Here is a 42,208-nt window from a genome sequence, read left to right as displayed (position 1 = left end):
AAATCGGCAAGGTCTATGAAGGCCCGGTCACCAAGATTCTGGATTTCGGTGCGCTGATCAACCTGTTGCCCGGCAAAGATGGTCTGCTGCACATCAGCCAGATTGCCCACGAGCGCGTTGAGAAGGTCACCGACTACCTCAGCGAAGGCCAGATCGTCAAGGTCAAGGTCATGGAAACCGATGAAAAAGGCCGCATCAAGTTGTCGATGAAGGCTTTGTTGGACCGTCCTGCACAGGCCTAAATGGCGCTTTGGTTTCGGGTGCTCAATGGCTTCCCGAAACCGCGTTGATTCACCATGAACGTCATTGAAATCCAAAGCTTCGGCGCCCCCGGGGTGCTGGTGCCCGGCTCCCGTCCCGACCCGGTGGCCGGGGCGGGGGAGTTGCTCATTCGCGTCTCTGCCAGCGGCATCAACCGCCCCGATGTGCTGCAACGCACCGGCAACTATCCTGTGCCACCGGGTGCTTCGGACATTCCCGGCCTGGAGGTCGCGGGTGTGGTGGTGTCTGGCGATGCGGCGGCCATGGCCGAAGCGGGTTTGGCTGTGGGCGACCGCGTTTGCGCTTTAGTGGCCGGTGGTGGTTATGCGCAGCTGTGCGTGGCCCCAGTGGTCCAGTGTTTGCCCGTGCCCAAAGGCCTGACGGACACCGAAGCCGCTTCGCTGCCCGAGACCTTCTTCACCGTGTGGAGCAATGTGTTTGACCGTGGTCGTTTGCAAGCGGGTGAGACCCTTTTGATTCAGGGTGGGACCAGTGGTATTGGCGTCACAGCCATCCAGATGGCCAAAGCGGCCGGTGCCAAGGTGATCGTCACGGCCGGTTCTGACGAAAAATGCCAAGCTTGCTTGGTCTTGGGGGCTGACCACGCCATCAACTACAAAACCACCGATTTCCTGGCCGAGGTCAAGCGCATCACTGGAGGCCTGGGTGTGGATGTGATTTTGGACATGGTCGCAGGCGACTATGTGGCGCGTGAAGTCGAGGCCTTGGCCGAAGATGGCCGATTGGTCATCATCGCGGTGCAAGGTGGCATCCATAGCGAGTTCAATGCCGGCATGGTGCTGCGTCGCCGTTTGACCGTCACAGGCTCCACGCTGCGGCCTCGTCCTGTGGCATTCAAGGCCGCGATTGCCCAGTCTTTGCGTCAAACCGTCTGGCCCTGGATCGAGTCAGGTCGCATCAAGCCGGTGATTCACAGCGTGTTTGGTGCCATGGATGTGGCGCATGGTTTGCCCTCTGGCGCGGCCCAAGCCCATGCCCTGATGGAGAGCAATCAGCACATCGGTAAATTGGTGGTGACCTGGTGATGAGCAAGTCTCCCAAATTGATGGTCGGCAACTGGAAGATGCATGGCGATTTGTCAGCCAATGCAGCTTTTGTCGCTGGGCTGAAGGCTGAGATCTCAGGACTTGTATGCCGCGCGGCCTTGTGTGTGCCGGCGGTTTACCTGGCTCAAATGCAGGCCTTGTTGTCCGCCTCACCGGTTGAACTGGGTGCGCAAGATCTTTCCGCTCACGATGCAGGTGCCTACACTGGGGAGGTGTCTGCCCAGATGCTGCGTGACTTTTCAGTGCGTTATGCCATCGTGGGCCATTCTGAGCGTCGCCTCTTTCATGCCGAGACGGACGCCTTGGTGGCGTTCAAAGTGCAACGCGCACTGGCAGCTGGCATCACGCCCATTGTGTGTGTCGGCGAAAGTTTGGCCGAACGTGATGCCGGTCAGACCGAGGCGGTGGTCAAGCGTCAACTGGCGGCAGTGATCCAAGCCAATGGCCACTGCATCAGTGAAATTGTGGTGGCTTATGAGCCCGTTTGGGCGATTGGCACAGGCCTGACGGCTTCCCCCGAGCAGGCCCAGCAAGTGCACGCTGTTATGCGAACCCAATTGTCGGCAGCGACATCGCATGCCGATCGCGTTGCGCTTTTGTATGGCGGGAGCATGACGGCCCACAATGCGACCGACTTGTTGGCCCAGCCCGATATCGACGGTGGTTTGATCGGTGGTGCATCTCTCAAGGCACCAGATTTTTTATCCTTGCTGAAAGCCGCTTCGAGATGAGCTTTCAATGACTTTTTCTAGATTTTTCGGAGAACTCTGATGAGCGTGATGTTGACTTTGATTTTGGTGGTTCAAATGTTGTCGGCCTTGGCCATGATTGGGTTGATCCTGATCCAGCATGGCAAAGGCGCTGACATGGGTGCAGCTTTTGGAAGCAGTGGTTCAGGCAGTTTGTTTGGTGCCACGGGTGGTGCCAACTTCATGTCCAGGACAACGGCAGTGTTGGCTTTTGTTTTCTTTGCATGCACCTTGTCCTTGGCCTACTTCGGCAATCTGACGCCCACATCGTCCGGCAGCGTCCTCGAAGGTGCCACGGTCAACACGCCTGCTGCGCCGGTTGACGCCAGCCCTGCTGCACAGATCCCTGGCAACACGCCTGCACCTGCTGCTGACAAGAGTGTGCCCCCTGCAATTCCTGCGAAATGAGCCCACACAGTCGTACTGAGATGGGCTTTGCTGCTCTGCACAAAATTGCAGCTTTATTGAAGGAAACGGGACTTTTTTCAGAGTAAAATCAGAGTCTGTTCGGTGAGCAACAAGCACTCAAGGTGCACCTCATGCAAACCGATCTTGTGTATCCAGCCGTCGTGGTGAAATTGGTAGACACGCTATCTTGAGGGGGTAGTGGCGAAAGCTGTGCGAGTTCGAGTCTCGCCGACGGCACCAGACAAACAGAAGCGCTCGGGCTCAAGGCTTGGGTACCTCATTCGGTCATTAACCGGCAGTCTCGAAATGAACCTCGAACAGTACCTTCCGATTCTCTTGTTCATTTTGGTCGGCATTGCTGTCGGCATCATTCCCCAGGTTTTGGGCTACGTTCTTGGCCCCAACCGACCTGATGCGGAAAAAAATTCCCCTTATGAGTGCGGATTTGAGGCTTTTGAAGATGCTCGAATGAAATTCGACGTCCGCTATTACCTGGTCGCCATTCTTTTCATCTTGTTCGATCTCGAAATCGCATTCCTGTTTCCTTGGGCGCTGGCGCTCAAAGAGGTGGGCATGGCTGGTTTCATTGGGGCGGTTGTCTTTTTAAATATTCTGGTTGTAGGTTTCATCTACGAGTGGAAAAAAGGCGCCCTGGATTGGGAATGACCGTTGATAGTGCACACCAAACAGCCTGTTTGAGGATTCAAAATGATTGAAGGCGTGATGAAGGAGGGCTTTGTCACCACGAGTTATGACTCGGTGGTGAACTGGGCCAAAACCGGTTCGCTTTGGCCCATGACCTTTGGTTTGGCCTGCTGCGCGGTGGAGATGATGCATGCGGCCGCTGCCCGTTACGACTTGGGTCGTTTTGGTGCCGAGGTGTTCCGCGCCAGTCCTCGCCAAGCCGACTTGATGATCGTGGCCGGCACGCTGTGCAACAAAATGGCACCTGCGCTGCGCAAGGTGTACGACCAGATGTCCGAGCCGCGTTGGGTCATCTCTATGGGCTCATGCGCCAATGGTGGTGGCTATTACCACTACAGCTACTCGGTGGTGCGTGGATGTGACCGGATTGTGCCGGTCGATGTTTATGTGCCGGGGTGCCCCCCCACCGCCGAAGCCTTGATCTACGGCATCATGCAGTTGCAGCAAAAAATTCGCCGCACACACACCATTGCGCGTGCCTGAAGGGAATGACGATGACTTCTTTCGCCATTCGCCCCGAAGACTTGCGTGACACCCTGACCACCGCTCTGGGTGACAAGGCCCACAGCATCAGCTTGGCTTTGGGTGAGGTGACGGTGCATGTGGGTGCGGCCCAGTACTTGGATGTGATGACCAGCCTGCGTGATGCGCCGGGTTGCCAGTTTGAGCAACTGATCGATTTGGCGGGTGTGGATTACTCGGCCTACCGCGAAGTAGGCACCGATGGCCCGCGTTTTGGTGTCACGGTGCATTTGCTGTCCGTGAGCCTCAACCAGCGCGTGCGGGTCAAGGTGCTGTGCCCCGACGACGATTTGCCCTTGGTGGACTCGGTCAATGCCTTGTGGAATTCGGCCAACTGGTACGAGCGCGAAGCCTTCGACCTCTACGGTATCGTGTTTGAGGGTCACAACGACCTGCGACGCATCCTGACCGACTATGGCTTCATTGGCCATCCGTTCCGCAAAGACTTCCCGCTGTCGGGCCACGTCGAGATGCGGTATGACGCTGAGCGCCAGCGCGTGATTTATGAACCCGTGAGCATTGAGCCGCGTGAAATCACACCGCGCATCATCCGCGAAGACAACTACGGAGGCCTGAACTGACATGGCCGAAATCAAGAATTACACCCTGAACTTCGGTCCCCAGCACCCGGCCGCGCACGGTGTGCTGCGACTGGTGCTGGAGTTGGATGGCGAGGTCGTGCAACGGGCCGACCCGCACATCGGCTTGTTGCATCGCGCCACTGAAAAGTTGGCCGAAAGCAAAACCTACATTCAGTCCTTGCCTTACATGGACCGACTGGACTACGTGTCCATGATGTGCAATGAGCACGCTTACTGCTTGGCGATCGAAAAGATGCTGGGCCTTGAAGTGCCCAAGCGCGCCCAATACATCCGCGTGATGTTTGCCGAAATCACCCGCATCCTGAACCACCTCATGTGGCTCGGCTCCCACGGCAATGATTGCGGCAGTTCCACGGTCTTGATCTACACCTTCCGCGAACGCGAAGACTTGTTCGATTTGTATGAGGCCGTCTCGGGTGCCCGCATGCATGCGGGCTATTTCCGTCCCGGTGGCGTCTACCGCGACTTGCCTGACAGCATGCCGCAGTACAAGCTCAGCAAGATCAAAAACGCCAAGGCGATTGAGCAACTCAACAAGAATCGTCAAGGTTCGATGTTGGATTTCATCGATGATTTCACGCAACGCTTCCCCAAGTGCATTGACGAGTACGAAACCTTGCTCACCGACAACCGCATCTGGAAACAGCGCACGGTGGGTGTGGGTGTGGTGTCGCCAGAGCGTGCCCTCAATTTGGGCATGACCGGCCCCATGTTGCGTGGCTCCGGTGTGGCCTGGGACTTGCGCAAAAAGCAGCCTTACGACGCCTACGACCAAGTCGAATTCGACGTGCCCGTGGGCAAGACCGGTGACAGTTACGACCGTTATCTGGTGCGTGTGCAGGAGATGCGTGAGTCCAACCGCATCATCGCGCAATGCGTCAAATGGTTGCGTGCCAACCCTGGCCCCGTCATCACCGACAACCACAAAATTGCGCCGCCTTCGCGCGAAGGCATGAAGTCCAACATGGAAGACTTGATCCACCATTTCAAGCTCTTCACAGAGGGTTTTCATGTCCCCGAAGGCGAGGCCTACGCCGCTGTTGAGCACCCCAAGGGTGAGTTCGGCATTTACATGGTGAGTGATGGCGCCAACAAGCCATACCGCCTCAAAATTCGTGCCCCGGGCTTTGCCCATTTGGCCACCCTCGATGAAATGGCCCGTGGCCACATGCTGGCCGACGCGGTCGCGATCATCGGGACCATGGACATTGTTTTTGGAGAGATTGACCGATGATCTCTGATTCCACCAGAGCACGCTTCGCGCGTGAAGTCGCCAAGTTCCCTGCAGACCAAAAGCAGTCGGCCGTCATGGCTTGTCTGTCGATCGTTCAGCAAGAACAAGGCTGGGTGAGCCCCGACAGTGAGCAAGTCGTGGCCGAGGTGTTGGGCATGCCAGTGATGGCTGTGCACGAAGTCACCACCTTCTACAACATGTACAACCAAAAGCCGGTGGGTAAGTTCAAGTTGAACGTTTGCACCAATCTGCCTTGCCAGTTGCGTGGCGGTGCAGAAGCACTGGCCCATCTGGAGCACAAGTTGGGCGTTCAGGTGGGCGGGACTTCAGCCGATGGCCTGTTCACTTTGCAGCCCAGCGAGTGCCAAGGCGCTTGCGCCGATGCCCCCGTGCTGTTGGTCAATGACCGCCACATGTGCAGTTTCATGAGCCACGAAAAACTCGACCAACTTGTTGACAGCCTGAAGAAAGCCGAGGCCGCCTGATGAACGTCGAACAAATCCTGAGCCAGTTCCAAGCCACGGGTGTGGAAAGCTGTTTCCATGACCGCCACATCAACCCGCAAATTTATGCAGGTCTGAATGGTCAGAACTGGGGCATCCAAGATTACGAAGCGCGTGGCGGCTATGCGGCCTTGCGCAAGATTCTGGGCAAAGACGGCGGCGAAGGCCTCACGCAAGACCAGGTGATCGCTACCGTCAAAGAGTCCGGCCTGCGCGGTCGCGGCGGTGCGGGTTTCCCCACTGGCCTGAAGTGGAGCTTCATGCCCCGCCAGTTCCCGGGTCAAAAGTATTTGGTGTGCAACTCGGACGAAGGCGAGCCGGGCACGTGCAAAGACCGTGACATCATGGAGTACAACCCGCATACGGTGATCGAAGGCATGATCATCGCCGCTTATGCCATGGGCATCAGCGTGGGTTACAACTACATCCATGGCGAAATTTTCCACACCTACGAGCGTTTTGAAGCTGCCCTCGAAGAAGCCCGTGCAGCAGGCTACTTGGGTGACAACATCTTGGGCAGTACGTTCAGCTTCCAGTTGCATGCCTCGCACGGTTTTGGCGCTTACATTTGCGGTGAAGAAACCGCCTTGCTCGAGTCCCTCGAAGGCAAAAAAGGCCAGCCCCGTTTCAAGCCGCCGTTCCCGGCCAGCTTTGGCCTGTACGGCAAGCCCACCACCATCAACAACACCGAGACCTTCGCTGCCGTGCCCTGGATCATCCGCAACGGTGGTCAGGCCTATCTGGAGTGCGGCAAGCCCAACAACGGCGGCACCAAGATCTTCTCGGTCAGCGGTGACGTGGAGCGCCCCGGCAACTACGAAGTGCCCATGGGCACACCCTTTGCCAAGCTGCTCGAATTGGCTGGTGGTGTGCGCGGTGGTCGCCAACTCAAGGCGGTGATCCCTGGCGGATCTTCTTCGCCCGTCGTGCCTGCCGAGTTGATGATGAAACTGACCATGGACTACGACAGCATCGCCAAAGAAGGCGGCTCGATGTTGGGTTCGGGTGCGGTGATCGTCATGGACGACACGCGTTGCATGGTCAAGGCCTTGGCGCGTTTGTCCTACTTTTACTCGCACGAGTCTTGTGGCCAGTGCACGCCTTGCCGCGAAGGCACAGGCTGGCTCTGGCGCATGGTGGACCGCATTGAACACGGCCAAGGTCGCGCCAGCGATATCGACATGCTCGACAGCGTGGCCGGCAACATCATGGGCCGCACGATTTGCGCCTTGGGCGACGCCGCGGCCATGCCAGTGCGCGGCATGCTCAAACATTTCCGTCACGAATTTGTACACCTCATCGAGCACAAGACCTCCATGGTTGAAGCCGATGCAACAGCGGTGAAGACCCATGGTTGAAATAGAACTCGACGGTCAGAAAGTGGAAGTTGCCGAAGGCAGCATGGTCATGCATGCCGCTGAAAAAGCCGGCACCTACATTCCCCATTTCTGCTACCACAAGAAACTCTCGATTGCGGCCAACTGCCGCATGTGCTTGGTCGAGGTCGAAAAGGCCCCCAAGCCCATGCCTGCTTGCGCCACTCCCGTGACGCAAGGCATGATCGTGCGTACCAAGAGCGACAAGGCGATTGCAGCCCAAAAGTCGGTCATGGAGTTCTTGCTCATCAACCACCCGCTCGATTGCCCCATTTGCGACCAAGGCGGTGAGTGCCAGTTGCAAGACTTGGCCGTGGGTTACGGCGGCAGCACCTCGCGTTATGAAGAGGAAAAACGCGTGGTCTTCCACAAGGAAGTTGGTCCGCTGATTTCGATGGAAGAGATGAGCCGCTGCATCCACTGCACACGTTGCGTGCGCTTTGGCCAAGAAGTTGCAGGCGCCATGGAGCTGGGCATGTCTCACCGCGGTGAGCACGCTGAGATCGAAACCTTCTTGGGCCAGACCATCGATTCTGAACTCTCGGGCAACATGATCGACATCTGCCCCGTGGGCGCCCTGACCAGCAAGCCTTTCCGCTACCACGCCCGCACTTGGGAACTGTCACGCCGCAAGTCGGTGGCTGCGCACGATTCGTCGGGTGCCAACTTGATCGTGCAGGTCAAAAACAACCAGGTCATGCGCGTCGTGCCCTTGGAAAACGAAGACGTCAATGAGTGCTGGATTGCAGACCGTGAACGCTTCTCGTACGAAGCCCTCAATGGTCCCGACCGCTTGACACGCCCTATGCTCAAGCAGGGCGGTGAATGGAAAGAAGTCGACTGGCAAACCGCCCTCGAATACGTGGCCAATGGTCTGCGCAACATCCAGCGCGACCACGGTGCCAACAGCATTGGCGCCTTGGTCAGCCCGCACAGTACCGTGGAAGAGTTGTACCTGGCTGGCGCCTTGGTGCGCGGCCTGGGTTCGGACAACATCGACCACCGCCTGCGCCATGGCGAATTTGCCGCAGCCGAAGGCGTGCGCACTTTGGGCACATCGATTGCATCCCTGAGCACATTGCAGCGCGTGCTGGTCGTGGGTTCCAACCTGCGCAAAGACCACCCGCTGTTTGCATTGCGCTTGCGTCACGCTGTGCGCCACGGCGCACAGATGAATGTCATCACAACAGCAGCTTCATTCAGCCACGCCGATGCTTGGGCCATGCCCGTGGCGCAGGCCGTGTTGTCCGACGCTTCGGGCTGGGCGCAGGCCTTGGCCGATGTAGCCGCTGCCATCGCGGCCGAAAAGGGCGTGAGTGCTCCAGCTGCTGGCAACCCAACTGCTCAAGCACAAGCCATCGCCAAGTCCCTGCTCGGCGGCGAGCGCAAAGCCGTGTTGCTGGGCAACGCTGCAGCGCACGCTTCGAATGCGTCAAGCCTCTTGGCCCTGGCCAACTGGATCGCCGAGCAAACCGGTGCGACCGTCGGTTACCTGACCGAAGCGGCCAACACCGTGGGTGCGCAATGGGTGGGTGCTCAGCCGCAAACCGGTGGCAAGCACGCGGGCCAGATGTTGGCCGGTGGCCTCAAAGCCGCTTTGCTCTTGAACACCGAACCCGAGTTCGACAGCGCCGCTGGTGCCGCCGCTGCTCATGCCCTGGGTCAGGCCGAGATGGTGGTCACGCTCAGCCCGTTCAAGGCCAATATGGCTTTCAGCGATGTGTTGTTGCCCATCGCACCGTTCACCGAAACATCGGGCAGCTTTGTCAACGCCGAAGGTCGCTTGCAAAGCTTCCATGCGGTGGTCAAGCCCTTGGCTGAAACCCGTCCCGCATGGAAAGTGCTGCGTGTGCTGGCCAATTTACTGGATATTCCGGGCGTTTCTTTTGAAACCTCGCAAGACGTGTTGGCCCGGGCCACGGTACAACCGATGGCCGCCTCGAACGCCACGCGCGCAGCGATCACCTTGACCGCAACGGTCACGGCACCTGTGAGCGCCTCCATTTACCAACTCGACGGCATTGTTCGCCGCGCACCGTCTTTGCAATTGACCGCAGACGCCCGTCAGGAGGTGACCGCATGATTGACGCGCTGTACAACGGCGGCCTGAACCTGATCGCCGCCAGCTGGTGGGCCACCTTGGTCTGGCCAGTGCTGTGGATCTTGATCAAGATCGTCGCCATCTTGGCACCGCTGATGGGTGCGGTCGCTTACCTGACTTTGCGGGAACGCAAGCTCTTGGGCTTCATGCAAGTGCGCCATGGTCCGAACCGCGTGGGGCCGATGGGTTTGCTGCAACCGATCGCCGATGCGATCAAGCTGTTGACCAAAGAATTGATCAACCCCACAGCAGCCAGCATGGGCTTGTTTCGCTTGGGCCCGATCATGGCCATCATGCCGGCCTTGGCCGCTTGGGTGGTGATTCCTTTTGGTCCTGACCAAGCCTTGGCCAACGTCAACGCTGGTTTGTTGCTGGTCATGGCGATCACCTCCATTGAGGTGTACGGTGTGATCATCGCGGGCTGGGCGTCCAATTCCAAGTACGCCTTTTTGGGTGCGCTGCGTGCTTCAGCCCAAATGGTCAGCTACGAAATCGCCATGGGCTTTTGCTTCTTGGTGGTCTTGATGGTGTCCGGCAGCATGAACCTGACCGAGATTGTCATGGCGCAAGGCAAGGGCGCTGCGGCCGACATGGGTCTGGGCATCTTCTCCTGGAACTGGTTGCCGCTGTTGCCCATTTTCATTGTCTACCTGATCTCGGGCGTCGCTGAAACCAACCGCCACCCGTTTGACGTGGTCGAGGGCGAGGCCGAAATCGTGGCCGGTCACATGGTCGAATACTCCGGCATGGGCTTTGCCATTTTCTTCTTGGCCGAATACGCCAGCATGTGGTTGGTGTCCATCTTGGCTGTGATCATGTTCTTGGGTGGCTGGTTGTCGCCCATTGACCACGCCCTGTTCAACATGGTTCCGGGCTGGATTTGGCTGGGCCTCAAGACATTCTTGGTGGTCTCCATGTTCATCTGGATTCGCGCCACTTTCCCACGCTTTCGCTATGACCAGATCATGCGCTTGGGTTGGAAGATCTTCATCCCCGTCACATTGGTGTGGCTGCTGATCGTGGGTGCATGGTTGCACTCGCCTTGGAACATCTGGCTTTGAGCGGTTCACGAACATGACAACAATGACTGCTTCCTCTTTTTCGATCAAAGACTTCTTCAAGAGCTTCATGCTTGTGGAGTTGCTCAAGGGCATGGCCCTGACGGGGCGTTACGCGTTTGCGCGCAAGGTCACGGTGCAGTTTCCGGAAGAGAAAACGCCGCTGTCGCCGCGTTTCCGTGGTTTGCACGCTCTGCGCCGGTATGACAACGGTGAAGAGCGGTGCATCGCCTGCAAGTTGTGTGAAGCTGTTTGCCCTGCGATGGCCATCACCATCGAAGCCGGTCAGCGCGAAGACGGCTCGCGCCGCACCACACGCTACGACATCGATTTGACGAAGTGCATCTTCTGTGGCTTTTGCGAAGAAAGCTGCCCGGTGGATTCAATCGTTGAGACCCACATTCTGGAATACCACGGTGAAAAACGCGGTGACCTGTACTTCACCAAAGACATGTTGTTGGCCGTGGGCGACCGTTACGAAAAAGAGATCGCCGCCGCCAAGGCCGCTGATGCACCTTACCGTTGAACGCTGAACAGTCCTGAACATTTAAAAAGACCACGCTATGGACGTCAAGACCGGTTTCTTCTACCTCTTCTCGGTGGTGCTGTTGTTTGCAGCCTTCCGGGTGGTGACTGCGCGCAACCCTGTGCACGCTGTGCTGTACCTCATGTTGGCTTTTTCGCAAGCCTCGGCGGTTTGGCTGCTGCTCAATGCCGAATTTTTGGCCTTTGTTTTGGTCTTGGTTTATCTGGGCGCCGTGATGGTGTTGTTCCTTTTTGTGGTGATGATGCTGGACATCAGCATCGACGCCGTGCGCCAAGGTTTTTGGAGAAACTTCCCCTTAGCCGCCACCTTGGGCGCCATCGTGGCTTTGGAGATGGCCGCTGTGTTGCTTGCAGGTTTTCGTTTGTCTGAAGCACCGGCCATGGCTCCTGGCGCGGTGCCGGTGGACAACGGCAAAGCCTTGGGCATCTTGCTTTACACCGAATACCTGATGCCGATCCAAATCGCAGCGGCCATCTTGTTGGTGGCCATGATTGCGGCCATTGCCTTGACCCTGCGCACCCGCAAAGACAGCAAAGCGATCGATGCGTCCATTCAGGTCAAAGTGCGTGCGGCCGACCGCATGCAGTTGGTCAAGATGGCGCCGACCCAAGCGGCCCCGGCACCCCTGGCACCCACTGAAACGGCAGATGCCGAGGTAAAAAAATGATGACACTGACCTTGGGACACTTTTTGTCGCTCGGCGCAATGCTGTTTGCGTTGTCCGTGATCGGCATCTTCTTGAACCGCAAGAACCTGATCGTCTTGCTCATGGCCATCGAGTTGATGCTGCTGGCCGTGAACATGAACTTTGTGGCCTTTTCCCATTACCTGGGTGACATGAACGGCCAGGTCTTTGTGTTTTTCATCTTGACCGTGGCGGCTGCTGAGTCGGCCATCGGCCTGGCCATTTTGGTGCTGCTGTTCCGCAACAAGAACAACATCAATGTGGACGAACTCAATTCGCTCAAGGGTTAAAGCAACATGAGTCAAACCCTCAACGCCAGCACCCTGTTGGCCGTCCCCCTCGCGCCTTTGGCGGGTTCGCTTTTGGCGGGCATTTTGGGAACCCAATTCGGTGGCAACTGGATTGGTCGCCGTTTGTCACACACGTTCACCATTTTGGGTGTACTGGTGTCCTTCATCTTGTCGGCCATGACACTGAGCAGCGTCATCGACGGCGCCCGCTTCAACGAAACGCTCTACACATGGATGGTGGTCGGCGGCTTGAAGATGGAGATCGGCTTCATGGTCGACAGCCTCACAGCCATGATGATGTGCGTCGTGACCTTTGTGTCACTCATGGTGCACATCTACACCATTGGCTACATGGACGAAGACGAAGGCTATAACCGCTTCTTTGCCTACATCTCGCTGTTCACCTTCTCCATGCTGATGCTCGTCATGAGCAACAACCTGCTGCAGTTGTTCTTTGGCTGGGAGGCCGTGGGCTTGGTGTCTTATTTGCTGATCGGTTTTTGGTACAACAAGCCGACTGCCATCTTTGCCAACATGAAGGCCTTCCTGGTCAACCGTGTGGGTGACTTTGGCTTCATCATCGGCATTGGCCTGATCGCGGCCTACACCGGCACACTCAACTACACCGAACTGTTTGCCAAGGCTCAAGAGTTGGCCGCCATCGATTTCCCTTGGTACATCTTTGGCATGGACGCCATGCTGATCACGGTGATCTGCATTTGCCTCTTTATTGGCGCCATGGGCAAGTCGGCCCAGTTCCCGCTGCATGTTTGGCTGCCCGACTCTATGGAAGGCCCCACGCCGATTTCAGCTTTGATCCACGCCGCCACCATGGTGACGGCCGGCATCTTCATGGTGGCACGCATGTCCCCCTTGTTCGAGCTGTCCGATTCGGCGCTCAACTTCATGATGGTGATTGGCTCGATCACCGCGCTGTTCATGGGTTTTTTGGGCATCATCCAAAACGACATCAAGCGCGTGGTGGCTTATTCCACCTTGTCACAGCTCGGCTACATGACGGTGGCCCTGGGTGCATCGGCTTATTCGGTGGCCGTGTTCCACCTGATGACGCACGCGTTCTTCAAAGCGCTGCTGTTCTTAGGCGCTGGCTCGGTCATCATGGGCATGCACCACAACCAGGACATCCGCTATATGGGTGGCTTGCGCAAGTACATGCCCATCACCTGGATCACTTCCTTGCTTGGCTCGCTCGCCTTGATCGGTACGCCTTTGTTCGCGGGTTTTTACTCCAAGGACAGCATCATCGAAGCGGTGCACCTGAGCACCTTGCCCGCAGCTGGCTTTGCCAATTTTGCGGTGTTGGCGGGCGTGTTTGTCACGGCTTTCTATTCGTTCCGCATGTACTTCTTGGTCTTCCACGGCCCAGAGCGCTACGACCAGAACCCTGACGCGCACCATGGCCACGATGACCACCACGGTCATGACGACCACGGCCATGACAAGCCGCACGAGTCGCCTTGGGTGGTCACAGTGCCGCTGGTCTTGCTGGCCATTCCCTCGGTGTTGATTGGCTACATGACGATTGGTCCCATGCTGTATGGCGACTTCTTCAAGGACGTCATCTTCATCGACGCCGTCAAGCATCCTGCCATGCAGCAGTTGGGTGAGTTGTTCCACGGCCCGGTGGCCATGGCTATTCATGGCCTGAGCATGGCGCCGTTCTGGCTCGCTTTGGCCGGTGTGGTGACCGCTTGGTACATGTACTTGGTCAACCCCAAGGTGCCAGCTTTCTTCGCCCGCGCACTGCGTCCGTTGATCGTGATCCTTGAGAACAAGTACTTCATGGATTGGATCAACGAAAACATCTTGGCCAAAGGCGCACGCGGCTTGGGTCAGGGTTTGTGGAAGGTGGGCGACCGCGCCATCATCGACGGCTTCTTTGTGAATGGTTCTTGGAAACTCGTTGGCTTGGTTTCTGGCGTGGTGCGCTGGTTCCAGTCGGGTTTCCTGTACCACTACGCCCTGGTCATGATTTTGGGTGTGTTCGTGCTGATGACGTATTTCGTCTGGCTCGCTTAACGGTTTTGAGGACGAGATAAAAATGGGATTGTTAAGCCTTGCCATCTGGATGCCGATTGCCTTCGGCGTCATCTTGCTGGCCTTCGGTCGCGACAGCCAAGCGGGCGCAGTGCGCTGGCTGGCGCTGGTCGGTGCGATCGCCAGTTTGCTGGTCACGCTGCCACTTATTTCGGGCTTTCAGCCCGGCACTTCAGAGATGCAGTTTGTTGAGAAATTCTCTTGGATTGAGCGCTTCAATGTGCACTACCACCTGGGTGTGGACGGCATCTCGCTGTGGCTGGTGCCGCTGACGGCCTTCATCAATGTGGTGGTGGTCATTGCGGGCTGGGAAGTCATCACCCGCAAGGTCAACCAGTACATGGCCGCCTTCTTGATCCTGTCGGGTTTGATGATCGGCGTGTTCAGTGCGCTGGACGGCATCTTGTTCTATGTCTTCTTTGAAGCCACTTTGATCCCGATGTACCTGATCATCGGCATCTGGGGTGGCCCGAACAAGATTTATGCAGCTTTCAAGTTCTTTTTGTACACCTTGCTTGGCTCACTGTTGATGCTGATTGCCCTGATCTATCTGTACATCACATCCGGGGGTAGCTTCGACATCCTGACCTGGCACAAGTTGCCCCTTTCGAGCTCGGTTCAGACCTTGTTGTTCTTTGCCTTCTTTGCGGCTTTTGCTGTCAAGGTGCCGATGTGGCCGGTGCACACCTGGTTGCCCGATGTGCACGTTGAAGCCCCCACAGGTGGCTCGGCTGTGCTGGCGGCCATCATGCTGAAGCTGGGCGCTTATGGCTTTTTGCGCTTCTCGATGCCGATCGCCCCCGATGCCGCCCGTGAGTGGGGCATGCTGATCATTGTGCTGTCCTTGGTGGCCGTGGTCTATGTGGGCTTGGTCGCCATGGTCCAGCAGGACATGAAAAAGCTGGTGGCTTATTCGTCGGTGGCGCACATGGGTTTTGTGACTTTGGGCTTTTTCATCTTTAACCCGTTGGGCGTGTCCGGTGCCATTGTGCAGATGATCGCGCACGGCTTTGTGTCGGCCGCCATGTTCCTGTGCATCGGAGTTTTGTACGACCGGGTGCACTCGCGTGAGATCGCCAGCTATGGCGGCGTGGTCAATACCATGCCCAAGTTTGCCGCTTTTGCCTTGTTGTTTGCCATGGCCAATGCTGGTTTGCCTGGCACCGCGGGTTTTGTGGGCGAGTGGATGGTCATTTTGGGCGCTGTCAAGTTCAACTTCTGGATCGGTTTGCTGGCCGCCTCGGCCCTGATCTTTGGCGCGGCTTACACCTTGTGGATGTTCAAGCGCGTTTACCTCGGCCCGGTGACCAATGAGAACGTCAAAGCCCTGGTCGACATCAATGCCCGTGAATTCCTGATGCTCAGCCTGCTGGCTGTGGCCGTGCTCTACATGGGCATTTACCCCAAACCGTTCACCGATGTGATGGATGCCTCGGTGGTGGACTTGCTCAAGCACGTGGCTGCGTCAAAGCTGCCTTGAGCCGCAGGGACCAGACCGTTTCGCCTGAATTGAAGAATTGAAAGAACACAGATGATGGACAACTCCAGCTGGATGACGATGTATCCGGAGATCGTGTTGCTGGTCATGGCCTGCGTGGTGACACTGGCCGACCTCTTCGTGAAAAGCCCTAAGCGCACCGGTACTTATGTGCTGACGCTGGCTTCTTTGGCGGGCGTGGCCTTGCTGCACGCTTTTTATGCCGATGCCGGTCAGACTTTGTATGGCTTTGGCCGCATGGTGGTCAGCGACCCGATGGGCCATTGGCTCAAATGTTTCGCCACGATTGCGGTGATGGTCACCTTGGTGTATTCGCGCCCTTATGCCCATGACCGCGACATGCTGCGCGGCGGTGAAATTTTCAGCCTGAGCCTCTTTGCCCTGCTGGGCATGAGCATGATGATCTCGGGTCAGAACTTCATCGTGATTTATCTGGGTCTGGAGTTGTTGACCCTGTCGAGCTACGCCTTGGTGGCGCTGCGCCGCGACCACACCCTGGCCACCGAAGCGGCCATGAAGTATTTCGTGTTGGGTGCCATGGCCTCTGGCTTCTTGCTGTATGGCATGTCCATGATGTATGGCGCGACCGGCAGCTTGGAGTTGTCGGCGGTGCTCAAAGCCATTGCCTCCGGTCAGGTCAACCACCAAGTGTTGGTGTTCGGTTTGGTCTTCATCGTGGCCGGCTTGGCGTTCAAGATTGGTGCCGTGCCTTTCCACATGTGGATTCCCGATGTCTACCAAGGTGCCCCCACCGCTGCCACTTTGATGATCGGCGGCGCGCCCAAGCTGGCGGCTTTCGCCATCCTGGTGCGTTTGTTGGTCGAGGGCATGCTGCCCCTGGCGTTTGACTGGCAACAAATGTTGGCCCTGTTGGCGATGGCTTCTTTGCTCATTGGTAACTTGGCGGCGATTGCCCAGACCAACCTCAAACGCATGTTGGCTTATTCGACCATTTCGCAAATGGGTTTTGTGCTGCTGGGCTTTGTGGCCGGCGTGATCAATGGTGAGACCACCCTGGCGGCCAATGCCTACAGCTCGGCCATGTTCTACATGGTGTCCTATGTGCTGACCACCTTGGCTGCGTTTGGCATCATCATGCTGCTGGCCCGTCAAGGCTTTGAGAGCGAAGAGATCACCGACCTGGCAGGTCTGAACCAACGCAGCCCCTTGTATGCGGGCGTGATGGCGATCTGCCTGTTCTCGATGGCTGGCATCCCGCCCATGGTCGGTTTTTACGCCAAGTTGTCGGTTTTGCAGTCCTTGGTGGCCTCCGGTCAGGCTTTCTACATGGGCTTGGCCATCTTTGCGGTCATCATGTCGCTGATTGGCGCTTTCTACTACTTGCGCGTGGTCAAAGTCATGTACTTTGACGAGCCGGTCACGGCCACCACCGTCTCGGCTTCGCTCGATGTGCGCTTGGTCTTGTCCACCAACGGTTTGTTGGTGCTGTTGCTGGGCATTTTCCCTGGTGCGCTCATGGCCTTGTGTGCCGACTCGATCGTGCGCATGCTCGCGGTTTGATCTTTCAAACGCCAGACCATGAACACCTCCACCCAAATCACGGCCTTGATCCTGTTGGCTTTGGTGGCGGCCAATCTGCCTTTCATCAACCAACGGGTCTTGCTGCTGGGTCCAGCGCGCTTGTCCAAGCCCTTGGTTTGGCGCTTGGCTGAATTGGTGTTGCTGTACTTCGTGGTGGGCGGTGTGGGTTTGGCTTTGGAAAACCATGCCGGGCAAATCGCACCCCAAGGCTGGGAGTTTTATGCGGTCACGGGCACCATGTTCGTCACCTTGGCCTTTCCGGGTTTTGTTTACCGTTACCTGATGCACCGCAAACACTGAGCGCAGCGCAGCCCTCAACCTTGCTGGCATGTCTGACGACCACCTGATCGAAAACCGGGTTCACCAAGAGGAGCTCTTGCGCGGGCACTTTTTGCATGTGCGGCGCGATACCGTGCAACTGCCCAATCAAAACCTCGCCACCCGTGAATACGTGGTGCACCCCGGGGCGGTGATGGTCATCCCCATGCTCGACACCCCAGACGGTCTGCGCTTGGTGATGGAGCGGCAGTTCCGTTACCCCGTGGGTCAGGTCATGACCGAGTTTCCGGCGGGCAAGCTCGACCCCGGTGAAGACCCTTGGCTGTGTGCCCAACGCGAACTGCTCGAAGAAACTGGCTATACCGCCAGGCAGTGGGCCCGTGCCGGGGTGTTGCACCCGGTCATCGCTTACTCCACCGAGGTGATCGAGATCTGGTTTGCCAAAGACTTGACCTTGGGCGAGCGTCAACTCGACAAGGACGAGTTTTTGGATGTGTTCACCGCCACCCCGGCCGAATTGATGGCCGCTTGCCAGCAAGGCCTGTTGACCGACGCCAAGACATTGACGGGCCTGCTTTGGTTGCAAAATGTGCAATCGGGCCAATGGCCCCTCGAGTGGCAAACCATCGCGTGATGGTTTGATGCCCGAGCCCGCACCACCTGACCACACACCCATGAAAGTCCTCGACTTGCAATGTGCCTTGGGCCACAGCTTTGAAGGCTGGTTTGGCTCTCAAGCCGATTACGACAGCCAGCGCGAGCGGGGCTTGGTCACGTGTCCGGTGTGCAACGACAGCGAGATCACCAAAATGCTCTCGGCCCCTCGTTTGAATCTGGGCCACGGCACCGCCCCGGTCGTGCCGCAGGGGCAGGGCGGTGGGCAAGAGGCCGGTGCTGCAACTGCAGTAAAAGTCCCCGAGACGCGTTCTGAATATGAGGCGTCTGCTCCCCCTGCGGCGCAGTCCGAAATGGCCCAGCCCAGCTTGCAACAAATTCAGGCGGCCATGATGAACATGGTTCGCCACGTCATGGCCAACACCGAAGACGTGGGCAGCCAGTTTGCCGAAGAGGCCCGCAAAATCCATTACGGAGAAAGCGAAGAGCGCAGCATCCGGGGCCAAGCCACCCGCGCAGAAACCGAGGCCTTGATCGACGAAGGCATCGATGTCATGGCCTTGCCCGTACCGGAAAACCTCAAGGGGCCCCTGCAGTGACTGCAGGTGCAGAGCCAAATGAAACACGCCCTGCACATCGATGACGCCGAGATTGAACTGACCGCCATTCGGGCGCAAGGCCCCGGCGGGCAAAACGTCAACAAGGTCTCCAGCGCCATCCAGCTGCGTTTTGATTTGCAGGGTTCATCTTTGCCCGACGACGTCAAGCAGCGTTGGCTGCAGTCCGGCGACAGCCGCCTGACGCTGGAGGGTGTGTTCATCCTCAAAGCCCAAAAACACCGCACACAAGAAGCCAACCGCGCCGATGCCTTGGCCCGCCTGTACGAAACCCTGGAGCGCTACGCCAAGGCCCCCAAACCCCGCAAAGCCACCAAGCCCACTTATGGCTCAGTGCAAAGGCGCTTGGAGGGCAAGGCCATGCAGTCCAAGATCAAAAGCGGTCGACGAAAAGATGCCGGTGATTAGCGGCTCAATGGGTTGGCTGAACGCAATACCTCGTTCAACGCATCCGGCCCATCGGCCGCTACCACCAACCGATCGGGCATGCTGCGCAGCCAAGTGATCTGCCGCTTGGCCAGTTGCCGCGTGGCGAAGATGCCGCGCTCCAGGATCTCGGCCTCGCGCCAGCCTGCATCCAAGCCTTCCCAAGCTTGCCTGTAACCCACGCAGCGCATCGAGGGCAGGTCGGGGTGCAAGTCGCCGCGTGCGCGCAGGGCTTGGACTTCGTTCATGAAGCCCGCTGCCATCATCTGCGCCAAGCGCAGCGCGATGCGCCGGTGTAGCCAGGCGCGGTCTTGTGGCTCCAAACTGATGACGGGGATGTGCCAGTCGGGCGCATGCGTTTTGGCGCTTTGGTGAAAAGAGGTGAGGGTCTGGCCGCTGGCGGTCCAGACTTCGAGGGCGCGGCCAATGCGTTGGCTGTCATGCGGAGCCAGACGGGCTGCGGTGGTGGGGTCAACCTGGGCCAGCCGTGCGTGCAGTACGGGCCAGCCCAGTTGCTCGGCTTCTAGCTGAATTTGGGCGCGGATCTCGGGGTTGGCGGCGGGGATGTCGTTCAGGCCTTCGAGCAAAGCCTTGAGGTAGAGCATGGTGCCGCCCACCAAGAGCGGTGTTTTGCCACGGGCTCGGATGTCGTGGATCAAGGCGGTGGTGTCTTTGGCAAATTCGGCTGCGCTGTAGCTTTGCAGCGGGTCCAGCGTGTCGATCAGGTGGTGGGGCACGGTGGCCAGTTCTTCGCGGCTGGGTTTGGCCGTGCCAATGTCCATGCCCCGGTAGACGAGTGCCGAGTCAACGCTGATGATTTCGGCTCCGCCTTGGGGCTGAAGGCTTTCGGCCAGGGCCAAGGCTGCCGCAGTTTTGCCGCTGGCGGTGGGGCCAACGATGGCGATGGCGTCTACCGGACGCTGCTGGGCGGCGCTCACGTCAGTTGCATTCATGCCGCGGCCTTGTCGGGTGGGGTCTGCATTTCTGGGCGGCCGTGGCGTTGCACCAAGGTCCAGGCGACGATGCTGATGACCACACTCCACAACAGCAGGCCATGGGCCAGCGCAAAGACAGGCTCGTGCATTTGTGTGCCGAGCCAGCCCCCCATGAAGAAGGCGCCCAGCATCATCAAAAAGCCATTGAGTGCCGAGGCCGTGCCCGCGCGTTGCGGAAACGGTCCGACCGCGCCGCTTTGACCGCAAGACTGGTGCACGCCGTGGCCCAACATGAACAGGTAAATCGGTCCCAGCACACTGGACGCGCCATACCAGGCTTGGCCTTGGCCCGCATAGGCCAGACCCGCCATGCTGACCCCGCCCGCCAAGGTGAGGAAGGCGGCAACGCCCACAGTGCGTTGCACGCTGGTGCGCCGCAGCATCCAGCGGCACCAGAAGGTGCCCACGATGTAAGACAGTGACATGCTGAGCATGAAAAACCCATAGGCCGTGGTGCTGTAGTCCATGCTGCGGGTGAACACAAAGGCCGAGCAGGCTAAAAAGGTGAACAGGCCCAGGTAAGAGCCCGAAGACAAGGCGCACCAGGCCCGGAAGGTGGGGTGGCGCAAGATGTCGCGGTTAGCCAGCCACAGTTGGCGCAGCTGCAGGGCGTCGGGGTTGGGCCGCGCCAGGGTTTCTTCAAAGCGCCACAGCAGCAAGCAGAAGGTGAGGGCGCCAAAGGTGGCCAAGCTGAGCAGGGCCACTCGCCAGCCCAGCCAGTCGGTCAGCAGGCCGCCCATCGGGGCGCAAGTGCAGGCAATGATGCCCAACCCGGTGAGGGCTTGCGACATGACGTGGGCACCTTGTGCCGGGGCATACAGGTCACGCACCACGGCGCGTGCGGCCATGACACCAGCGCCCATGGCCACCCCTTGCAGGGCGCGGCCTGCAATCAGCCAGGCCATGCTGGGGGCCAACGCGCAGGCCACCGAGGCCAGCACGTAAGCGCCCATGCCCCAGAGCAAGATGGGCCTGCGACCCAAGCGGTCAGACAGCGGGCCCCACACCAGTTGCGACAGGCCAAATGCCAGCAGCAAGGCCGTGAGCGTGAGCTGGGCTTGACCCATGCCCGCGGCAAAGCCTTCGGTGATGGCGGGCAGTGCGGGCAGATACAGGTCGGTGGTGACAGGTTGCAGACCGAGCAGCAGCGCCAGGATCAGGACGACGAGTTTTTGCGACATGCTGCTTATGCGGTGGTTTCTTCGTGAAACGCAATGGGCGAGGCCGGTGCGTGGCTGCCCTGATACTCGCTTCGCTCGCCAAATCGGGCAGTCCACACACCGGCCTCGCCCATCGCTTTGTGGTCGTTCAAACGGAGGTGTTCCATCAGCGGCCCCGCAAGAACAAAGCATCCAGATCGCGCATACCCATTTGTCGCCAGGTGGGGCGGCCATGGTTGCATTGGTCAGAACGCTCGGTCTCTTCCATTTGGCGCAGCAAGCCGTTCATCTCGTCCAGTGTCAGGCGGCGGTTGGCACGCACTGCCCCGTGGCAGGCCATGGTCGCCAGGATCTGGTTTTGGGCGCGTTGGACCACGGTGCTGGCGTCGTGTTGCGCCAGTTCGGCCAGCACGCTGCGAGCGAGCTCCACCGCATCGCCTTGCGCGAGGCTGGTGGGCACGGCGCGCACGGCCAAGGTCTTGGCCGACAGCGGCGAAATTTCCAGACCCAGTTGTTCCAGCACCTCGGCGCAGGCCTCTGCGGTGGCCACTTCGCTCGGGTTGGCGGCAAAAGTGGCGGGGATCAAGAGCGGTTGACTGGCGATGCGTGGCCCATCGCTGCCTTGCGTGTTGAGTTGGTTTTTCAGGCGCTCGTACACGATGCGCTCGTGCGCGGCATGCATGTCCACCACCACCAGGCCTTGTTTGTTTTCGGCCAAGATGTAGACACCGTGCAGCTGTGCGATGGCGCGGCCCAGCGGCCATTCGCCTTCGGGCAGAGGTGGTGACGTATCCGCACCCTTGTAGGCGCTTGCCCCTGCAAGCGAATGGTCTCCGACCGCGAGGGGTTTTGGCCAATCGGCAGGGCGGGCTTCTTGAGCGCTCAGGTCTTCGCTGCGCCCAGGCGGGTTCCACAGCGCTTTCAGGTCGGCCATGGCTTGCTCGCCGTCCACGCGGGGGCGCACAAAGTCGGCTGGTTTGTAGCTGGGGGCTGAAAAAGTGGAAGGGCCAGGGCGTTCGAAAGCCATACCGCCTTGCTGCCAGGCCGCTGACTCGGGCAAGGCTTTGGGGGCGGAGGCTTTCAGGTCAAAAGCGCTGTCGGCGGCGCTTGGCGCATCGGTCAGCAGGTGGGCACGCGGCGCAGCCAGCGCGTTTTCGATGGCGTGTCGCACGGCTTGGTGCACCGCGCGGCTGTCCCGAAAGCGCACCTCAATCTTGGTGGGGTGCACATTCACGTCCACCAGCGTCGGATCGATTTGCATGAACAGCGCATAGGCCGGTTGTTTGTGGCCGTGCAGCACGTCCTCGTAAGCGCTGCGCGCGCCGTGCATGACCACTTTGTCACGCACAAAACGGCCATTCACATAAGCAAATTGGTGGTCTGGCCGCGAGCGGGCGGCGTCAGGCAAACCGGCGCGGCCGATCACCTTGAGCGGCCCGGCCTTGTACTCCACGGCAATGGATTGCGCCAAAAATTCTTCGCCCAACACATCGGCCAGCCGCTGCTCCAGGCCTGCTGCTCCGGGGTGTACGCGCCACTGCTCGACCAGCTTGCCCTCGTGCCAAATGGCAAAGCCCACATCGGGGCGGGCCAGGGCGTGGCGGCGCACGGCTTCGATGCAATGGGCCAACTCGGTGCTGTCGCTTTTCAAAAACTTGCGGCGTGCCGGGGTTGAGAAGAACAGCTCTTTGACCTCCACCGTGGTGCCCACGGCACGGGCGGCAGGTCGAATTTCGCCGGTGCGGCCATCCAAGGCAAAGGCAGTGGCCTGGCCATCCATGCGCGAGAGCAAAGTGAGCTCGGACACTGAATTGATGGCCGCCAGCGCTTCGCCTCTGAAACCCATGGTCATCACCGATTCGAGTTCATCCAGGTTGCCGATCTTGCTGGTCGCGTGGCGTTTGAGAGCGGTGGCCAGTTCGTCCGGGGCAATGCCGCCACCGTCGTCTTCCACCGAGATCAGGCGCGTGCCGCCACCCATCAGGCGCAGCGTGATGCTTTGCGCTCCTGCGTCCATGGCGTTGTCCACCAACTCGCGCACCACTGAAGCAGGGCGTTCGACCACCTCACCTGCGGCGATCTGGCTGATCAGTTCATCGGGGAGTTCGCGGATGGGGCGGCGCGCGGGAGCCGGGGTCTGTTGGGAATTCACGTGGAGATTTTAGGGGGTCTGGTGAAGTGCGGAGTCCGGGGATAATCTGCGCATGGACATCTTGCTGCAACTCGTTGATTTCATCCTCCATGTCGACCGCTACCTAGAGGCTTTTGTCGCCCAACACGGGGCCTGGGTGTATGCCTTGCTGTTCATGATCATTTTTGTGGAGACGGGTGTGGTGGTCATGCCCTTTTTGCCGGGCGACTCGCTCCTCTTCATCGTGGGTGCCATGTGCGGCGCAGGCTTGATGAGTTTGCCTTTGGTCATGGGTTTGTTGTTGGCCGCGGCCATTTTGGGCGACCAGATGAACTACACGATTGGGCGCTACTTTGGGCCCCGGGTTTTTCAGTGGGAAGAGTCGCGGTTTTTCAGCCGCAGGGGCTTTGATCAGGCCCACGCTTTTTATGAAAAATACGGCGGCATCACCATCATCTTGGCTCGTTTCATGCCTTTTGTGCGCACCTTTGTGCCCTTTGTGGCGGGCGTAGCCGAGATGACCCGCAGCAAATTCACCTTTTTCAATGTGGTGGGTGCGGTGATCTGGGTGGTGGGCCTGTTGTCGGTGGGTTACCTGTTTGGCAATCTGCCGATCGTTCAAGCGCACCTCTCCAAGATCATTTGGGCCTTGATCATCGTGCCGGGCTTGATTGCCGTGATCGGGGCTTGGAAGGCGCGTCAGGCCTCTTGAGCGGCCGTTGGGGGCTAGATGCCCCGGTGTCTGGCCAGCGGCGGGTTGCGCGCAAAGTACTGCTGGATGCCTCGCATCAAGGCTTCGGTCAGTTGTTTTTGATAGACCTCGCTGCGAAGCTTTTCTTCTTCTTCGGGGTTGCTGATGAAGGCCGTCTCCACCAGCACACTGGGAATGTCGGGGGCTTTGAGCACGGCAAAACCCGCTTGTTCCACGCGCGGTTTATGCAGCCGCCCCACGCTGCCGATTTCTCGCAGCAGACTGCTACCCAATTGCAAGCTGTCCTTGATTTGCGCAGCCGTGCTCATGTCGAGCAAGGCACGCTGCACTTGGTTGTCTTGACCCCCCAGGTTCATGCCGCCAATCAAATCGGCCTTGTTTTCTTTTTGGGCCATCCACCGCGCTGCGGCGCTGGTGGCGGCGCCTTGGCTGAGTGCAAACACGCTGGCGCCGCGCGCTTGGGGTGTGAAAAAGGCGTCGGCATGGATGCTGACAAACAGGTCGGCTTGGACACGCCGGGCTTTTTGCACGCGCACGTGCAGGGGAATGAAAAAGTCGGCGTCCCGCGTCAGGTAAGCGCGCATGGGGTTGCCGTTGACGCTGCTGGCGTTGATGCGGTCGCGCAGCATTTTGGCGATGTTGAGCACCACGTCCTTTTCACGGGTGCCCCCAGGTCCAATGGCTCCGGGGTCTTCACCGCCATGGCCAGGGTCCAATGCAACGACGATCAGGCGATCGGTCCGATCGGAGGGGGTCGTCCTGTTGGCCCGACCCGGGGCATCCATGAACGTGTCGGGCGCAGCTTGCATGTCTTGGCGCCGTGTCGAGGTTGCGAGCGGCGGGGTCACGGGCACGGCCGCGCCAGCAGCCGACTGGCTTTGCCGGGCGATCAGTTCACCCAAAGGGTCGTTGACCGAGGCGGGCGAAGAGGGCAGTGCCAGGGCGGCACCGGGGGCGGATGGCAATGAGGGCAAAGTGGGCGCGATGCGCTGCTGGATCAATTGCTCCAGCGGGTCCACGGCTTGCACGGGGTAGAGGTCCAGCACCAGCCTGTGCGCGTAAGGTGCAACCGGCGTCAGGCTGAAAACCTGCGGCGTGATCGGGTGCTTGAGGTCGATCACCAGGCGCACCACGTTGGCGCTGTATTGGGCCACCCGAATACCGGCGATGTTGGGGTCAGACGCTTGCACTTTGCCCACCAGTTCACGCAAAGCGGCGTTCAGCTGCATGCCTTCAATGTCCACCGCCAGACGAGGCGGGGAGGCCACAAAGGTTTGTGTGGTTTTGAGCGGGGTGTCCGATTCGAGCGTGACCCGGCTGTAATCGGGGGCAGGCCAAATGCGCACGGCCACCATGTTGGCCCCACGGGCCAATTGCGCCGCGCCCAGGCTCAAGGCCAAAAAGCCCGCCTTCAGCAGACGGCGGCGGTCACGGCGCATCGACCGCTCCTGTGGCGCTTGGCTTGAGGGCTGAGACCGTCTGCAGCCAAGCCTTCAGCCAAACCTGACCTGCTGGCGTGTGGGCACTGATGCGCACGCGTCGTTGGTCTTCGTCGATGGCCTCCAGTGCAATCACCCAGTCTGAGGGCGGCAGTTGCCCGGCCACTTTGTCTGGCCACTCCATCAGCTTCAAACCGGGTCCAGCAAAGATGTCGCGAAAGCCCGCGTCCTCCCATTCCTGTGGGTCATTGAAGCGGTAAAAGTCAAAATGCCAGATCGGCCAAGCGCTGTCGCCAGCGCCCGCCTGATGCGGCTCCAGCACCGCGTAGGTCGGGCTTTTGATGCGGCCCGTCACCCCGGCCGCTCGCAGCAGGTGGCGCACCAAAGTGGTTTTGCCCGCGCCCAGGTTGCCGCGCAGCTCGATGCGCGCATCGCGCCCGCCGGGCCATTGGCCGAGGCCTTGCGCCAGTTGCGTGGCAAAGGCCTGCGTGGCAGCCTCGTTCGGCCACAAGCCCTGCCAATGCGCTGGGGGGGTGGGGCTTTCTACAATCGGTGGGTGACTGCTCAACGTACTCAAATCGACCTTCTTGAACTGTGGGCCCAGATCCAGATCTGGGCCCGAGAGCTGGGATTGTCCCAAATTGGCGTGAGCGGTATCGATTTGTCCTCGGCAGAGCCCGGATTACAAGCTTGGTTGGATGCGGGCTTTCACGGCAGCATGGCTTACATGGAAAGCCATGGCATGAAGCGCGCCCGTCCGGCCGAGCTGGTGCCGGGCACGGTGAGCGTGATCACCGCCCGCATGGACTATTTGCCGCAAGACACGCCGCCCGATTGGCTTGTCCGCGAAACCGCTCGCAGTCTGCAGCCGGGGGAGGCGGTGGTCTCGCTCTATGCCCGGGGGCGCGATTACCACAAAGTCTTGCGCAGCCGCCTGCAAAAACTGCAGGACTGCATCGCCGAGGCCATTGGCCCCTTTGGCCACCGCGTGTTCACCGATTCGGCCCCGGTCATGGAAGCCGAGCTGGCCACCCGCAGCGGCCTCGGTTGGCGCGGTAAACACACCTTGGTGCTGAGCCGCGAGGCCGGGTCGATGTTTTTTTTGGGCGAATTGTTTGTGGATTTGGCCCTGGCCGAAACGCCTGCGACATCGGCGCATTGCGGCCAGTGCACCGCCTGCATGGACCTGTGCCCCACCCAGGCCATCGTCGGGCCTTACCAGTTGGATGCGCGCCGCTGCATCTCCTATTTGACGATCGAGCATGCCGGACCGATCGACGAAGCCTTGCGCCCGCTGATCGGCAACCGCATTTACGGCTGCGACGACTGCCAGCTGGCCTGCCCTTGGAACAAGTTTGCGATGCTCAGCCCCTTGCCCGACTGGCAGGCCCGTGAGGGCTTGGGTGCGTCCAGCATCGCCGAACTGATGGCCTGGAGCGAATCCGAGTTTTTGCGCCGCACCGAGGGCAGCGCAATCCGCCGCATCGGACACGACCGCTGGCTGCGCAATCTGGCCTTGGCCGCTGGCAACGCATTCAAGTCGCCGTCTTTGAAGTCACAGGAACGAGAGGTTTTGCTGAAAACCTTGACGGCTTGGGCCCAACACCCTGACCCGGTGGTCCAAGAGCAAGTGGCCTGGTCGTTGGCGAGAGCTTGAAATTCACAAGGGCTAAAGGACATAAGCGCGCAGGGCGCCCAGCGCAATGGGCAGGCTCAACATGCCACCCAGGGTGGACAGAGTCACCAAGCCCGCGACATAGGGTCCGTTGTAGCCCATGCGCGCTGCCAACACATAGCAAGTGGACGCCGTGGGCAGGGCCGAAAAAGCCAACAAGATGGTGGACTGCACCGTGTCAAGTCGGAACAGCAGACACATGCCCAATGCGATCAAAGGCATGACCAGGTGTTTGATCGTCAGCACACAAGCACCCAACAACTTGCCTTGGCGCAAAGAGTCCAGCTGCATGCCTGCACCGGCAGCCATCAAGCCCAGTGCCAAAGACGCCGATCCAATGCGGCTGACGCTGGGTTCAATCCAAGCGGGCAACCGAAAGCCGAGCAAATTGGCCACCAAGCCCGACGCTGTGGCGATGATCAGCGGGTTGCGCAACAGTTCGCGCACAAAGCCGGTATTGGCCTGACGCGCCATGGGCCAGACCGCCCCGATGTTGAACAGGGGCACGCAAAAACCGATCAGCACGGCGATCAGCAGCAAGCCCTGAGGGCCCGCCAAGCGCTCGGCCAGCGCTATACCAATGAAGGAGTTGAATCGGAAGGCCACTTGGGCACTGGCGGCGTGGTCGCGCCGGTCCAAACGGGGGCCAATGAGGGGCCAATAGGGCAGGGTGTAAGACAGCAAAATGGCGCATGCCGCCAGGCTCAAGCCCGCGCCGATCAGGCTGGAGGCGGCCACCACGTCGAGTGGGCTTTTCACAATCGAGTGAAACAGCAGGACCGGAAACAAGAAAAAATAAACCAGGCTTTCGACTTGTTGCCACACCGAACGGTTCAGGGCCGTGAAGCGGCAAATCAAATAGCCGCACAAGATCAAGGAAAAATCAGGGAAAAGAAGTTCTGCAAAGTTCACTCAGCTAGGATAACAAACCCAGCACAGTTCCAGCCCATGGCCCTGTCACTTGGGTTCAGGTGTTGATATATTTGCTGGTTTTGTGGGTCTATCCCTCTTTGGCCTGCACTGTTTGTCCCTATGATGGGGCCCTTTTTCAGGAGTTTTTTGCATGAAGCGTCGTTCTTTTGTTTCTGTGGCCGGTTTGGCTGCAACGCTGTTCGCCAGCGGTTCCGTGTTGGCTCAGGCTTATCCCAACAAAACCATCCGCTTGCAAGTGCCCTTTGCACCCGGCGGCACGACCGACATCGTGGCCCGCGTGATTGCCGAGCCCTTGGGCAAAGTTTTGGGTCAAAGCGTCATCGTTGAAAACAAAGCCGGTGGCGGCGGTGTGGTGGGTGCGACAGAAACTGCGCGCGCTGCACCCGATGGCTACAACCTGGGCATGGCCACGGTGTCGACCACGGCGTCCAACCCGGCCATCAACCCCAAGATTCCGTACAACTCCCTGACCGATTTCACGCCCATCATCAACATTGCGGCCACGCCCAATGTGATCGCGGTGCACCCCAGCTTCCCGGCCAAGGACTACGCTGGGTTTTTGGCTGAGATCAAGAAGAACCCCGGTAAATACTCTTATTCATCTTCCGGCACGGGCGGCATTGGCCACTTGCAGACCGAGTTGTGGAAGAGCTTGACCGGCACCTTCATCACGCACATCCCCTACCGCGGTGCAGGCCCAGCCCTGAATGACACCGTAGCTGGCCAAGTGCCGATCATTTTTGACAACTTGCCCTCGGCCTTGCCCTTCATCCAAACTGGCCGATTGGTGCCGATCGTGATTGCAGCGCCTCAACGCTTGCCTCAGTTGCCCAACGTGCCCACTTTCAAAGAAGTGGGTCTGGAGCCCGTCAACCGCATGGCCTTCTATGGCATCTGGGGCCCCAAGAACTTGCCCAAAGAAGTGGTCGAAAAAATCAGCGCGGGTGTGAAAAAAGCCCTGCAAGATCCGGGTGTCACCAAGCGCATCAACGACACAGGCTCTTTGGTGGTGGCCAACTCGCCTGAAGAGTTCACGGCCCAAATCAAATCCGAGTTTGACGCCTACAAAAAAGTGGTTGACCAGCAAAAACTCAAGCTGGACTGATACCAGTCCATGCACGAGACCAGCCAGAATGCCATCGACAGCTTTGCCGAGGCCCTCTGGCTGGAAGACGGATTGGCCACCAACACTTTGGCCGCTTACCGTCAAGACCTGTCCCTCTTCGCCACCTGGCTTTTTTTAACGCACAGGCTGGCGCTGGAGGCGACCCAAGAACACCACCTGCAGGCTTACTTTGCCGAGCGCCATGGGCAAACCAAGGCCACATCGGCCAACCGCAGGCTCACCGTGTTCAAGCGTTTTTTCCGTTGGGCGCTGCGCGAACGCCTGATGAAGCTTGATCCCACATTGCGCATGTTGGCCGCCAAGCAGGCGCTGCGTGTGCCCAAGACTTTGGGCGAGGCCCAAGTGGACGCACTGTTGCGTGCGCCAGATGTGGACACCCATCTGGGTTTGCGCGACCGCGCCATGCTGGAGCTGATGTATGCCAGCGGCCTGCGCGTGAGCGAGTTGGTCAGCCTCAAAACGCTGCACGTGTCCTTGAACGAGGGTGTGCTGCGCATCATGGGCAAAGGCAGCAAAGAGCGCTTGGTTCCTTTTGGCGAAGAGGCGCGTGAATGGCTGCAGCGTTATTTGGCCGTGGCCCGCCCCGCGATGCTGGGCCAGCGGCAGACCGAGGACCTCTTCATCACCACCAGCGGCCCCAAGCCCGGCACAGGCATGTCGCGCGTCATGTTTTGGAATTTGGTCAAGCGCTACGCGATCGAGGCGGGCATCACCGCGCCGCTGTCGCCGCACACCTTGCGCCACGCCTTTGCCACGCATTTGCTGAACCACGGGGCCGATTTGCGGGCGGTGCAAATGCTGCTCGGCCATGCCGACATTTCGACCACCACCATTTACACCCATGTGGCGCGTGAACGCCTCAAGACCCTGCACGCCCAGCACCACCCCAGGGGCTGATCAGTCCAGCGGCGCCACCGTGACCGCCACCTCCAGCGTGTGCGCACCACCGCCTTGCAGCACACCGCGCAGCGGCGAGACATCGGCAAAATCGCGGCCCACGGCCAAACGCACATAGTCAAGGCCTGGGCTGGCCCATCCTGTGCGGTTGTTGGTCGGGTCCAGGTCCAGCCAGCCTTGGCAGGCGTGGCTGGCCAGCTCGGGCAGATAAACCGAAGCCCAAGCATGGGATGCATCGCTGCCCACCAAACGGGCTTGACCGGGCGGGGGCTGGGTCAGCAGGTAGCCACTCACGTATCGGGCGGGCAGGCCCAGTGAGCGCAAGCAAGCCACCAAAATATGGGCAAAGTCTTGGCATACACCGCGTTGTTGAGCCAGAGCCTCGAGGGCCGGGGTGTTGATGTCGGTGCTGGCGATTTCGTAGCGCAAGTCGCGGTGCATGCGCGCCGTGAGTTCTTGGGCGGCCTGCACCAAGGGGCGACCGGGTGTGAAGCTGCTTTGGGCATAGGCCCAAAACGCTTCGTGCACAGGCGCATGGTTCGAGCCGAATACAAAGCGGCTGTGCACATCGCCTGCTTGGCCGGCCCGGTAGCGAAAATGCTCGCGCACCGATTCCCAGCTTTGGGCACTGGTGGCTTCGGGTGTTTCGCGGGTTTCCAGCTCGCTGTAGGCCCGCACCCACAAGCCATCGTGCGGATGGGTCAAAGCCCAATACGCGCGGTGGTTCAAAAAAGCGTCGATGTTGTGCTGCACCGTGGCGACAGGCTCTACCTGCATCGCGTGATGGACGATTGTTTGGCAAGGGGTGTTGGCCGCCTGCAGGTGGGCCACATGCTGCGCGGTCTGCACGGCGGGGCTGTAGCGGTAGCGGGTGTCGTGGGTGATGGCCAGGCGCATGGGGTCTCGGCTTTTCAGGCGCTGACGCTGTAGCGGGCTTCGCCGCTGTGCGTGAAAAACAAGGCGCACAACTGGTCCGAGACTTGTCGGGCAGCGCTTTGGCAATCTGCCAAAGTGTTTTGCAAAGGCAAGGGCTGGTCGTTGCCGGTGGGGGCTGCGCCGACAGGCCAGAGTGAGGTGGCGCTCTCGCCCTGCCAATCGGGCAAAGCTTGGGCCAATGCCAAAGTGGCCCCATCGGCCAGCGTGCCCATGCGCCGAAGTCGGCCGCGCAAGGTGTGCGCCACCCAGCCGAGCGAACGCGGGTTGTCCGGGTCGTTCACCAGCAGATCGATCAGGGCTTGGGGTGTTCGGCTTTGTTGGTGTTGGGCGTGGAAACTGATGGTACTGTCAAACAATTCCAGCACCGCATCGAACCCGGCTTGCTCGGCGATCAGGCCGCATTGCACCGCTTCACTCAAGGCGTGGGACAAAAACGCCAGGCGCTCAATGTGCCGACCTATCGAGAGGAAACGCCAACCGTCGTCGCGGCTCATGCGGTCGGTTTGCGCACCTGTGAGGGCAGCCAGCATTTGGCTGGTGTCTGCCAAGAGACCTTGCACCGTTGCGGTGTCAAGAACCGTACCTGCTTGTACGCTCGGCGTTTCAGGTGCACTCAGGTCTTCGTGCGGTTTGAAAAATCGCGCTTCGGCCTGTTCGAGCAAACGCCAGTGCTCGGGCGACAGGCGCTCACGCACCGAGGCTGCTGCCAGCCGCACCGAGCGCAAATTGAAGCCAACGCTGGTGGCCAGCTCTTGGTCCCAGAGGCCCGCGATCAGCGAGCGCTCAAACACCCGGTGCGCTTGGCCTGCGGGGGGCACACCGGCCCGCACCAAGCCATGGTGGTTGGCCATGCGGGTGATGAAGTGCAGCAGGCACGGCAGGTTCTGGTTTTCTCCGTTCAGAACTTCCAGGCCCAAACGCACCACGCGCAAGCTGTTTTCGGTGCGTTCGGTGTAGCGACCCATCCAGAACAGGTTTTCTGCAGCACGGCTCGTGACCAGGCGTTGGCGCTTTGCGCTGGCTTCGCTGGCGTCGCTGGAGGTTGGGATGACCGAGACCGCGCTGGCGCCTCCGGTTGCCACAGTTGGGGCTGCAGGACTTTGCACCCACACATCGGCACTGCTGCCGCCACGTTGCATCGAGGCGATGCCCTCGCGCGTGCCCAAGCGAGCCAAGCCGCCGGGCAAGACCTGCCAGCCGCCTTGCGCGTCGGTGACGGCAAAGACCCGCAACACCACCGGTCGCGACTGGATGCTGGAGACACCATCGGCTCGGGTTTGCCAAGTGGGTTGGTGCGACAGCGGCAACCACGACTGCAAAGTGTGGGCGTCGGGGTCTCGCAAGATGCGACCTGCCCATTCGTTTTGTCCTTGGCGTGACAGGCGGTGGCCCAGCACCGGCTCAAAGCTTTGGCGGTCGGTGTGGTGCGGGTAAGTGGGTTTGATGACGCAGCTGGGGATGCGGGGCAACACGTCTTGCAGCGCTGCGGCTTCGCCGCACCACCAACTGGGGATGGCGGGCAGCATCAGCGCTTGGCCCAGCAGGGTTTTGGCTAGGGCCGGCATGAAGCCCAGCAGCGCGTTGGATTCCAAAAAACCCGAGCCTGGTGTGTTGGCCACCAAGACGTTGCCGCTGCGTACTGCCTGCAGCAGGCCCGGCACACCCAAAGTGGACTCGGCGCGCAACTCCAGCGGGTCCAGCCAGTCGTCGTCCACGCGTTTGAGCAAGCCGTGCACGGGCTGCAGGCCCTGCAAGGTTTTGAGGTACAGCTTTTGATCGCGCACCGTCAGGTCGTTGCCCTGCACCAGGCTCAGACCCAAATAACGGGCCAAGTAAGCGTGTTCGAAATAGGTTTCGTTGTAGGGGCCGGGGGTCAGCAGCGCGATGTGTGCCGAGGCGCCCGCTGGGCTTCTGGCCTTGATGCCGTCGATCAGCGTGCGGTAGGTCTGTGCCAAGCGTTGCACGGGCAGGGCCTCAAAGGCTTGCGGAAACTGCCGAGACACGATCTGCCGGTTTTCGATCAAGTAGCCCAAACCCGAGGGTGCTTGTGTGCGCTGCGACAGCAGCCACCACAAACCATCAGGGCCGCGTGCGAGGTCGAATGCGGCCAGCGACAAAAACCGCCCACCCACCGGGACCACACCGTGCATGGCGGGCAAATACGCCGGGTGGCCTTGCACCAGAGCAGCGGGCAGCTGGCCACTGCTCACGAGTTGCTGCGGCCCATAGGCGTCGGCCATGATGTTTTCCAGCAGCTGCATGCGCTGCAATACGCCCGATTCGATTTGCTGCCAGTCCTTGTGGCCCAGCATGAGGGGAAACAAATCGAGCGACCAGGGGCGTTGCGGTTGGTCGGCGGCGGCATACACGTTGTAGGTGATGCCGTTGTCGCGCACTTGCCGCTGCAAGTGTTGCATTCGGGTGTTCAACTCGGCATCGCGGGCCTGGGTCGACTTGTCCAACGGGTCGATGAAGCCCTGCCACAGGCCGCTGACGGTCGGCGCTGCCAGGGTGTGGCCTGGTGTTTTGACGGGCGGTGTGACCGCGCCCCGCAGTTCGTCCCAATGCCCCACGGGTGCCCGCTCTTGCTGAAGCGCCAACCAAGTCATGGTGTGCGGTTTTTGGGTTTCGTCGGGTGAGTAAGAGGGCCCATTCATCGCTTCATTGTCGTTGATCCACAGCGCCGCAAGTCCAGGGTGTATGGGAACTCCGGGCTGGCGTTCAGCAAGCCATTGGGTTGCAGGGCCGGCAGTTGTTTCATTGCCCCGGGGGTGTGGCCCATGCGGAAGAAGCGGGCCAGGCGGCGGCTTTCGGCTTCATAGGCGTTGACCGGGAAGCTGTCGTAGCTGCGGCCACCGGGGTGCACCACATGGTATTGACAGCCGCCCAGCGAGCGCTTCATCCAGGTGTCCACCAAATCCACCGTCAGCGGCGCGTGCACGCCAATGCTGGGGTGCAGTGACGAGGGCGGGTTCCAAGCTTTGTAGCGCACGCTGGCCACGTATTCGCCCGCCACGCCTGTGGGTTGCAGGGGTAGGGGGTGGCCGTTCACGGTCACCGTGTGGCGTGCCGGGTTCATGCCGCTCACATGCACTTCGATGCGCTCCAGAGACGAGTCCACATAGCGGGCGGTGCCGCCCGCGCCGCTTTCTTCGCCCATGACGTGCCAAGGCTCCAAGGCATTGCGCAACGTCACCACCGCGCCATCGACCTTGACTTGGCCGACCAGCGGGAAGCGGAACTCGAAATGCGGCGCGAACCAGCTCGGGTCAAAGTGAAAACCTGCATCGCCCAGCTCGGTCAGCACGTCTTCAAAGTCTTTGTGGATCCAGTGCGGCAGCATGAACCGGTCGTGCAGCTCGGTGCCCCAACGCGTCACAGGCGCTGAATAGGGTTCGTCCCAAAAGCGCGCCACCAAGACGCGCAGCAAAAGCTGCTGCACGATGCTCATGCGGGCGTGCGGCGGCATCTCAAACGCGCGCAACTCCAAGAGCCCCAAGCGCCCGGTGCTGCTGTCGGGTGAATACATTTTGTCGATGCAAAACTCGCTGCGGTGGGTGTTGCCCGTCACGTCAATCAGGATGTTGCGCAGGCTGCGGTCCACCACCCAAGGCGGCATGTCTTTGCCATGATTTTGCCGATGGCGCACGATCTCGCGCAGCGCAATTTCCAGTTCATAGACCTGGTCGTTGCGCGCTTCGTCCACGCGTGGGGCCTGGCTGGTTGGGCCAATGAACATGCCGCTGAACAAATAGCTCAGGCTCGGGTGGTTGTGCCAATAAAGGATGAGGCTGGCCAGTAACTCGGGGCGACGCAAAAAGGGGCTGTCGGCAGGGGTGGCGCCGCCCATCACCATGTGGTTGCCGCCGCCGGTGCCCGAGTGGCGGCCGTCGGTCATGAATTTCTCGGCCGACAAGCGCGTCTCGAAAGCGGCTTGGTACAAAAACTCCGTGTGGTCCACCAGCTCTTTCCAGTTGTGGGCCGGGTGGATATTGACCTCGATCACGCCGGGGTCGGGCGTGACTTGCAACAGTTTGAGACGCGGGTCGCGGGGTGGCGGGTAGCCTTCCAAGACGATCTTCATGCCCAGATGGCGTGCTGTGGATTCCACCGCGCTGACCAGTGCCAGGTAGTCTTCGAGGCGCGTCAGCGGCGGCATGAAGACGTAAAGCACGCCAGACTTTTCGCCCTTGACCATGGCCTCTGATTCGGATTTTGGCCCGTTGGCCCGGTTCGGATCGCGCACTTCCACACACAAGGCTGTGCGCACGACGGATGGATCGGACTGAAACTTGGCGGGAGCGACAGCCTTCACCCTTGCGTTGGCGTGGCGAGCTTGCAGCGTGATGGGGGGTACAGGCAAGTCAACACGGTGGGCGAAAGGGTCTTGCTCAATCATGTGCCAGCGGTCTGTGGGTGCGGCCCAAGGCAGAGAGTCCAGCGGCAGACGCCAGCCCATGGGCGAATCGCCGGGCATCAGGTACATGCGCTCGTCGCGCACAAACCAGCGGCCGGTTTGCCACTGCGTTCCTGTCAGCACTGGGCCCTTGCCCTCGGGCGGATCGATGGGTTGCAGCGGCAGCACATAGCCCACCGCCGCGTCCAGCCCCTGGCTGAAGATGCGGCGCAAACGGTTGCGCTCCATCTCGTCGTCCAGCCGGGCATCAAACGGGTCCACGTTCACCGGCAAGCGGCGCTCGCGCCACAGGTAGTACCAAGTGTCTTCGTAGCCCGGCAGCACCGTGTCGCCTGGCAGGCCCAGTTGCTGTGTCAGAGCCTGCATGAAGCGCAGTGCGTCGGCGCTGGTGTAGCGGCTGGGTTCGCGTTCGTCGGCAAACACCGAAGGGTCTTGCCAGCAGGGCGTGCCGTCGGAGCGCCAGTAAATGCTCAGTGCCCAGCGCGGCAATTGCTCGCCCGGGTACCACTTGCCTTGGCCAAAGTGCAAAAAGCCGCCCCGACCGTATCGATCACGCAGCTTGTGCACCAACTCGGTCGCCAGGCCCCGCTTGGTGGGCCCCAAGGCGTCGGTGTTCCATTCGGCTGCGTCGCGGTCTTGGGTGGCCACGAAAGTGGGCTCACCACCCATGGTCAGACGCACGTCTTGTGCCACCAGTTGCGCATCGACTTGTTCACCCAGTTGCAGCACATCGGCCCATTGATCGTCAGAGTAGGGCTTGGTCACGCGGGGTGACTCGTGGATGCGGGTGACCTTCATCTCGTGGTGAAAATCGACCTCGGCCTCGTCCATCAGGCCTTCAATGGGCGCGGCGGCGGACGGCTGCGGCGTGCAGGCCAGCGGGATGTGGCCTTCGCCTGCCAAGAGGCCCGAAGTCGGGTCCAAGCCCACCCAGCCCGCGCCGGGTAAATACACCTCGCACCAAGCGTGCAGGTCGGTGAAGTCGACTTCGGTGCCGCTCGGGCCATCAAGCGATTTCACGTCGGGCGCCAGCTGGATCAAGTAGCCCGAGACAAAACGTGCGGCGATGTTCATGTGCCTGAACAGTTGCACCAAAAGCCAAGCCGTGTCGCGGCAAGAGCCACTTTTCAGGGTCAGGGTTTCTTCGGCCGTTTGCACACCCGGCGCCATGCGGATGGTGTAGCGGATGTCTTGGTGCAGACGTTGGTTGATCTGCACCAAAAAGTCGATGGTGCTTTGGCGCTGGCGGTCGATGCTGGCCAGGTACTTCTTGAACAGCGGTGTGTTGGATTCCTTGAACAGGTAGGACAGGAGTTCTTCACGCACCGTGTCGGTGTAATTGAAAGGCACTTCTTCCGCAGAAGGCTCCAGAAAAAAGTCAAAGGGGTTGAACACCGCCATTTCGATGACCACGTCCACGGTCACTTTGAAAGACGTGGTTTTTTTCGGGAAAACCAACCTCGCCTGGTAATTGGCAAAAGCGTCTTGCTGCCAGTTGATGAAGTGCTCTGCGGGTTCGACCTGCAGGCTGTAGCTCAGGATGCGGCTGCGGCTGTGCGGGGCAGGGCGCAGTCGGATGACTTGGGGGCCAAGTTGAACGGGACGGTCGTAGGTGTAGTGGGTGACGTGGTGCAGGGCAACGTGTATCGACATATCTCGTTCAGCGCAACAGGGGCTGCACGCATGACAAATGCAGCTTGGGCGTTTACAACTAGCAAGACACGCGCCAGCACTGCTGCACTTTTTGATCCAAGCCAGAGTCCTTCAAAGTGTTTGCGAACAGCCGCTGCGTGTAACGACAAGTGGGCCAAGACCCGTCGAATCCAATAACAGCCAATTCAGGGAGGCTGACGTGAAGCGATGCTGCAGCACAGCGCTCGGGCTGTTGACCGTGTGTGTCCAGGAGGTATGCCCATGATGGCCATGGGCTGGGCACGTGTTTTGGGGGTGAGCCTATTGGCTTGGTGCTTGGGGGTGGCCCTTCAATTACAGCAAACGGCTTTGTGGCCCACAGCGCTTTATGGCGCAGCACTGGCGGTGGCGTGCCCTGTGGCTTGGGTGCTGCGGCGACGTGTTTGGGGTCGCCGACCTGCCACGCTGGCTTGGGGTTTTTGGTGGGCTTGGATGGCTTTTGCCGTGACCGGTTTGCACGCCCAGTCGCGCTCCTTGGCCATGTCGGCGTCTTTGGAAGGGCAAGACCTGGATGTGGTGGGCGTGGTGCAAGCCATGCCCCAAAGGCAAGACCTGGGTTGGCGGTTTCGTTTTCGGATCGAAGAGGCTTGGCGGGTGGATGCGGTGGGCGCGTTGCAGCCGGTGGACCTGTCACGAGATTTGCCTGCGCAGGTGTATTTGGGTTGGTACGGACAAGACGGCGCACATGACAGCGGCTGGAAACTGACGGCCTTGCCTGAACCTCTAAAGGCTGGCGAGCGTTGGCGCATGCGGGTGCGCCTGAAAGCGCCGCACGGCCACATGAACCCGCGTGGTTTTGACTACGAATTGTGGCTGTGGGAGCAGGGCATACGGGCTACAGGGCATGTGCGTACCCGGGTCAAAGATCCGCCGCCGGTGCGGCTGGGCAGCTCCTGGAGGCACCCCATCGAGGGCTGGCGTCAAACGGTGCGCGACAGTTTGTTGATGCACTTGGCGGGTCCAGGCACCGATGCCGATGCCGCCAAGCGTGCTGGGGTGTTGGCGGCCTTGGTGGTGGGCGATCAGGCCGCGATTGACCGCAGCGATTGGGATGTTTTCAGGGCCACAGGCGTGGCGCACTTGATGAGCATTTCCGGCTTGCATGTGACCATGTTTGCCTGGTTGGCCTCAGCCTTGGTGGGCTGGGCTTGGCGGCGATCGGCCCTATGGGGTTTTGTGGGGCCTTTGCATTGGCCTGCGGTGCATGTGGGCGCTGTGGCGGGTTTGCTCTTGGCGGGGTTTTATGCCTTGTTCAGTGGTTGGGGATTGCCTGCGCAGCGCACCTTGTTGATGTTGGGGGTGGTGGTGGTGCTCAGGGTCTCGGCACGCCACTGGCATGGTGCTTTGGTGTGGTTGACGGCGTGTGCTGTGGTGCTGGCCTGGGACCCTTGGGCCTTGCTGCAACCCGGTTTTTGGTTGAGTTTTGTGGCCGTGGGGGTGCTGATGGCGTCTGACCCACAAGGCCAGCGACAAGCCGCAGGCGCACCAGAAGGGGATACGAGCAACGCACCGAATTGGCGTGACGGTGTCAAGGACAGCGCCTTTTGGCACCGCTTCGGTGCATGGGTGAATTCGGGGTGGCTCGCATGGGTGTGGCCCAAGCTCGGGTCTTTGCTGCGGGAGCAAGCCAAAATCACTTTGGCGCTGGCACCGTTGACCTTGCTGTTTTTTGGGCAGGTGTCTTTGGTGGGCTTGCTGGCCAATGTGTTGGCTATTCCCTGGGTGACCTTGGTCATCACGCCACTGGCTTTGCTGGGTGTGCTGAACTCTGGGTTTTGGGATTTGGCCTCTTGGGCCTTGCAGCCTTTGTCGGCCCTGTTGGCTTGGCTTTCGTCTTGGCCGCTGGCCAGCGTCTCCAGCGCCATGCCGCCTTGGGGCTTGGCCCTGTTGGCGCTGACGGGGGCGCTGGGCTTGGTGTTGCGCATGCCCATGTCTTGGAAGCTGCTGTGCTTGCCCATGCTTTGCCCCGTCTTTTTTTGGTCGCCTCCACGCCCGGTGCACGGTCAGTTTGAGTTGTTGGCGGCCGACGTGGGGCAGGGCAATGCGGTCTTGGTGCGCACCGCCAAGCACAGCCTTTTGTACGACGCGGGACCCCGTTATTCCGCGGAGAGCGATGCCGGACACCGCGTGCTGGTGCCCTTGCTGACCCAAATGGGTGAGCGGCTCGATGTGCTGATGCTCAGCCACCGGGACAGCGACCACACGGGCGGCGCGGCTGCGGTGCTGGCCATGCAGCGACAAGCGGCGCTGTGGTCTTCGCTTGAAGACGAGCACCCTTTGCACGCCCTCAGGCTGGGCTGGACGCGTTGCCATGCGGGTCAGTCCTGGGTGTGGGATGGGGTGGTCTTTGAGGTGTTGCACCCGCCGCCCTTGGTTGTGTTAACTAAAAAGCCCAAGCCCAATGAAGTCAGCTGCGTCTTGCGCATCAGCACTCCGCAGGGCAGTGCTCTGCTGGCGGGCGACATCGAGGCCCGCCAAGAGCTGGCGCTGGTGGACTGGGGTCTGAGCCCCGTGGACGTCTTGCTGGCGCCGCACCATGGGAGCAAAACCTCTTCGAGTCCGCCGTTTTTACAGGCGCTACAGCCCCGCATCGTGCTCGTGCAGGCGGGTTACCGCAACCGGTTTGGCCACCCGGCGGCTGAGGTGGTGGCGCGTTATGCCCAACAAGGCAGTCAACTGGTCGAGAGCACCCGCTGCGGTGCGGCCACTTGGCGCAGCCAAGCCCCTGCGCAGGTGCAGTGCGAGCGGGCCGAGCGGCAACGGTATTGGCACCGCAGTGGGGTGCAGTCGGTTCTGCCTTGAACCGCCCTGGGGTGATTTTCAAGGCGGGTATATATCTTGCATTGCTTGATTCAGGAGTGAAGACCCATGCGCCAATTCGATGAGATGTACAGCCGCCTGCCCGCATCGGGCGAGGAGGGTGAAGTCCGAGAGCATTACCAGGCCTATGCCCGTTGGTTGCAAGCGCAAGACAGCCAAACCATGGCAGCGCGTCGCGAAGAGGCTGAGGTGATTTTCAGGCGGGTGGGCATCACCTTTGCCGTGTATGGCGACCAAGACGAAGAAGCGGACACCGACGAGGGGGGCACCGAGCGCCTGATCCCGTTTGACCTGATTCCCCGCGTCATCGCTGCCCCCGAGTGGAAAAGCATGGAAGCTGGGCTGGTGCAACGCGTGACGGCTTTGAACCGTTTCATTCACGACGTCTACCACGATCAAGAAATCTTGAAGGCGGGCATCATCCCGCGTGAGCAGATCGAACGCAATGCCCAGTTCCGTCCCGAAATGGTGGGGGTGAATGTGCCCAACCAGATTTATTCGCACATCAGCGGCATCGACATCGTGCGAGCCCCGGACAGCGCGGGCAAGGGCGAGTACTACGTGCTGGAGGACAACCTCCGTGTGCCCAGTGGGGTGAGCTACATGCTGGAAGACCGCAAGATGATGATGCGGCTGTTCCCAGAACTCTTCAGCCAGCACCGCGTGGCCCCGGTGGCGCATTACCCCGACTTGCTGCTGGAGACCTTGCGCGCCAGCAGCCCCGCCACCACGGCCGAGCCCACGGTGGTGGTGCTCACGCCCGGCATGTACAACAGCGCCTACTTTGAACACGCGTTTTTGGCCCAGCAAATGGGGGTGGAGCTCGTGGAAGGCCAAGACCTGTTTGTGAAAGACAAGTTCGTTTACATGCGCACCACACGCGGCCCCAAGCGGGTGGATGTGATCTACCGCCGGGTCGACGACGACTTTTTGGACCCCAATGTCTTCCGCCCCAGCTCGACCCTGGGCTGCGCGGGACTGATGGAGGCCTACAAAGCCGGACATTTGGCGATCTGCAACGCGGTGGGCACGGGGGTGGCCGACGACAAATCGATCTACCCCTATGTGCCCGACATGATCAAGTTCTACCTCGGTGAGGAGCCCATCCTCAAAAACGTGCCGACTTTTCAGTGCCGCAAGCCCGACGATTTGCAGTACACCCTGGCGCATTTGAAAGATCTGGTCGTCAAAGAGGTGCATGGCGCAGGGGGCTACGGCATGTTGGTGGGACCCGCCTCGACCCAAGCAGAAATTGAACGATTCCGTGGCGCACTGCTGGCCAACCCCGAGGGCTACATCGCCCAGCCCACCCTCAGCCTGTCGACTTGCCCCACCTATGTGGACAGCGGAATTGCCCCGCGCCACATCGACCTGCGCCCCTTTGTGCTGAGCGGGCGCACGGTGCAAATGGTGCCTGGCGGGCTGACCCGTGTGGCGCTCAAAGAGGGCTCTTTGGTGGTCAACAGCAGCCAGGGCGGTGGCACCAAGGACACCTGGATCTTGCAAGACTGAACAGGGGACCACACACATGCTTTCAAGAACCGCCGACCACCTCTTTTGGATGTCCCGCTACATGGAGCGGGCCGAGAACACCGCCCGCATGCTCAATGTGAGCTATGAAACTTCCTTGCTGCCCCAATCTGCCGCCGCTGTCGAAGCCGGTTGGGAAGGCCTTTTGTCCATCAGCGAATTGCTGCCCTCGTACCTGGCGCGCTACGCAACCATCACGCCGCGCCATGTGATGGCCTTCATGGTCAAAGACGCTGACAACCCCTCGTCCATCCTGTCGTGCTTGCGGGCGGCACGAGAAAACGCCCGCGCCGTGCGCGGCACCCTCACCACCGAAGTGTGGGAAACCCAAAACCAGACCTGGCTCGAGGTCAACCGCATGCTCAAAAGCGGTGAGTTCGAGCGCGATCCAGGCCAATTTTTTGAATGGGTCAAGTTCCGCTCGCACCTGTCACGCGGCGTGACGGTGGGCACCATGCTGATGGACGAGTCGCTGTATTTCATGCGCATGGGCACGTTTTTGGAGCGGGCCGACAACACGGCGCGGCTGGTGGACGTGAAGTTTCACGCCATGCAAAACGATTTTTTGGTGCGCCGCAATACGGTGCCCCCGAGACAGAAAG

At 60.2% G+C, this 42,208-nt stretch carries 39 protein-coding genes and 1 tRNA gene; 30 read left to right on the top strand and 10 right to left on the bottom strand.

The window, feature by feature from the left end:
- From ABWQ00_RS12870 to arfB, 23 genes are all read left to right on the top strand, one after another.
- Positions 1–242: S1 RNA-binding domain-containing protein (locus ABWQ00_RS12870; protein ID WP_353239076.1), on the top strand; the 242-nt coding region annotated here is incomplete at its 5' end.
- Between the two features lie 54 nt (positions 243–296).
- Positions 297–1,307 carry an NAD(P)H-quinone oxidoreductase gene (locus ABWQ00_RS12865; RefSeq protein ID WP_353239075.1) on the top strand — a complete coding sequence of 337 codons (1,011 nt, stop codon included), beginning with the start codon at positions 297–299 and terminating at the stop codon, positions 1,305–1,307.
- Positions 1,307–2,059, top strand: coding sequence for a triose-phosphate isomerase (gene tpiA / locus ABWQ00_RS12860; protein ID WP_353239074.1), 753 nt, complete (start codon positions 1,307–1,309; stop codon positions 2,057–2,059). Before ABWQ00_RS12865 ends, tpiA begins: the two co-directional genes overlap by 1 nt.
- Before the next feature lie 39 nt (positions 2,060–2,098).
- Positions 2,099–2,485, top strand: a complete 387-nt coding sequence (gene secG / locus ABWQ00_RS12855; RefSeq protein ID WP_353239073.1) for a preprotein translocase subunit SecG — start codon at positions 2,099–2,101, stop codon at positions 2,483–2,485.
- 155 nt (positions 2,486–2,640) lie between these two features.
- Positions 2,641–2,725 (top strand) — tRNA-Leu (locus tag ABWQ00_RS12850).
- A 66-nt stretch (positions 2,726–2,791) separates the two neighbouring features.
- A complete protein-coding gene (locus ABWQ00_RS12845) occupies positions 2,792–3,151 on the top strand; it encodes an NADH-quinone oxidoreductase subunit A (RefSeq protein ID WP_353239072.1) in 360 nt (119 codons plus the stop codon).
- Between the two features lie 42 nt (positions 3,152–3,193).
- Positions 3,194–3,673, top strand: a complete 480-nt coding sequence (locus ABWQ00_RS12840; RefSeq protein WP_019428187.1) for a NuoB/complex I 20 kDa subunit family protein — start codon at positions 3,194–3,196, stop codon at positions 3,671–3,673.
- Between the two features lie 11 nt (positions 3,674–3,684).
- Entirely contained in the window at positions 3,685–4,293 is a 609-nt protein-coding gene (locus ABWQ00_RS12835; RefSeq protein WP_353239071.1) for an NADH-quinone oxidoreductase subunit C, read from the top strand.
- Between the two features lies 1 nt (position 4,294).
- The gene (locus tag ABWQ00_RS12830) at positions 4,295–5,548 is read left to right on the top strand and encodes an NADH-quinone oxidoreductase subunit D (protein ID WP_353239070.1); all 1,254 of its coding nucleotides are present in this window, start codon (positions 4,295–4,297) and stop codon (positions 5,546–5,548) included.
- The gene (nuoE, locus tag ABWQ00_RS12825) at positions 5,545–6,033 is read left to right on the top strand and encodes an NADH-quinone oxidoreductase subunit NuoE (protein WP_353239069.1); all 489 of its coding nucleotides are present in this window, start codon (positions 5,545–5,547) and stop codon (positions 6,031–6,033) included. The genes ABWQ00_RS12830 and nuoE overlap by 4 nt, the downstream gene beginning before the upstream one ends.
- Positions 6,033–7,409 (top strand): NADH-quinone oxidoreductase subunit NuoF, encoded by a 1,377-nt coding sequence (gene nuoF, locus ABWQ00_RS12820; protein ID WP_353239068.1) that lies wholly within the window; start codon positions 6,033–6,035, stop codon positions 7,407–7,409. Before nuoE ends, nuoF begins: the two co-directional genes overlap by 1 nt.
- Positions 7,402–9,510, top strand: a complete 2,109-nt coding sequence (gene nuoG, locus ABWQ00_RS12815; RefSeq protein ID WP_353239067.1) for an NADH-quinone oxidoreductase subunit NuoG — start codon at positions 7,402–7,404, stop codon at positions 9,508–9,510. The genes nuoF and nuoG overlap by 8 nt, the downstream gene beginning before the upstream one ends.
- Positions 9,507–10,589 (top strand): NADH-quinone oxidoreductase subunit NuoH, encoded by a 1,083-nt coding sequence (gene nuoH, locus ABWQ00_RS12810; RefSeq protein WP_353239066.1) that lies wholly within the window; start codon positions 9,507–9,509, stop codon positions 10,587–10,589. The genes nuoG and nuoH overlap by 4 nt, the downstream gene beginning before the upstream one ends.
- Before the next feature lie 22 nt (positions 10,590–10,611).
- Positions 10,612–11,112, top strand: coding sequence for an NADH-quinone oxidoreductase subunit NuoI (gene nuoI, locus ABWQ00_RS12805; protein ID WP_409750183.1), 501 nt, complete (start codon positions 10,612–10,614; stop codon positions 11,110–11,112).
- A 37-nt stretch (positions 11,113–11,149) separates the two neighbouring features.
- Positions 11,150–11,800, top strand: a complete 651-nt coding sequence (locus tag ABWQ00_RS12800) for an NADH-quinone oxidoreductase subunit J (RefSeq protein WP_353239064.1) — start codon at positions 11,150–11,152, stop codon at positions 11,798–11,800.
- On the top strand, positions 11,800–12,108 hold the full coding sequence (gene nuoK, locus ABWQ00_RS12795; RefSeq protein WP_353239078.1) for an NADH-quinone oxidoreductase subunit NuoK: 309 nt from the start codon (positions 11,800–11,802) through the stop codon (positions 12,106–12,108). Before ABWQ00_RS12800 ends, nuoK begins: the two co-directional genes overlap by 1 nt.
- Before the next feature lie 6 nt (positions 12,109–12,114).
- Positions 12,115–14,148: an NADH-quinone oxidoreductase subunit L gene (nuoL, locus tag ABWQ00_RS12790; RefSeq protein WP_353239063.1), complete on the top strand. Its 2,034-nt coding sequence runs from the start codon at positions 12,115–12,117 to the stop codon at positions 14,146–14,148.
- Positions 14,149–14,170: 22 nt separating this feature from the next.
- On the top strand, positions 14,171–15,646 hold the full coding sequence (locus ABWQ00_RS12785; protein WP_353239062.1) for an NADH-quinone oxidoreductase subunit M: 1,476 nt from the start codon (positions 14,171–14,173) through the stop codon (positions 15,644–15,646).
- 51 nt (positions 15,647–15,697) lie between these two features.
- A complete protein-coding gene (gene nuoN / locus ABWQ00_RS12780; RefSeq protein ID WP_353239061.1) occupies positions 15,698–17,185 on the top strand; it encodes an NADH-quinone oxidoreductase subunit NuoN in 1,488 nt (495 codons plus the stop codon).
- Positions 17,186–17,203: 18 nt separating this feature from the next.
- Positions 17,204–17,506: a DUF2818 family protein gene (locus tag ABWQ00_RS12775; RefSeq protein WP_353239060.1), complete on the top strand. Its 303-nt coding sequence runs from the start codon at positions 17,204–17,206 to the stop codon at positions 17,504–17,506.
- A gap of 28 nt (positions 17,507–17,534) precedes the next feature.
- Positions 17,535–18,119 carry an NUDIX domain-containing protein gene (locus ABWQ00_RS12770; protein WP_353239059.1) on the top strand — a complete coding sequence of 195 codons (585 nt, stop codon included), beginning with the start codon at positions 17,535–17,537 and terminating at the stop codon, positions 18,117–18,119.
- 40 nt (positions 18,120–18,159) lie between these two features.
- Positions 18,160–18,699 (top strand): DUF1178 family protein, encoded by a 540-nt coding sequence (locus ABWQ00_RS12765; protein ID WP_353239058.1) that lies wholly within the window; start codon positions 18,160–18,162, stop codon positions 18,697–18,699.
- A gap of 18 nt (positions 18,700–18,717) precedes the next feature.
- On the top strand, positions 18,718–19,125 hold the full coding sequence (gene arfB, locus ABWQ00_RS12760) for an alternative ribosome rescue aminoacyl-tRNA hydrolase ArfB (protein WP_353239057.1): 408 nt from the start codon (positions 18,718–18,720) through the stop codon (positions 19,123–19,125).
- Here the strand turns inward: arfB and miaA are convergent.
- The 4 genes from miaA to mutL are packed head-to-tail and all read right to left on the bottom strand — an operon-like array spanning position 19,122 to position 23,450.
- Positions 19,122–20,096 (bottom strand): tRNA (adenosine(37)-N6)-dimethylallyltransferase MiaA, encoded by a 975-nt coding sequence (miaA, locus tag ABWQ00_RS12755; RefSeq protein ID WP_353239056.1) that lies wholly within the window; start codon positions 20,094–20,096, stop codon positions 19,122–19,124. The genes arfB and miaA overlap by 4 nt on opposite strands.
- On the bottom strand, positions 20,093–21,319 hold the full coding sequence (locus tag ABWQ00_RS12750; RefSeq protein WP_353239055.1) for a multidrug effflux MFS transporter: 1,227 nt from the start codon (positions 21,317–21,319) through the stop codon (positions 20,093–20,095). Before ABWQ00_RS12750 ends, miaA begins: the two co-directional genes overlap by 4 nt.
- A 5-nt stretch (positions 21,320–21,324) precedes the next feature.
- Complete coding sequence (locus tag ABWQ00_RS12745; protein WP_353239054.1) at positions 21,325–21,450, bottom strand: hypothetical protein; 126 nt, start codon at positions 21,448–21,450, stop codon at positions 21,325–21,327.
- Positions 21,451–21,464: 14 nt separating this feature from the next.
- The gene (mutL, locus tag ABWQ00_RS12740) at positions 21,465–23,450 is read right to left on the bottom strand and encodes a DNA mismatch repair endonuclease MutL (RefSeq protein WP_353239053.1); all 1,986 of its coding nucleotides are present in this window, start codon (positions 23,448–23,450) and stop codon (positions 21,465–21,467) included.
- Between the two features lie 52 nt (positions 23,451–23,502).
- Here mutL and ABWQ00_RS12735 point away from each other — a divergent pair, with 52 nt between their 5' ends.
- Positions 23,503–24,141 (top strand): DedA family protein, encoded by a 639-nt coding sequence (locus ABWQ00_RS12735; protein WP_353239052.1) that lies wholly within the window; start codon positions 23,503–23,505, stop codon positions 24,139–24,141.
- Positions 24,142–24,155: 14 nt separating this feature from the next.
- Here the strand turns inward: ABWQ00_RS12735 and ABWQ00_RS12730 are convergent, their stop codons facing one another.
- The gene (locus ABWQ00_RS12730; protein WP_353239051.1) at positions 24,156–25,580 is read right to left on the bottom strand and encodes an N-acetylmuramoyl-L-alanine amidase; all 1,425 of its coding nucleotides are present in this window, start codon (positions 25,578–25,580) and stop codon (positions 24,156–24,158) included.
- Entirely contained in the window at positions 25,570–26,157 is a 588-nt protein-coding gene (gene tsaE, locus ABWQ00_RS12725; RefSeq protein ID WP_502908133.1) for a tRNA (adenosine(37)-N6)-threonylcarbamoyltransferase complex ATPase subunit type 1 TsaE, read from the bottom strand. Before tsaE ends, ABWQ00_RS12730 begins: the two co-directional genes overlap by 11 nt.
- Here tsaE and queG point away from each other — a divergent pair.
- Positions 26,137–27,237, top strand: coding sequence for a tRNA epoxyqueuosine(34) reductase QueG (queG, locus tag ABWQ00_RS12720; RefSeq protein WP_353239050.1), 1,101 nt, complete (start codon positions 26,137–26,139; stop codon positions 27,235–27,237). The two genes, tsaE and queG, sit on opposite strands and share 21 nt — an antisense overlap.
- Before the next feature lie 12 nt (positions 27,238–27,249).
- Here queG and ABWQ00_RS12715 read toward each other — a convergent pair whose 3' ends face one another.
- Positions 27,250–28,167 carry an AEC family transporter gene (locus ABWQ00_RS12715; protein ID WP_353239049.1) on the bottom strand — a complete coding sequence of 306 codons (918 nt, stop codon included), beginning with the start codon at positions 28,165–28,167 and terminating at the stop codon, positions 27,250–27,252.
- Positions 28,168–28,318: 151 nt separating this feature from the next.
- On the opposite strand from ABWQ00_RS12715, the gene ABWQ00_RS12710 reads away from it, so the two are divergent.
- Together ABWQ00_RS12710 and xerD are read left to right on the top strand one after the other, a co-directional pair.
- Positions 28,319–29,293 carry a tripartite tricarboxylate transporter substrate binding protein BugE gene (locus ABWQ00_RS12710; protein WP_353239048.1) on the top strand — a complete coding sequence of 325 codons (975 nt, stop codon included), beginning with the start codon at positions 28,319–28,321 and terminating at the stop codon, positions 29,291–29,293.
- Positions 29,294–29,302: 9 nt separating this feature from the next.
- On the top strand, positions 29,303–30,211 hold the full coding sequence (gene xerD / locus ABWQ00_RS12705) for a site-specific tyrosine recombinase XerD (RefSeq protein ID WP_353239047.1): 909 nt from the start codon (positions 29,303–29,305) through the stop codon (positions 30,209–30,211).
- Here the strand turns inward: xerD and ABWQ00_RS12700 are convergent, their stop codons facing one another.
- Genes ABWQ00_RS12700 through ABWQ00_RS12690 form a run of 3 tightly spaced genes read right to left on the bottom strand, consistent with a single transcriptional unit; the run spans position 30,212 to position 37,217 of the window.
- Positions 30,212–31,108, bottom strand: coding sequence for a transglutaminase family protein (locus ABWQ00_RS12700; RefSeq protein ID WP_353239046.1), 897 nt, complete (start codon positions 31,106–31,108; stop codon positions 30,212–30,214).
- A gap of 14 nt (positions 31,109–31,122) precedes the next feature.
- Entirely contained in the window at positions 31,123–33,804 is a 2,682-nt protein-coding gene (locus ABWQ00_RS12695; protein WP_353239045.1) for a circularly permuted type 2 ATP-grasp protein, read from the bottom strand.
- Complete coding sequence (locus ABWQ00_RS12690; protein ID WP_353239044.1) at positions 33,801–37,217, bottom strand: transglutaminase family protein; 3,417 nt, start codon at positions 37,215–37,217, stop codon at positions 33,801–33,803. Before ABWQ00_RS12690 ends, ABWQ00_RS12695 begins: the two co-directional genes overlap by 4 nt.
- Positions 37,218–37,478: 261 nt before the next feature.
- Here ABWQ00_RS12690 and ABWQ00_RS12685 point away from each other — a divergent pair, with 261 nt between their 5' ends.
- The 3 genes from ABWQ00_RS12685 to ABWQ00_RS12675 all read left to right on the top strand — a co-directional run.
- Entirely contained in the window at positions 37,479–40,058 is a 2,580-nt protein-coding gene (locus ABWQ00_RS12685) for a DNA internalization-related competence protein ComEC/Rec2 (RefSeq protein ID WP_353239043.1), read from the top strand.
- A 66-nt stretch (positions 40,059–40,124) separates the two neighbouring features.
- Complete coding sequence (locus ABWQ00_RS12680) at positions 40,125–41,588, top strand: circularly permuted type 2 ATP-grasp protein (RefSeq protein ID WP_353239042.1); 1,464 nt, start codon at positions 40,125–40,127, stop codon at positions 41,586–41,588.
- 16 nt (positions 41,589–41,604) lie between these two features.
- A partial coding sequence (locus tag ABWQ00_RS12675; protein WP_353239041.1) for an alpha-E domain-containing protein occupies positions 41,605–42,208 on the top strand: 604 nt, incomplete at its 3' end.

The organism is Limnohabitans sp. (genome assembly GCF_040400975.1).
Lineage (GTDB): Bacteria > Pseudomonadota > Gammaproteobacteria > Burkholderiales > Burkholderiaceae_C > Limnohabitans_A.
Note: the sequence above shows the minus strand (reverse complement) of the source record. Positions and strands in the feature narration are given on the sequence as shown.

Coding starts and splice junctions, on each gene's coding strand:
- ABWQ00_RS12685 (WP_353239043.1), top strand. CDS start 37,479: ATGATGGCCATGGGCTGGGCACGTGTTTTGGGGGTGAGCCTATTGGCT.
- nuoH (WP_353239066.1), top strand. CDS start 9,507: ATGATTGACGCGCTGTACAACGGCGGCCTGAACCTGATCGCCGCCAGC.
- ABWQ00_RS12730 (WP_353239051.1), bottom strand. CDS start 25,580: ATGCGCCGTGACCGCCGCCGTCTGCTGAAGGCGGGCTTTTTGGCCTTG.
- ABWQ00_RS12700 (WP_353239046.1), bottom strand. CDS start 31,108: ATGCGCCTGGCCATCACCCACGACACCCGCTACCGCTACAGCCCCGCC.
- ABWQ00_RS12695 (WP_353239045.1), bottom strand. CDS start 33,804: ATGAATGGGCCCTCTTACTCACCCGACGAAACCCAAAAACCGCACACC.
- ABWQ00_RS12785 (WP_353239062.1), top strand. CDS start 14,171: ATGGGATTGTTAAGCCTTGCCATCTGGATGCCGATTGCCTTCGGCGTC.
- ABWQ00_RS12840 (WP_019428187.1), top strand. CDS start 3,194: ATGATTGAAGGCGTGATGAAGGAGGGCTTTGTCACCACGAGTTATGAC.
- nuoK (WP_353239078.1), top strand. CDS start 11,800: ATGACACTGACCTTGGGACACTTTTTGTCGCTCGGCGCAATGCTGTTT.
- ABWQ00_RS12735 (WP_353239052.1), top strand. CDS start 23,503: ATGGACATCTTGCTGCAACTCGTTGATTTCATCCTCCATGTCGACCGC.
- xerD (WP_353239047.1), top strand. CDS start 29,303: ATGCACGAGACCAGCCAGAATGCCATCGACAGCTTTGCCGAGGCCCTC.
- nuoL (WP_353239063.1), top strand. CDS start 12,115: ATGAGTCAAACCCTCAACGCCAGCACCCTGTTGGCCGTCCCCCTCGCG.
- nuoE (WP_353239069.1), top strand. CDS start 5,545: ATGATCTCTGATTCCACCAGAGCACGCTTCGCGCGTGAAGTCGCCAAG.
- ABWQ00_RS12750 (WP_353239055.1), bottom strand. CDS start 21,319: ATGTCGCAAAAACTCGTCGTCCTGATCCTGGCGCTGCTGCTCGGTCTG.
- miaA (WP_353239056.1), bottom strand. CDS start 20,096: ATGAATGCAACTGACGTGAGCGCCGCCCAGCAGCGTCCGGTAGACGCC.
- secG (WP_353239073.1), top strand. CDS start 2,099: ATGAGCGTGATGTTGACTTTGATTTTGGTGGTTCAAATGTTGTCGGCC.
- ABWQ00_RS12770 (WP_353239059.1), top strand. CDS start 17,535: ATGTCTGACGACCACCTGATCGAAAACCGGGTTCACCAAGAGGAGCTC.
- ABWQ00_RS12765 (WP_353239058.1), top strand. CDS start 18,160: ATGAAAGTCCTCGACTTGCAATGTGCCTTGGGCCACAGCTTTGAAGGC.
- ABWQ00_RS12830 (WP_353239070.1), top strand. CDS start 4,295: ATGGCCGAAATCAAGAATTACACCCTGAACTTCGGTCCCCAGCACCCG.
- nuoG (WP_353239067.1), top strand. CDS start 7,402: ATGGTTGAAATAGAACTCGACGGTCAGAAAGTGGAAGTTGCCGAAGGC.
- ABWQ00_RS12845 (WP_353239072.1), top strand. CDS start 2,792: ATGAACCTCGAACAGTACCTTCCGATTCTCTTGTTCATTTTGGTCGGC.
- ABWQ00_RS12680 (WP_353239042.1), top strand. CDS start 40,125: ATGCGCCAATTCGATGAGATGTACAGCCGCCTGCCCGCATCGGGCGAG.
- arfB (WP_353239057.1), top strand. CDS start 18,718: ATGAAACACGCCCTGCACATCGATGACGCCGAGATTGAACTGACCGCC.
- tpiA (WP_353239074.1), top strand. CDS start 1,307: ATGAGCAAGTCTCCCAAATTGATGGTCGGCAACTGGAAGATGCATGGC.
- ABWQ00_RS12710 (WP_353239048.1), top strand. CDS start 28,319: ATGAAGCGTCGTTCTTTTGTTTCTGTGGCCGGTTTGGCTGCAACGCTG.
- ABWQ00_RS12835 (WP_353239071.1), top strand. CDS start 3,685: ATGACTTCTTTCGCCATTCGCCCCGAAGACTTGCGTGACACCCTGACC.
- ABWQ00_RS12775 (WP_353239060.1), top strand. CDS start 17,204: ATGAACACCTCCACCCAAATCACGGCCTTGATCCTGTTGGCTTTGGTG.
- ABWQ00_RS12690 (WP_353239044.1), bottom strand. CDS start 37,217: ATGTCGATACACGTTGCCCTGCACCACGTCACCCACTACACCTACGAC.
- nuoF (WP_353239068.1), top strand. CDS start 6,033: ATGAACGTCGAACAAATCCTGAGCCAGTTCCAAGCCACGGGTGTGGAA.
- ABWQ00_RS12865 (WP_353239075.1), top strand. CDS start 297: ATGAACGTCATTGAAATCCAAAGCTTCGGCGCCCCCGGGGTGCTGGTG.
- nuoN (WP_353239061.1), top strand. CDS start 15,698: ATGATGGACAACTCCAGCTGGATGACGATGTATCCGGAGATCGTGTTG.
- ABWQ00_RS12800 (WP_353239064.1), top strand. CDS start 11,150: ATGGACGTCAAGACCGGTTTCTTCTACCTCTTCTCGGTGGTGCTGTTG.
- nuoI (WP_409750183.1), top strand. CDS start 10,612: ATGACTGCTTCCTCTTTTTCGATCAAAGACTTCTTCAAGAGCTTCATG.